The sequence below is a fragment of the Streptomyces sp. NPDC059850 genome (assembly GCF_042731515.1).
In the GTDB taxonomy this organism is placed as follows: domain Bacteria; phylum Actinomycetota; class Actinomycetes; order Streptomycetales; family Streptomycetaceae; genus Streptomyces.
In genome coordinates, this window is the sequence record NZ_JBHWJI010000001.1 from 269448 (window position 1) to 324688 (window position 55241).

The 55241-nt window shown below is 70.9% G+C and carries 60 protein-coding genes (2 of these 60 cut by a window edge); 21 read left to right on the top strand and 39 right to left on the bottom strand.

Features of this window, described 5'->3' with window-relative positions; all coding sequences use genetic code 11:
- From ACFV9T_RS01325 to ACFV9T_RS01335, 3 genes are all read left to right on the top strand, one after another.
- Positions 1-32 carry the 3' portion of an MFS transporter gene (locus ACFV9T_RS01325; protein ID WP_385436019.1) on the top strand. 1426 nt of this gene lie to the left of the window's left edge, so only the last 32 of its 1458 coding nucleotides appear in the window; its start codon lies off the left edge, out of view; the stop codon is at positions 30-32.
- A gap of 175 nt (positions 33-207) precedes the next feature.
- Positions 208-1227: an aldo/keto reductase gene (locus ACFV9T_RS01330; RefSeq protein ID WP_385436020.1), complete on the top strand. Its 1020-nt coding sequence runs from the start codon at positions 208-210 to the stop codon at positions 1225-1227.
- A gap of 8 nt (positions 1228-1235) precedes the next feature.
- Entirely contained in the window at positions 1236-1823 is a 588-nt protein-coding gene (locus ACFV9T_RS01335) for a TetR family transcriptional regulator (RefSeq protein ID WP_385436021.1), read from the top strand.
- Between the two features lie 20 nt (positions 1824-1843).
- Here ACFV9T_RS01335 and ACFV9T_RS01340 read toward each other — a convergent pair whose 3' ends face one another.
- On the bottom strand, positions 1844-2146 hold the full coding sequence (locus ACFV9T_RS01340; protein ID WP_385436022.1) for a hypothetical protein: 303 nt from the start codon (positions 2144-2146) through the stop codon (positions 1844-1846).
- Between the two features lie 136 nt (positions 2147-2282).
- On the bottom strand, positions 2283-3665 hold the full coding sequence (locus ACFV9T_RS01345; protein WP_385436023.1) for a glycine--tRNA ligase: 1383 nt from the start codon (positions 3663-3665) through the stop codon (positions 2283-2285).
- On the opposite strand from ACFV9T_RS01345, the gene ACFV9T_RS01350 reads away from it, so the two are divergent.
- From ACFV9T_RS01350 to ACFV9T_RS01390, 9 genes are all read left to right on the top strand, one after another.
- Positions 3652-3807 carry a hypothetical protein gene (locus tag ACFV9T_RS01350; protein WP_385436024.1) on the top strand — a complete coding sequence of 52 codons (156 nt, stop codon included), beginning with the start codon at positions 3652-3654 and terminating at the stop codon, positions 3805-3807. The genes ACFV9T_RS01345 and ACFV9T_RS01350 overlap by 14 nt on opposite strands.
- An 11-nt stretch (positions 3808-3818) precedes the next feature.
- Positions 3819-4805, top strand: coding sequence for a metal ABC transporter substrate-binding protein (locus ACFV9T_RS01355; protein WP_385436025.1), 987 nt, complete (start codon positions 3819-3821; stop codon positions 4803-4805).
- A gap of 20 nt (positions 4806-4825) precedes the next feature.
- On the top strand, positions 4826-5725 hold the full coding sequence (locus ACFV9T_RS01360) for a metal ABC transporter ATP-binding protein (protein ID WP_385436026.1): 900 nt from the start codon (positions 4826-4828) through the stop codon (positions 5723-5725).
- Position 5726: 1 nt separating this feature from the next.
- Entirely contained in the window at positions 5727-6611 is an 885-nt protein-coding gene (locus ACFV9T_RS01365) for a metal ABC transporter permease (protein WP_385436027.1), read from the top strand.
- A 100-nt stretch (positions 6612-6711) separates the two neighbouring features.
- Positions 6712-7140 carry a Fur family transcriptional regulator gene (locus ACFV9T_RS01370; RefSeq protein WP_385436028.1) on the top strand — a complete coding sequence of 143 codons (429 nt, stop codon included), beginning with the start codon at positions 6712-6714 and terminating at the stop codon, positions 7138-7140.
- Between the two features lie 175 nt (positions 7141-7315).
- Positions 7316-7627 (top strand): hypothetical protein, encoded by a 312-nt coding sequence (locus tag ACFV9T_RS01375; RefSeq protein WP_385436029.1) that lies wholly within the window; start codon positions 7316-7318, stop codon positions 7625-7627.
- Positions 7627-9072 (top strand): hypothetical protein, encoded by a 1446-nt coding sequence (locus ACFV9T_RS01380; protein WP_385436030.1) that lies wholly within the window; start codon positions 7627-7629, stop codon positions 9070-9072. The genes ACFV9T_RS01375 and ACFV9T_RS01380 overlap by 1 nt, the downstream gene beginning before the upstream one ends.
- 19 nt (positions 9073-9091) lie before the next feature.
- The gene (locus ACFV9T_RS01385) at positions 9092-9922 is read left to right on the top strand and encodes a hypothetical protein (protein WP_385436031.1); all 831 of its coding nucleotides are present in this window, start codon (positions 9092-9094) and stop codon (positions 9920-9922) included.
- A 1-nt stretch (position 9923) separates the two neighbouring features.
- Positions 9924-10961, top strand: a complete 1038-nt coding sequence (locus ACFV9T_RS01390; protein ID WP_385436032.1) for a hypothetical protein — start codon at positions 9924-9926, stop codon at positions 10959-10961.
- Positions 10962-10993: 32 nt separating this feature from the next.
- Here the strand turns inward: ACFV9T_RS01390 and ACFV9T_RS01395 are convergent, their stop codons facing one another.
- The 3 genes from ACFV9T_RS01395 to ACFV9T_RS01405 are packed head-to-tail and all read right to left on the bottom strand — an operon-like array spanning position 10994 to position 12342.
- Positions 10994-11413 (bottom strand): VOC family protein, encoded by a 420-nt coding sequence (locus ACFV9T_RS01395; protein ID WP_385436033.1) that lies wholly within the window; start codon positions 11411-11413, stop codon positions 10994-10996.
- A 10-nt stretch (positions 11414-11423) separates the two neighbouring features.
- Entirely contained in the window at positions 11424-11855 is a 432-nt protein-coding gene (locus ACFV9T_RS01400; protein WP_385436034.1) for a helix-turn-helix transcriptional regulator, read from the bottom strand.
- Positions 11856-11898: 43 nt separating this feature from the next.
- Positions 11899-12342 carry a DUF2000 family protein gene (locus tag ACFV9T_RS01405; RefSeq protein ID WP_385436035.1) on the bottom strand — a complete coding sequence of 148 codons (444 nt, stop codon included), beginning with the start codon at positions 12340-12342 and terminating at the stop codon, positions 11899-11901.
- 49 nt (positions 12343-12391) lie between these two features.
- Here ACFV9T_RS01405 and ACFV9T_RS01410 point away from each other — a divergent pair, with 49 nt between their 5' ends.
- Positions 12392-13210, top strand: a complete 819-nt coding sequence (locus ACFV9T_RS01410; protein ID WP_385436036.1) for an AraC family transcriptional regulator — start codon at positions 12392-12394, stop codon at positions 13208-13210.
- Between the two features lie 3 nt (positions 13211-13213).
- Here ACFV9T_RS01410 and ACFV9T_RS01415 read toward each other — a convergent pair whose 3' ends face one another.
- From ACFV9T_RS01415 to ACFV9T_RS01465, 11 genes are all read right to left on the bottom strand, one after another.
- On the bottom strand, positions 13214-13492 hold the full coding sequence (locus tag ACFV9T_RS01415; protein ID WP_385436037.1) for a hypothetical protein: 279 nt from the start codon (positions 13490-13492) through the stop codon (positions 13214-13216).
- A gap of 125 nt (positions 13493-13617) precedes the next feature.
- Positions 13618-13992 (bottom strand): hypothetical protein, encoded by a 375-nt coding sequence (locus tag ACFV9T_RS01420; protein ID WP_385436038.1) that lies wholly within the window; start codon positions 13990-13992, stop codon positions 13618-13620.
- Between the two features lie 60 nt (positions 13993-14052).
- Positions 14053-14388, bottom strand: coding sequence for a hypothetical protein (locus tag ACFV9T_RS01425; protein WP_385436039.1), 336 nt, complete (start codon positions 14386-14388; stop codon positions 14053-14055).
- Between the two features lie 23 nt (positions 14389-14411).
- Complete coding sequence (locus tag ACFV9T_RS01430; protein ID WP_385436126.1) at positions 14412-14936, bottom strand: RHS repeat-associated core domain-containing protein; 525 nt, start codon at positions 14934-14936, stop codon at positions 14412-14414.
- Positions 14937-15249: 313 nt separating this feature from the next.
- A complete protein-coding gene (locus ACFV9T_RS01435; RefSeq protein ID WP_385436040.1) occupies positions 15250-15876 on the bottom strand; it encodes a hypothetical protein in 627 nt (208 codons plus the stop codon).
- Positions 15876-20042 carry an RHS repeat-associated core domain-containing protein gene (locus ACFV9T_RS01440; RefSeq protein WP_385436127.1) on the bottom strand — a complete coding sequence of 1389 codons (4167 nt, stop codon included), beginning with the start codon at positions 20040-20042 and terminating at the stop codon, positions 15876-15878. Before ACFV9T_RS01440 ends, ACFV9T_RS01435 begins: the two co-directional genes overlap by 1 nt.
- A 53-nt stretch (positions 20043-20095) precedes the next feature.
- Entirely contained in the window at positions 20096-20455 is a 360-nt protein-coding gene (locus ACFV9T_RS01445; RefSeq protein ID WP_385436041.1) for a hypothetical protein, read from the bottom strand.
- A 113-nt stretch (positions 20456-20568) separates the two neighbouring features.
- Entirely contained in the window at positions 20569-21405 is an 837-nt protein-coding gene (locus ACFV9T_RS01450) for an isoprenyl transferase (RefSeq protein WP_385436042.1), read from the bottom strand.
- A gap of 77 nt (positions 21406-21482) precedes the next feature.
- On the bottom strand, positions 21483-22229 hold the full coding sequence (gene recO, locus ACFV9T_RS01455) for a DNA repair protein RecO (protein ID WP_361481102.1): 747 nt from the start codon (positions 22227-22229) through the stop codon (positions 21483-21485).
- Positions 22230-22360: 131 nt separating this feature from the next.
- Positions 22361-23194 carry a DJ-1/PfpI family protein gene (locus tag ACFV9T_RS01460; RefSeq protein WP_385436043.1) on the bottom strand — a complete coding sequence of 278 codons (834 nt, stop codon included), beginning with the start codon at positions 23192-23194 and terminating at the stop codon, positions 22361-22363.
- 156 nt (positions 23195-23350) lie between these two features.
- The gene (locus tag ACFV9T_RS01465) at positions 23351-24094 is read right to left on the bottom strand and encodes a class I SAM-dependent methyltransferase (protein ID WP_385436044.1); all 744 of its coding nucleotides are present in this window, start codon (positions 24092-24094) and stop codon (positions 23351-23353) included.
- Positions 24095-24536: 442 nt separating this feature from the next.
- Here ACFV9T_RS01465 and ACFV9T_RS01470 point away from each other — a divergent pair, with 442 nt between their 5' ends.
- Positions 24537-24740 (top strand): hypothetical protein, encoded by a 204-nt coding sequence (locus ACFV9T_RS01470; protein WP_385436045.1) that lies wholly within the window; start codon positions 24537-24539, stop codon positions 24738-24740.
- A 17-nt stretch (positions 24741-24757) separates the two neighbouring features.
- Here the strand turns inward: ACFV9T_RS01470 and ACFV9T_RS01475 are convergent, their stop codons facing one another.
- The 4 genes from ACFV9T_RS01475 to ACFV9T_RS01490 all read right to left on the bottom strand — a co-directional run bounded on the left by ACFV9T_RS01475 (position 24758) and on the right by ACFV9T_RS01490 (position 27496).
- The gene (locus ACFV9T_RS01475; RefSeq protein ID WP_385436046.1) at positions 24758-26062 is read right to left on the bottom strand and encodes a M20 family metallopeptidase; all 1305 of its coding nucleotides are present in this window, start codon (positions 26060-26062) and stop codon (positions 24758-24760) included.
- Positions 26063-26148: 86 nt separating this feature from the next.
- A complete protein-coding gene (locus ACFV9T_RS01480; protein ID WP_385436047.1) occupies positions 26149-26664 on the bottom strand; it encodes a GNAT family N-acetyltransferase in 516 nt (171 codons plus the stop codon).
- 59 nt (positions 26665-26723) lie between these two features.
- Positions 26724-27287 carry a Clp protease N-terminal domain-containing protein gene (locus tag ACFV9T_RS01485; RefSeq protein ID WP_385436048.1) on the bottom strand — a complete coding sequence of 188 codons (564 nt, stop codon included), beginning with the start codon at positions 27285-27287 and terminating at the stop codon, positions 26724-26726.
- Positions 27287-27496: a helix-turn-helix domain-containing protein gene (locus tag ACFV9T_RS01490; RefSeq protein ID WP_009718008.1), complete on the bottom strand. Its 210-nt coding sequence runs from the start codon at positions 27494-27496 to the stop codon at positions 27287-27289. Before ACFV9T_RS01490 ends, ACFV9T_RS01485 begins: the two co-directional genes overlap by 1 nt.
- 110 nt (positions 27497-27606) lie before the next feature.
- On the opposite strand from ACFV9T_RS01490, the gene ACFV9T_RS01495 reads away from it, so the two are divergent.
- From ACFV9T_RS01495 to ACFV9T_RS01505, 3 genes are all read left to right on the top strand, one after another.
- Positions 27607-28257 carry a GNAT family N-acetyltransferase gene (locus ACFV9T_RS01495; protein WP_385436049.1) on the top strand — a complete coding sequence of 217 codons (651 nt, stop codon included), beginning with the start codon at positions 27607-27609 and terminating at the stop codon, positions 28255-28257.
- A 68-nt stretch (positions 28258-28325) separates the two neighbouring features.
- Positions 28326-28517, top strand: a complete 192-nt coding sequence (locus ACFV9T_RS01500) for a YegP family protein (protein ID WP_385436050.1) — start codon at positions 28326-28328, stop codon at positions 28515-28517.
- A 79-nt stretch (positions 28518-28596) separates the two neighbouring features.
- The gene (locus tag ACFV9T_RS01505; protein ID WP_385436051.1) at positions 28597-29703 is read left to right on the top strand and encodes a hypothetical protein; all 1107 of its coding nucleotides are present in this window, start codon (positions 28597-28599) and stop codon (positions 29701-29703) included.
- Between the two features lie 4 nt (positions 29704-29707).
- On the opposite strand, the gene ACFV9T_RS01510 is transcribed toward ACFV9T_RS01505, so the two are convergent.
- A complete protein-coding gene (locus ACFV9T_RS01510) occupies positions 29708-30421 on the bottom strand; it encodes a TerB family tellurite resistance protein (protein WP_385436052.1) in 714 nt (237 codons plus the stop codon).
- Positions 30422-30587: 166 nt separating this feature from the next.
- Positions 30588-32366 carry a 2-isopropylmalate synthase gene (gene leuA / locus ACFV9T_RS01515; protein WP_385436053.1) on the bottom strand — a complete coding sequence of 593 codons (1779 nt, stop codon included), beginning with the start codon at positions 32364-32366 and terminating at the stop codon, positions 30588-30590.
- A gap of 337 nt (positions 32367-32703) precedes the next feature.
- On the opposite strand from leuA, the gene ACFV9T_RS01520 reads away from it, so the two are divergent.
- Together ACFV9T_RS01520 and ACFV9T_RS01525 are read left to right on the top strand one after the other, a co-directional pair.
- Complete coding sequence (locus tag ACFV9T_RS01520; RefSeq protein WP_385436054.1) at positions 32704-33786, top strand: M4 family metallopeptidase; 1083 nt, start codon at positions 32704-32706, stop codon at positions 33784-33786.
- Between the two features lie 27 nt (positions 33787-33813).
- On the top strand, positions 33814-34080 hold the full coding sequence (locus ACFV9T_RS01525) for a protealysin inhibitor emfourin (protein WP_385436055.1): 267 nt from the start codon (positions 33814-33816) through the stop codon (positions 34078-34080).
- Between the two features lie 133 nt (positions 34081-34213).
- Here ACFV9T_RS01525 and era read toward each other — a convergent pair whose 3' ends face one another.
- From era to hrcA, 14 genes are all read right to left on the bottom strand, one after another.
- On the bottom strand, positions 34214-35179 hold the full coding sequence (gene era / locus ACFV9T_RS01530) for a GTPase Era (RefSeq protein ID WP_385436056.1): 966 nt from the start codon (positions 35177-35179) through the stop codon (positions 34214-34216).
- Between the two features lie 70 nt (positions 35180-35249).
- On the bottom strand, positions 35250-35612 hold the full coding sequence (locus ACFV9T_RS01535) for a cytidine deaminase (protein ID WP_385436057.1): 363 nt from the start codon (positions 35610-35612) through the stop codon (positions 35250-35252).
- A 106-nt stretch (positions 35613-35718) separates the two neighbouring features.
- A complete protein-coding gene (locus tag ACFV9T_RS01540) occupies positions 35719-38685 on the bottom strand; it encodes a beta strand repeat-containing protein (RefSeq protein WP_385436058.1) in 2967 nt (988 codons plus the stop codon).
- 341 nt (positions 38686-39026) lie between these two features.
- Positions 39027-40334, bottom strand: a complete 1308-nt coding sequence (locus ACFV9T_RS01545) for a hemolysin family protein (protein ID WP_385436059.1) — start codon at positions 40332-40334, stop codon at positions 39027-39029.
- A complete protein-coding gene (gene ybeY / locus ACFV9T_RS01550) occupies positions 40331-40828 on the bottom strand; it encodes an rRNA maturation RNase YbeY (protein ID WP_385436060.1) in 498 nt (165 codons plus the stop codon). Before ybeY ends, ACFV9T_RS01545 begins: the two co-directional genes overlap by 4 nt.
- A gap of 38 nt (positions 40829-40866) precedes the next feature.
- Positions 40867-41871, bottom strand: coding sequence for a PhoH family protein (locus tag ACFV9T_RS01555; RefSeq protein WP_385436061.1), 1005 nt, complete (start codon positions 41869-41871; stop codon positions 40867-40869).
- Positions 41872-41979: 108 nt separating this feature from the next.
- Positions 41980-43092 carry a PfkB family carbohydrate kinase gene (locus ACFV9T_RS01560; RefSeq protein WP_385436062.1) on the bottom strand — a complete coding sequence of 371 codons (1113 nt, stop codon included), beginning with the start codon at positions 43090-43092 and terminating at the stop codon, positions 41980-41982.
- A 95-nt stretch (positions 43093-43187) separates the two neighbouring features.
- On the bottom strand, positions 43188-44108 hold the full coding sequence (locus ACFV9T_RS01565; RefSeq protein ID WP_385436063.1) for a ribonuclease Z: 921 nt from the start codon (positions 44106-44108) through the stop codon (positions 43188-43190).
- A gap of 5 nt (positions 44109-44113) precedes the next feature.
- On the bottom strand, positions 44114-44473 hold the full coding sequence (locus ACFV9T_RS01570) for a histidine triad nucleotide-binding protein (protein WP_385436128.1): 360 nt from the start codon (positions 44471-44473) through the stop codon (positions 44114-44116).
- Between the two features lie 135 nt (positions 44474-44608).
- Complete coding sequence (locus ACFV9T_RS01575; protein ID WP_385436064.1) at positions 44609-45133, bottom strand: hypothetical protein; 525 nt, start codon at positions 45131-45133, stop codon at positions 44609-44611.
- Between the two features lie 59 nt (positions 45134-45192).
- The gene (locus ACFV9T_RS01580) at positions 45193-45936 is read right to left on the bottom strand and encodes a 16S rRNA (uracil(1498)-N(3))-methyltransferase (RefSeq protein WP_385436065.1); all 744 of its coding nucleotides are present in this window, start codon (positions 45934-45936) and stop codon (positions 45193-45195) included.
- Positions 45933-47021, bottom strand: a complete 1089-nt coding sequence (locus tag ACFV9T_RS01585; RefSeq protein ID WP_385436066.1) for a nitronate monooxygenase — start codon at positions 47019-47021, stop codon at positions 45933-45935. The genes ACFV9T_RS01580 and ACFV9T_RS01585 overlap by 4 nt, the downstream gene beginning before the upstream one ends.
- A gap of 122 nt (positions 47022-47143) precedes the next feature.
- The gene (gene dnaJ / locus ACFV9T_RS01590) at positions 47144-48277 is read right to left on the bottom strand and encodes a molecular chaperone DnaJ (protein ID WP_385436067.1); all 1134 of its coding nucleotides are present in this window, start codon (positions 48275-48277) and stop codon (positions 47144-47146) included.
- Positions 48278-49291 (bottom strand): heat-inducible transcriptional repressor HrcA, encoded by a 1014-nt coding sequence (gene hrcA, locus ACFV9T_RS01595; RefSeq protein WP_385436068.1) that lies wholly within the window; start codon positions 49289-49291, stop codon positions 48278-48280.
- Between the two features lie 176 nt (positions 49292-49467).
- On the opposite strand from hrcA, the gene ACFV9T_RS01600 reads away from it, so the two are divergent.
- On the top strand, positions 49468-50202 hold the full coding sequence (locus ACFV9T_RS01600) for an MBL fold metallo-hydrolase (RefSeq protein ID WP_385436069.1): 735 nt from the start codon (positions 49468-49470) through the stop codon (positions 50200-50202).
- A 61-nt stretch (positions 50203-50263) separates the two neighbouring features.
- Positions 50264-51094 carry a DUF3097 domain-containing protein gene (locus tag ACFV9T_RS01605; protein WP_385436070.1) on the top strand — a complete coding sequence of 277 codons (831 nt, stop codon included), beginning with the start codon at positions 50264-50266 and terminating at the stop codon, positions 51092-51094.
- Here the strand turns inward: ACFV9T_RS01605 and hemW are convergent.
- The 3 genes from hemW to ACFV9T_RS01620 form a co-directional block, all read right to left on the bottom strand.
- Complete coding sequence (hemW, locus tag ACFV9T_RS01610) at positions 51091-52323, bottom strand: radical SAM family heme chaperone HemW (RefSeq protein WP_385436071.1); 1233 nt, start codon at positions 52321-52323, stop codon at positions 51091-51093. The two genes, ACFV9T_RS01605 and hemW, sit on opposite strands and share 4 nt — an antisense overlap.
- 60 nt (positions 52324-52383) lie before the next feature.
- Positions 52384-54333 (bottom strand): SpoIIE family protein phosphatase, encoded by a 1950-nt coding sequence (locus ACFV9T_RS01615; RefSeq protein ID WP_385436072.1) that lies wholly within the window; start codon positions 54331-54333, stop codon positions 52384-52386.
- A gap of 143 nt (positions 54334-54476) precedes the next feature.
- Positions 54477-55241: the end of an AMP-dependent synthetase/ligase gene (locus ACFV9T_RS01620; protein WP_385436073.1), read on the bottom strand. 1125 nt of this gene lie beyond the right edge of the window; the window shows 765 of its 1890 coding nt (coding positions 1126-1890); its start codon lies off the right edge, out of view; it ends in the stop codon at positions 54477-54479.

The window sequence follows — 55241 nt, forward strand, 5'->3', positions numbered from 1 at the left end:
TGAGCCTGCGGCTGCCGCGCGCGGTGGCGTGAGCGGGGGCCGGGAGCGGGGGCTGTGGGGATGACAGGTATGCAGTAACAGGTATGCGGTGACAGCTATGCGATGACAGATATTGAAATCTGTCATCGCATCTGCCACGCTCGTCAACCCATACCCGTTACCCGACGTCCCTCCGACGTCCCCCGAGTCCCCGCGAGGAGCACTCCCATGCAGCTGCGCCAACTCGGCACCACCGGTCCCCAGGTTTCCGCACTCGGTCTCGGATGCATGGGCATGTCCGCCCTGTACGGCCCCGCCGACCGCGCCGAGTCCCTCGCCACCATCCACGCCGCGCTCGACGCCGGGATCACCCTGCTGGACACCGGCGACTTCTACGCCATGGGCCACAACGAACTGCTCATCAACGAGGCCCTGCGCACCGCCCCCGCAGCCCACCGCGAAAACGCCCTGCTCAGCGTGAAGTTCGGCGCACTGCGCGGCCCCGACGGCACCTGGTCCGGCTATGACGGCCGCCCGGCCGCCATCAAGAACTTCGCCGCCTACTCCCTCCAGCGCCTCGGCGCCGACCACATCGACGTCTACCGCATCGCCCGCGTCGACCCCGACGTCCCGATCGAGGAGACCGTGGGCGCCATCGCCGAGCTGGTCGAGGCCGGGTACGTACGGCACATCGGACTCTCGGAGGCGGGCGCGGAGACCATTCGCCGGGCCGCCGCCACCGCCCCGATCTGCGATCTGCAGATCGAGTACTCCCTGATCTCGCGCGGCATCGAGGACGAGATCCTGCCGGTCTGCCGTGAGCTGGGCGTCGGCATCACCGCGTACGGCGTGCTCTCCCGCGGGCTGATCAGCGGCCACTGGAGCCGGGACCGCAAGCTCGCCGACACCGACTTCCGCAGCTTCAGCCCGCGCTTCGGCGGCGAGAACATCGACCGCAACCTCACCCTGGTCGAGGCCCTGCGCAAGGTCGCCGACGACAAGGGCATCAGCGTCGCGCAGACCGCCATCGCCTGGGTGCTCGCCCAGGGCCCCAGGCACGCCACGGCCATCGTCCCGCTGATCGGCTCCCGCACACGTGCGCAGCTGAACGAAGCCCTCGGCTCCCTGGACGCTACGCTCGACGCCGACGACCTGGCCGCGATCGAGGAGGCCGTTCCGGCCGACGCCGCCGCGGGCGACCGCTATGCGCAGGCCCAGATGGCCCACCTCGACAGCGAGAACAAGTAAGGGACCCGATGCCGCCGCCCGAGACGCCCCTGACCCCCGACCGCGTCCTCGAAGCCACCGAGGACGTCCTGCGCCGCTACGGCCCGGCCAAGGCCACGGTCGTGGACGTCGCCCGCGCGCTTGGGGTCAGCCACGGCAGTGTCTACCGCCACTTCCGCACCAAGGCGGCCCTGCGCGAGGCGGTCACCGAACGCTGGCTCGACCAGGCCCAGGACGAACTGTCCGCCATCGCCCGCGCCAAGGGCCCGGCCGCCGACCGCCTGCGCGAGTGGCTGGCCACCCTCTTCGCCGCCAAACGCCGCAAGGCGGGCGACGACCCGGAGCTGTTCGCCACCTACCTCTCCCTGGCCGCCGAGAACAGCACCACCGTCGCCCGCCACATCGAGACGATGGTCGGCCACCTCACCAAAATCGTCGAAACCGGCCTCGCGAACGGCGAGTTCACCACCCCCGACGCCCGCAGAACAGCCCAGTCCCTCTGGTCCGCGACAGCCCACTTCCACGACCCGGTCTACGCACAGGAATGGTCGGACCCAGGCGCCGAACTGGCCTTCGCGGACCTCTTCGAACTCCTCCTGAACGGCCTGCGGGCGTAGGGAGCGCGAGGCCCCCCGCGTCAGGCCTGGGAGGCTGCCCACCACAGGATGGCCGCGGCCACCGCGAAGCAGGCGAGCATGATCAGGAGGGCTTGGCGGCGGGCTGCCGCGTCGGCTGTCATGCGGGGGGAGCCCAGGGCGCCGTGGGCCTGGGCGAGGTGGTCGAGGCCCTTGTGGCGGGCGCCGCCGTAGGTGATCTGTTCCTGCCAGTCACAGTGCAGGCAGCCGAGGAGCCGCCGCTGCCCCCGGCCGTAGCCATAGCTGACCTCGAAGACGGTGCCGTCCTCGCTGGTGGCGGTGATGTGGTGCGTCACGCTGCGCATGGTTGGTGAACCCCCGTTCCTGCCGAACCCCTGCCGAACCGAACCTGCCAAGCCGACGACGGGCTCCGGCGCCGCGGCATTCTATCCGCGGCGCCGGAGCCCGTCCTCGTGCTGTGCGTCCTGCCGTACTCGCTGGTCAGCAGCCGATCAGTCGACCGCCCAGGTACGACTGGATCTGGTCGAGGGAGACCCGCTCCTGCTTCATCGTGTCGCGTTCGCGCACGGTCACCGCGTTGTCGTCGAGGGTGTCGAAGTCGACGGTGACGCAGAAGGGCGTGCCGATCTCGTCCTGACGGCGGTAGCGGCGGCCGATGGCGCCCGCGTCGTCGAACTCGATGTTCCAGTGCTTGCGCAGGTCGGCCGCGAGACCCTTGGCCTTCGGGGAGAGCTGCGGGTTGCGGGACAGCGGCAGCACCGCGACCTTGACCGGGGAGAGCCGCGGGTCGAGCCGCATCACGGTGCGCTTCTCCAGCTTGCCCTTGGCGTTGGGCGCCTCGTCCTCGATGTACGCGTCGAGCATGAAGGCCAGCATGGCGCGGCCGACGCCCGCCGCCGGCTCGATGACGTACGGGGTCCAGCGCTCGCCGGCCTCCTGGTCGAAGTACGACAGGTCCTGGCCGGACGCCGCGGAGTGCGCCTTGAGGTCGTAGTCCGTGCGGTTGGCCACGCCCTCCAGCTCACCCCACTCGGAGCCGCCGAAGCTGAAGCGGTACTCGATGTCGGCGGTGCGCTTCGAGTAGTGGGAGAGCTTCTCCTTCGGGTGCTCGTACCAGCGGATGTTGTTCTCCTGGATGCCGAGCTCCCGGTACCAGTTGTAGCGCTGCTCCATCCAGTACTCGTGCCACTGCTCGTCCTCGCCCGGCTTGACGAAGAACTCCATCTCCATCTGCTCGAACTCACGGGTGCGGAAGATGAAGTTGCCCGGCGTGATCTCGTTCCGGAACGACTTGCCGAGCTGCGCGATGCCGAACGGCGGCTTGCGGCGCGAGGTCTGCTGCACGGCGAGGAAGTTGGTGAAGATGCCCTGGGCGGTCTCGGGGCGCAGGTACGCGACCGAGCCGGAGTCCTGGGTCGGGCCGAGGTGGGTGGAGAGCAGGCCGGAGAACTGCTTGGGCTCGGTGAAGCTGCCCTTGTTGCCGCAGTGCGGGCAGTTGAGGTCGGCCATGCCGTTCTCGGGCAGCTTGCCGTGCTTGGCCTCGTAGGCCTCTTCCAGGTGGTCCGCGCGGAACCGCTTGTGGCAGGAGGTGCACTCGGTCAGCGGGTCGGTGAAGGTGGCGACGTGGCCGGACGCCTCCCAGACCTCGCGGGCGAGGATCACGGACGAGTCGAGTCCCACGACGTCGTCACGCGAGGTGACCATGGAACGCCACCACTGGCGCTTGATGTTCTCCTTCAGCTCCACGCCGAGCGGTCCGTAGTCCCAGGCGGCACGCTGGCCGCCGTAGATCTCGCTGCACGGATAGACAAAGCCACGGCGCTTGCTCAGGCTGACGATGGTGTCGATCTTGTCGGCGGCCACGGTGCTCTCTTCATTGATGACGACATTGGAGGACGCGAAGCGAATGCTTCAGGTTACCGGCGGCGGCACCCCCCGGATCAAATCGATGCCGGAAGTGATCAAGAACAAGACCCTTGTTGACAACCGTTTCCATTTTTGTTGAAAATGAGAGTCATGAACATACGCCGCCTCCACCCCGCAACAGCCCTCCTGGGGGCCGCCGCGATGGGCTTGACCACCCTCACAGCCTGCTCCACCGACGCCGGGGACGGAAGGACGGACGGCAAGCTCGATGTGGTGGCGTCGTTCTACCCGATGCAGTTCCTCGCCCAGCGCATCGGGGGGAGCCATGTCCATGTCTCCTCCCTGACCAAACCGGGCGTCGAACCGCACGACCTGGAGATCAGCCCCCGGCAGACGGCCCAGCTCAGCGAGGCCGGGCTGGTGGTCTACCTCAAGGGGCTCCAGCCGTCCGTCGACCAGGCCATCGGCCAGGCCGACCCGAAGCACGTCGCCGACGCCGCCTCGTACGCCTCCCTGGAGGACCACGGGACGGAGGTGGAGGGGGAGGACGCCCACGAGCACGCGGAGGGCGGCGAGCACGGCCACGAGGCGCACAAGGCCCACGAGGGCGACGCCGCCGCCGACCCGCACATCTGGCTGGACCCGGTGCGCTACGCCCAGGTCGCCGAGGGCGTCGGCAAGGCCCTGCAGAAGGCGGACCCGGACCACGCCGCCGCGTACAAGAAGAACACCGCCGCCCTGGTGAAGCAGCTCGGCGCCCTCAATGACGACTTCAAGACCGGATTGAAGGGCCGCGGCACGGATACCTTCATCACCACCCACGCGGCGTTCGGCTACCTCTCCGAGCGCTACGGGCTCCGCCAGGAGGCCATCTCCGGCGTCGACCCGGAATCCGAGCCGAGCCCGGCGCGGATGCGGGGGCTGCACACGATCGCCAAGAAGGGCAAGGTCAACACCGTCTTCTTCGAGACGCTGGTGAGCGACAAGACGGCGAAGGCGCTGGCGGGCGATCTCCAGCTGAAGACGGACGTACTCGACCCCATCGAGGGGATCTCGGACAAGTCCAAGGGCCGCGACTACTTCGAGGTCATGCGGTCGAACTTGACGGCCCTGCGCACGGCGCTCGGCGCGAAGTGACGCGTGAGGCGACGCGCGGAATGACCCACGAGACGACGCGCGAGACGACGGAGGAATCCATGGCCAAGGAACCCGACGGCAGCGCACGGTCCGGTGAACGCTCCGGCGAACGGGCGGAGCCGGTCATATCCGCCCCGGAGTCAGACATATCCGCCCCCGACCCCGTCATATCCCTGAGCGGCGCCACCGCCTCGCTCGGCGGCCGCCCCATCCTGCGCGGCATCGACCTGGCCGTGGGCCGCGGCGAGGTCGTCGCGCTGCTCGGCGCGAACGGCTCCGGCAAGTCGACCGCCGTCCGCGCCGTCGTCGGCCAGGTGCCGCTGACCGGCGGCGAGCTGGCGCTGTTCGGCACCCCGGGGCGCCGTTTCCGCGACTGGGCCCGCGTCGGCTACGTACCGCAGCGGACGACCGCGGCCAGCGGCGTCCCCGCGACCGTCCGCGAGGTCGTCTCGGCCGGGCGGCTGGCCCGCCGCCGGTTCGGGCCGCCGCGCAAGGCCGACCGGGCGGCCGTCCACCGCGCCCTGGAGCTGGTCGGCATGGCCGACCGCGCCCGCGACCCGGTCGGCGCGCTCTCCGGCGGCCAGCACCAGCGGGTGCTGATCGCCCGCGCGCTGGCCGGTGAACCCGAGCTGCTGATCATGGACGAGCCGATGGCCGGGGTCGACCTGGCCAGCCAGGAGATCCTCGCCGGGACGCTGCGCGAGCAGGTCGCCGCGGGGACCACCGTCCTGCTCGTCCTCCATGAGCTGGGCCCGCTGGAGCCACTGATCGACCGCGCGGTGGTGCTCCGCGACGGCTGCGTCGTCCACGACGGCCCGCCGCCCAAGGCAGTCGGTCAGCATGCGCTGCCCGGCCATGATCACGTCCATCCCCACGCGGCGCCCGACGCCGAACCGATCCGGACAGGGTTGCTGACCTGACATGCTGGAAGTCCTCGACTACGCCTTTATGCAGCGGGCCCTGCTCGCCGCCGTCCTCGTCGGCATCACCGCCCCCGCCGTCGGCATCTACCTCGTCCAGCGCCGCCAGGCGATCATGGGCGACGGCATCGGCCACGTCGCGCTCACCGGTGTCGCCCTCGGCTTCCTGACCGGCACCAACCCGGTCTGGACCGCCGTCCTGGTCTCCGCCCTCGGCGCCGTCCTGATGGAGCTGATCCGCTGGTACGGCAAGACCCGCGGCGACCTCGCGCTCGCGATGCTCTTCTACGGGGGCATGGCGGGCGGCGTCCTGCTGATCAACCTCTCGCCGACCGGCTCCAACGCCAACCTCACCACGTATCTCTTCGGCTCGATCACCACCGTGTCGCAGCAGGACGTCGTCGTGATCAGCCTGCTCGCCGCCTTCGTCGTGCTGATCACCCTCGGGCTGCGGCGCCAGCTGTTCGCGGTCTGCCAGGACGAGGAGTTCGCCCGGGTGACCGGGCTGCCGGTCCGTACGCTCAACCTGCTGCTGGCCATCACCGCGGCCGTCACCGTCACGGTCGCGATGCGCGTCGTCGGCCTGCTGCTGGTCAGCGCCCTCATGGTGGTCCCGGTCGCCGCCGCCCAGCAGGCCACCCGCGGCTTCGCGATGACGCTCGCGCTGGCGGTCGGCATCGGCGTCGTGGTCACCCTGTCCGGAACGGTCTTCTCCTTCTACCGGAACGTGCCGCCCGGCGCGAGCATCGTCGTCCTCGCCATCGGCGTCTTCGCCGTCGTCACCGCGCTCGCCGCGCCCCTGGCCAAACGGCGCGCCAAACAGCGCGCCGGACGGGCCGCTTCGGCCGAGGGGCGGTGCACCCTCAAGGACGACGTACTCGTGTGATGCTTAGCTAGTCCGTAGCGCATCCGTTAGCTGGCACAATGGCGAAGCAGAGAGAGCGGCAGGCAGAGCGCTACGGGCAAGCGAGGTTGAGGAGGCAACTGTGGCGACCGCGGGTCCCCCAGTACGCGGCCGGTCCACCAGGCAGCGCGCCGCGGTGGCGGCGGCGCTGGACGAGGTGGACGAGTTCCGCAGTGCGCAGGAGCTTCACGACATGCTCAAGCACCGGGGCGACTCGGTCGGCCTGACCACCGTCTACCGCACCCTCCAGTCCCTCGCCGACGCCGGTGAGGTCGACGTCCTCCGTACCACCGAGGGCGAGGCCGTCTACCGCCGCTGCAACAGCGAGGAGCACCACCACCACCTGGTCTGCCGCTCCTGCGGCAAGGCGGTCGAGGTCGAAGGCCCGGCGGTCGAGAAGTGGGCCGACGCGATCGCCGCCGAGCACGGCTTCGTGGACGTCGCCCATACGATCGAGATCTTCGGCACCTGCGGCGACTGCGCGTCCCCGGTGAAGGACGCACAGGCTTAGCCCCCCTCTTCGCGGGGCTCCCCCCTCGCAGGCCTCAGGGCCGTCACAGCTTTGTGCTGGAACCACCGTCGTATGCGCACGCACCCTGTCTTGGGGCGATTTGCTGGGTACGGTGTCAAGTACATGCACATTACGGCTGCTTGGGGGAAGCCTGATGTCCTCGTACCTGCCCGGAATGCCGGACTTATTCATCGATCCACCGTCTCCGAAGAAGACCGCGGGCGCCTTCCACACCACCAGCGCGACGGGGCGGAACAAGACCAAGCTGGACGACCCCGAGGCCGCCGGGAAGGCCCATTCGGGCTGGGCGGTCGCGCAGCCCAACCAGGAGTGCGTCACGGCGTGGCGCGACCGGCTGCACGAACTCGGCAAGTCGGCCAGGGAGGCGGCCGCCGCCATCACCGATGCCATGGACGACTACATGGACACCGACCTCTCCATCGAGGCGGAACTCCGCAAGGACGCCCGCTGGCTGGAGGGTGCCTGATGGTCTCCGTACCCGACCTCCGGTCCGCGAGCCCGCAAGCCTGGCGCGACGCCGCCACCGACGCCCTCAGCGCGGCCAAGCACTGCGACGAGATCGGCACCGTCGCCCGCGACGACGTGGCCCGCACCATCGAGAAGCAGTGGGTGTCCGACGCGGGGCTCGCCGCCCGCCGCACCTTCATCAAGCACGCCGATGACTACGAAGCGGCGAATCTGGCGCTGCGCGAGCTGTGCCGCGTCTACGACGACCTGGCCGACGAGATCGAGGCCGCCCAGCGCGATCTGAACAGCGCACTCGACTACGCGAGCGACCATGAGCTGACCGTCGACGACAGCGGTCGCGTCGCCCACTCCAAGCCGGTGGCCTCCGCGCCCGGTGACGACAGCCAGTCGGAGCCGGTCCGGCACGCCCAGGGCATCATCGAGGGCGCCCTGTCCCGCGCGACCAAGGCCGACACCACGGCGGCCGCCGCGCTGCGCACCATCAGCGGCCTCACGAAGATCTCCGATCCACAGCTGATCAAGGAGGCGCTGAAGAAGAACAGCCCGCTGGCGATCGCGCTACGCCTGACGGGGGCGTCCGACGGTACGCATCCGATCAACGTCTCTCCCTCGCAGCTCGCCGCCGTGGAGCGGGCGGCGAAGGAGACCGGTATGAGCAAGACGCTGCTGCTGTCGATCGTCTGGCAGGAGCAGCAGTGGTACCAGAACTACGACAAGGACGGCCGCGGCTTCCTGCCGAGCATCGGCAGGATGTTCAACTGGACGCTGCAGCAGACGATCAAGCCGGACAAGTCGCTGGGCATCACGCACATGAAGCTGGGGACGGCCCGTAAGGTCATAGGTCAGCACCGACAGGCGTTCACCACGAAGGACGGCACCTATCTGGGAGACCTCAGCGATGCCCAACTCACCAAGTACATCGAGGAGAATCCCAACGAGGACATCCGCCTGAGCGCCTACCATCTGCAGGAACTGCAGAAGAATCCCTACGGTTCCGACACGGACAAGCAGTTGTTCGTCCTCTACGCCGCCGACACCCCTGATGTCCGCGAGAAGAACGAGCAGTACGGGGACGACTCGGACCACCGAGGCGGGGACATCAAGGCGCGTGGGGAGAACTGGGACAGGCTCCAGCCCCATCTCGAGGACGCCAAGGCGTGGGAAGCCCTGAGCGACGAGGAGCGCCAGAAGGCCCTGGAGCAGTTGGAGGGCCAGACCCCCAAGGGGCATTCGTTCACCATCGACCCGGTCTACGGGGGCGATTCGCACGGTACCGGCACCGGTGAGCCGGAGCCCGGCACTCCGTCGCCGGAGCCCGGGCCGTCTCCCACTCCGCCGTCCGATTCCTCGGGTGACAAGGACGACGAGGACGACAAGGGCGGCGACAAGAAGCCGACCGAGCCCAGCCCCGGTCTGACACCGCGCCCCTCGGCGACGGGCTAGCCCCCGAAGAGATGAGTTCATGAAGCGAGTGATCAGCGTGTTCGCGGCGGGGATGGCCACGGCCCTCCTCGCCGCGTGCGGCAACACGACGGGCGGCGGCGCCGACTCGTCGCCCAGCCCGAGCGCCACGATGCCGGGCAATGTGCCCACCAAGCCCGACTACGCGGACGCCGACGCGGTCGTGAGAGCTCTCGAAGCGGGAGGTATCCCGTGTGAGATCACCCGCCGCTCGCAGGGCGGCAGCGCCGGGGGAAGCGGCCTCGGATGCGCCTCCGTCATCGACGGCACGAAGTTCGAGAACGACATCCAGGTGCTGAACCCGAAGATGTTCAGCCGGGACGAGATCGGCGACTCCATCGCCTCCCACCGGGCGCCACCCACCAGCCACACCCTGGTCGCCGCCGGTCACTGGTTCGTATGGGTCACCGAGCCCCGCTTCGCGAACCAGATCGCGGCCGCTCTCGGCGGCGTCGTACTGCCGCCCAAGAAGGCCAAGATCCCCAAGTACCCGCTGCCCGACATCCCCGCCGCTCCCCGCTACCGGACCGTCGGCGCCCTGGCCGACGACCTCGCCGGGGCGGTCGGCTGCGACGACCGGAAACAGCGGTCGGACACGGTGCTGACCTGCACCACCGGCAAGGACACCGGCTCGCCCAACTGTGCCACCCTCGCCCTGCACGCCTCGGCCGCCGACCGGAACGCGGTGCTCCGCGAGGCCATCGCCTACAAGGGCGTGCCCGCGACCCTGGTCACGGCCGGAAACTGGAGCGTCAACCTCTGCGACTACGACCTGGGGTCACGCGTCGCCGACGCCCTGGACGGCACGGTCGTGTCCTACGACGGAGGCTGACGTGCCGCTCCGGTGGTCCCATCCGCGCCTGAAGTGGCCCAAGCGCGTCGCGGCGAGCACCGCCCTGCTCCTCATCGTGCCCCTCCTCACCGCCGGGGTGTCGCTGCGGCTGCAGTACGCGGGCGACCCCGCCCCCGGAACGCGTACGCGCGAGCGGGACGCGGCGTGGCTGGGGCACGCCTGGGTCGACGGGCGCAACGGCGAGGCCCAGCTCGCCGAGCTGGTCCAGCGGGTACGCGGAACCGGCATCCGGGACCTGTACGTCCACGCGGGCCCTCTGGAGCACGACGGCGGCCTGCCCCCGGCGCGCTACCCGAAGGCCCGCTGGCTGGTGGAGGCGGTGCGGCGCGAGATGCCCGGCGTACGCGTCCAGGCGTGGCTCGGCGACGTCCTGTCCACCGAGGGGCAGACGGGGATGGACCTCGGCGAACGGACGACGCGCGAGCGGGTCGTACGCTCGGCGCGGCAGGTCCTGGACGCGGGGTTCGCGGGTGTCCACTTCGACCTGGAACCCCTGCACTCCGACGACCAGGACTACCTGTCGCTGCTGGACGACGTGCGCGCCGTCACCCGCGCCCGCCGCGCGCCGCTGTCGGTGGCCGCGCACCAGATCGATCCCCTTCCCTCCCTCCACTCCGTCGCGGGCTTCGTCACCGGTCACCCCAAGTGGTGGTCGCAGTCGTATTTCGGCGCGGTCGCCCGCCGGGTCGACCAGATCGCGGTGATGTCCTACGACACGGCGATGCCGCTGGCGAGCCTGTACGGGGGCTACGTCGCCCAGCAGACACGCCTGGCCCTCGAGGCGACCCCACGCGGCACCGACCTGCTGATGGGCCTGCCCGCCTTCCACACCGACGACATCGGCCACCACGAGTCGGCCGAGACGGTGGCGGCGGGCGTCCGGGGCCTCCGCCTCGGGCTGGGCCGCGAGGACGCGCGCCGTGAGCGGTTCGGCGTCGCGCTGTACGTGGACTTCGCGGCGACGCCGGGTGACTGGGCCGCGTACCGGCGGGGCTGGGGCGCGCCGGAATCCGGCTAGCGCTTCAGCTGGCGCTCCGGCTGGCGCTCCGGCTAGCGCTTCGGCTGGGTGAAGCGCAGCATGTTCCCCGCCGGGTCGCGGAAGGCGCAGTCGCGGACGCCGTACGGCTGGTCGATCGGCTCCTGCAGCACCTCGCCGCCCGCCGCCTGGACGCGCTCGAACGTGGCGTCCACGTCGTCGGTCGCGAAGAGGACCCCGCGCAGCATGCCCTTGGCGAGGAGTTCCGCCATGGTCTGCTTGTCGGCGGGCGAGGCGTTGGGGTTGGCGGCGGGCGGTTCGAGGACGATGTTGACGTCGGGCTGCGACGGCGATCCGACGGTCACCCAGCGCATTCCCTCGAACCCGACGTCATTGCGCACCTCCAGCCCCAGGATGTCGCGGTAGAAGGCGAGGGCCTTGTCGTGGTCGTCGACGGCGATGAAGCAGGTCGAAAGCGTGATGTTGGTGTTCATGTCTGTCACGCTACGACCGGTCGGCGGCCTTCGCTTCTCCATTCCTGACCGGATCCCTGACCGGCCTGGTGAAGACCTTGGCGACGCAGGCCGGAATCTCCGCCCCCTGCTCATGATCGCGCGCCCGGTACGCGCTCGGGCTCTCGCCCACCAGCTCCGTGAACCGCGAGCTGAACGACCCCAGCGACGTACACCCCACCGCGAAGCAGACCTCCGTCACCGACAGATCCCCGCGCCGCAGCAACGCCTTGGCCCGCTCGATCCGCCGCGTCATCAGGTAGCTGTACGGGGTCTCCCCGAAGGCGTCCCGGAAGCTCCGCGCGAAGTGCCCCGTCGACATCAGCGCGCCGCGCGCCAGCGCCGGGACGTCGAGCGGCTCCGCGTAGTCCCGGTCCATCCGGTCCCGCGCCCGCCGCAACCGAACCAGGTCATCCAGATTCACCCCCTGAGGATCCCACGCCGCCCCAAACGGCTCCGGGTCCCGCTCAGGGGTGCATCCGCGCGCCCTTAAGAACCTTGTCCACCGCGTTGCGCGGCCCGTAGACGGCCAGCCCTACCAGGTCGAGCTGGTCGGTGCCCACCGCCCGTACGGCCGCCCGGTTGTCCCGGTCGTTGCCCGTGCTGAACAGATCCGAGGTGAACAGGGCCCTCGGCAGCGCGCGGGACAGCGCCCGGCCGTGCGCGGTGGTCAGCGTCTCCTTCGTCCCCTCGAAGACCAGCACGGGCTGGCGGAACATCGGCAGATACGCGGTGCCGTCGGCGTCCGCGTACGGCTCGCCGATCACCTCCGGTGCCGTCGCGCCGAGCCCGCTGACGAGGAAGGCGGTCACGTTCAGCCGCTGCCAGGTCTCCAGGTCGTCGCGCAGCAGTACGGCAATCTTCGTGTCGAAGCGGACGGGGGTGTTCTCATCATTCGTGCTCGTGCTCATGGTGTGAGACTGCAGGCCGCACACCCGCACCGTCTTGTACGTTCTTTGCATGGCGTCCCGACCGGAAATCTCCGCTTGGCGCCCGTCGGTCCCGGGCGTCAGCGAGGTCTTCCACGCCCACTTCACCGAGCACGCGTATCCCATGCATGTGCATGACGCCTGGACCCTGCTGATCGTCGACGACGGCGCGGTCCGCTACGACCTGGACCGCCATGAGCGCGGCACCCCGAACGACACCGTCAGTCTGCTGCCGCCGCAGGTCCCGCACAATGGCTCACCCGCCACCGCCGACGGCTTCCGCAAGCGGGTGATCTACCTCGACATGACGCAGCTGGACGCGAGCCTCATCGGACCGGCGGTCGACGGCCCGGACCTCACCGATCCCCTCCTGCGCCGCCGCATCGGCCAGCTGCACGCCGCGCTGGCCGCCCCGAGCGACGAGTTCGAGGCGGAGAGCCGCCTGGCCCTCATCGGCGAGCGCCTGCGCGAGCACCTGCGCCCGAGGCTGGCCGCCGCGACCACCCCCGCGCCCAATCCCGGCATCGCCCAGCACCTCCGCGACCTCCTCGACGAACGCCTCGTCGAAGGCACCACCCTGCAACAGGCCGCCCACCTCCTCCACACCCACCCCGCCCACCTCGTACGCGCCTTCAGCACGGCATACGGCATCGCCCCGCACCAGTACGTAACATCCCGCCGCATCGACCTGGCCCGCCGCCTCCTCCTCGACGGCCAACCCCCGGGCGAGGTGGCGGGTGCGGTAGGCCTCTACGACCAGTCGCACCTGACGCGCCACTTCAAGCGCGTGGTGGGGGTCCCACCGGGCCAGTACGCCCGCACGGGCGCCACCAGCCGAGGGGCACTGTGAGGCTCACATCAACATGTCGTCCACCCACGCCCAGACCTCCAAGGAGCCCCGGCGAACGGCTTCCTCCGGGTGGTGTGCGAGCTGCCCGCAGACCGCTGCGACGTCCGGCGCGCTCTCGGGTCCCACGAGCACGTCCCGCACCCCGGTCTGCAACCAGTCGGCGTGATTGTCGTCAGCCTCGGCAACCGCGAGAGCGATGAGCCGCACGGCTGCCACCGTGCCCACCCGGGCCAGGGCCTCTGCCGTCCATCGAGTCACCGCCGTGTCCTCGACGTCCAACATCAGCCCCACCAAGGCTTCCGCGGCCTCAGGAGCATCAGCGAAGGGGGCGAGGTCACGCCCAGCACGAATACGTCGCGACCACGAAGAAGACGAGGCCTCGGCCAAGGCCGCCTCCAACCCGCCCATCACAGGCCGACCACCGGCGACATCGCCAGGGACACGCGGACTCTCCCCAGCCAGCGGTAGCAGAGGTCAGGCGTGACGGCCTCGAACAGCTCCGGCGTTGAGATCTCGAACAGGAACTGCGTCAGCAAGTCCTCGTGTCCCTCTTCGAAATCCACGTCGTCGCGAAAGTGCACGGTGTGCGCCCAGAGAGAGAGCTCGCCCGGCTCTGCCAAGCCCTCCACGACCTTCTCCAGCACGGCCGCGACGGTGACGCGGTCGAGGACGCTGACCGATGACGTGTCTTCGTCCTGGCGGACCGCCTGGGCGAGGTCGGCCAATGCGCCGCGCCAGCGAAGGAGGTCCTCAACCGCTCGTTTCCCCTCGCTCATGTCCATGCTGGCCACGATCCCCGAGGCGAAGCTCTGGACACAATCGAATTCCGATCTCGTGTCCGCTCACTTCGGGCGGGTGAAGATCTCGACGTCTTCAAGTGCATCCTGGGCAGCACCGGATAGGGCCGCGTCGTCCGCGAGAGCCTCCACCGCAGCCACGGCTGCATCGCCGACGCGACCATGAATTCTGACCAGATGCCCCACCGCGAGTGCTGCAGCTCGGCGAATTCCCGGGTCACTGTGATCAGCGAACTGAACAACCCATTGCTCGACCCGTACATTATCGGACACGTGAAGAGCTGCCGAGATCAGCGTCTCAGTAATAACGTGCGGGTCCCCAGACGTGAACCTGTCTTCGACCTCAGCCACCGAAACTGACCCCAACGGTTCATACTTCATAACGCCTCCCGCACATACGACCCCTAGCTGCCAGGGTCAACAATTTTGCCCTTCGCCGTGACCAATCCTACTTTTCGAGGCGCACTTTGCATCTGCTGACTGAGATCATTCCACGTCCGTACATGCCCATGATATATGCCAGTCCCATTATGCGTCTCATCAAACACCGAGAATTCTCCAGTCTCATGATCAGCGCTAATACGACGCGTCGTATTCGGGTTGAAAGATATCGACCTCTCAAGGGCGGCCTGCGGGTTGGTAGGCTCCGGCGCAGCGTCCCCTCTCTGCATCTTGCCGTGCTTGGGTGAAGGCTCAAATTTTAGAGAGCTCTTATCTGGACTCTCGCCACTACCCTTGCACCCCTTAAGACCCAGCGGGTCAAGCCATCCCAGTGAGTTCCTAACGTAACCATGGTGGTTAAGAGCTGGTTGGAGACCGAGGGGGTCGGGGGTGACGTAGCGGGCGGTTTCGGGGTCGTAGTGGCGGAAGTAGTTGTAGTGCAGGCCCGTTTCGGGGTCGGCGTATTGGCCGGGGAAGCGGAGGGGCAGTCGATTGGTGCTGGTGGGGCGGGGAGGGGGTGCCCCAGAGGGTGGTGCGTTGCTGCCAGGCCAGGGTGCCGTTCGGGGTGACCAGTTCGGTGGGGGTGCCGACCAGGTCGGTGATTATGGCGTGGAAGTGGGTTTTGGCGTCCGCGGCGGAACCAGGCAGGTCCCCAAACGTCGCCGGAGGCAGACATGCTGAGCGCGATACATTTGATTCGGAAGATATAATCACGTCGGAAGACTGCCATAACCAACCGGAACATCAACGGGCTGGCTCCCTATCGAATTGGTGAACCAACCCGGCCTCACTTAAATGACGCTACAGCCGCCTCGGGAGACCGTAGTTCGCGGTCAGAGTTGCGGCATACTCCTGCGGTACGGCCCAATTCGCAAAGGTCACTGGAAGGTACGACTCCAGCGCCCCCGCAACCTCCAAAAAGGGACCAAAGCGTGTACGCCAGTCACTCCGCGTAGCCGCATCCGGAAATCCCTGAAAAACCGCCACCTCAGGGTCCCTTTCACCCCAGCACCCCCATTTCCCAGAGGGGCCGGTCAAAGCGATGACGTTCGCTGAAATCGCCAGTGATCCCATAATATCGCCGTCGGGTTCGTAACCGACAGCCGCCCAGTATTCACTCTCGTCAGCCTCGACGGGAAGTGAAACTGCCGGGTAAATCCGGTAATCCGAAAGATAGAATGTATCGCAATCAGGCTCCAAGACCAGTAGTTCCACGCGCGTATCACCGTGCCACCGGGCCATCGCGCTGAGCGCTGGCCAGAATTCAGGGGTGAGGACTACGTCAAACTCGCAGAAAAGAGAACCCTCACCACCCCGCCTGAATACCTTTTCAGGCAATCTGGCATCTAGGTCAAAGGTAGCCGATGCGCGGGAGCAGATTTCTCGATACTCTTCGCGATCTTTGACGATCCAACCGTCCCCTGCCATCAATCTTCCCCTAGCCTAATTTTTATGTCGGCTTTCTTGGATCCTGGATTGTAGTAGTCCGCGGTCCATCCCTCGTGAGTATTTGCTTTCCCACGCAGGAAATATCTTGCCCCATCTTTCTCGTACATATTATTGGGGCCTTTTTGGGTATGCGTCCATCCATTGGATTCGAGGTTTACGCCGAACTCAACGGGACCCACATTCGTTGATTTATTCAACATGCGAGCCCCGGGTTTTGTAATGTCCTCATATTTGGATGAGGGAGCGGGTATATCCCCGCCTCCTTCATTCTTGCATCCGGCGAGCCCAAGCGGGTCGGTCCAGCTGTGGGGGTTGGGGACGTAGGCATGGTGGTTGAGAGCGGGTTCGAGGCCGAGGGGGTCGGGGGTGGTGTAGCGGGCGGTTTCGGGGTCGTAGTGGCGGAAGTAGTTGTAGTGCAGGCCCGTTTCGGGGTCGGCGTATTGGCCGGGGAAGCGGAGGGGGCAGTCGATTGCGCCTGGTGGGGCGGGGAGGGGGGTGCCCCAGAGGGTGGTGCGGTGTTGCCAGGACAGGGTGCCGTCCGGGGTGACCAGTTCGGTGGGGGTGCCGACCAGGTCGGTGATGATGGCGTGGAAATGGGTTGGGGTCTCGGCCGCGAATTTCGTGATGAGGGATTCGCCCGGCTGGCGGGTGGGGGTGTGGTGGTGGGTCTGGGTGAGGGGGCGGTGGGTGCCGGGGGTGTAGTCCCAGGTGGTGTGGGCGCCGTCCTCCGTGGACTGTTCCGCCAGGCGGGTGTCTTCCCAGGTGAAGTGGAGGAGGGCGGTGGGGGCGCCGTCCTCGGCCAAGCGGTGTTTGGATATTCGGCGGCCTAGGGGGTCGTACGTGTAGTGCCAGTGGTCGCCGTCTGGGGTGGTGGCCTTGACCAGGCGGTCTTCGGCGTTCCAGGTGTACGTCCAGGTGCGGGTCTGGCCGTTGAGGAGTTTGCGGGTGCGGCGGGTCAGGCGGCCCTGGGCGTCGTGTTCGTAGGTGGTGCGGCCCGCGCGGTGGATGATCGTGCCGGTGAAGGAGCGGTCGCCGGGGGTGTCGTGGGCGGGCGCGGTGGCGTGGGTGAGGTTGCCCGCCGTGTCGTACGCGTACGTCTCGGTCCAGCCGTGGGCGTGGACGGCCGTGACCCGGCCCAGCGGGTCGAGGTCGAAACGGCGGGTGCCGGAGGTGAGTTCGCGGATCTCGGTGAGGTAGCCGTCCGCTCGGTAGGCGTAGGAGCGGTGTTGGAGGAGGTTGTCAGCAACCCCGGTGACGGTTTGGGCGGTTAGGCGGTCCGCCTGGTCCCAGGTCTGGGCGAGGGATACGCCGTCGCCCAGGCGGCGTTCGGTTTCCCGGCCTGCCGCATCGTAGGTGAAGGAGAGGGCGCCCGCGCCGTTGTCGAGGGTGGTGGGGCGGCCTGCCGCGTCGTGGGTCCAGGTGGAGCGCAGGCCGCTGGGGGTGGTGCGTTCCGTACGGCGGCCTGCCGCGTCGTAAGCGTATGTCGTGGTGCGGTTGTTGACCGTTTCTGACAGGACGCGGCCTAGGGGGTCGCGTTGGATGGTCAGCTCGGCGTCTGGGGTGGTCGCCTCGGTGAGGTGGCCTGTCACGTTGTACGTGTACCGCGTGGTCTCGCCCTCGTCGGTGCGTTGTTCAACCGCGCGGCCCAGCGCGTCTCGGGTGAAGTGGAGGGTTTCGCCCGCGCCGTTGGTGCGGGTACGCAGACCGCCCGCCGCGTCGTGGGTGTAGGTGAGGGTACGGCCGTTGAAGTCGGTCTCGGCGGTGAGACGGCCCGCCGGGTCGTACGTGTAGGTCCAGGTCAGGCCCTGGGGGTTGGTGACCTGGGTCAGGCGTACCTCGGTGTCGTACGCGAACGAGTACGCCGCGCCGTCCGGGTCCGTGCGGGTCGCCGGGACGTCGAAGTGGGTCGCGGTGTGGTGAGTGGTGTGGCCCGCCGGGTCGGTGTGGCTGCGGAGGTTGCCTTCGCCGTCCCAGGTCCACGTCTCCCGTAGGCCGTCAGGACCCTCGCGCCAGGCGGGCTTGCCCTCGGTGGTCCAGCCCATGCGGGTGGTGTGGCCGAGGGGGTCCGTCACCGCCACCACGCGGCCGAAGGGGTCGCGGCGGGCCGTGGTGGTGTGGCCCAGGGGGTCCACTACAGCGGTCGGCAGTCCGGCCGGGTCGGAGGTGACGCGGGTGGTGTGGTCCAGGGGGTCGGTGACCGAGGCCAGGTGGCCGTGGTCGTCGTACGTGTAGTGGGTCGTCGCGTCGGTCGGGTCGGTGGTGGTGAGGAGGTTTCCGGCGGCGTCGTACGTGTGGCGCCACGTGGTGCCGCCCGGTTCGGTGACCGCCACAGGCTGGCACAGGTCGTTGTACGTGGCCGCAGCATGGCTGCCGTCCGGGAGGGTGACGGCGTTGAGGTTGCCGTCCTCGTCGTACGCGTAGCGGGTGGTGTGGCCCAGCGGGTCGGTGACCGAGAGGCGGCGGTCGCCTCGGGTGTTCCACGTGGTGAGGGTGGTGTGGCCGAGTGGGTCGGTCTCCTCGGTCACTTGGCCGTCGGTGTTGTAGCGGTAGGTGGTGCGGTGGCCGAGGGAGTCGGTGTAGGTGGTGGTGCGCGCCGCGTCGTCGTATTCGAGGGTGCCGTTGTAGACGCCGTCGCTGCCCTCGGTGCGTATCACCCGGCCGTCCGGGTCGTACACGTACCGGAAGGTGGTGCCGTTGCGGTCGGTCCAGGTAGTGACGCGGCCCTCGGCGTCGTACATGTAGCGCATCGGCTCGTTGCTGGAGTTGATGACCTCGGCGAGGTTTCCGGCCTCGTCGTACGCGTAGCGCATGACGACCGTGCCCGCGCCGTCGCGGCCCTGGGGCTCGTAGATCGACGGGGCCTCGTCGAGCAGCCGAAGGGCGGTGACGCGGCGGTGCGCGTCGGTGTCGATGGCCACGTAGTAGCCGCCGGAGTGGCGGATCGCGAGGGGGTTGCCGGACAGGGCGCGTTCGATGTCGACGCGGGCGCCGTTGCGGTCCTGGAGGCTGTCCAGCCACAGGTGGACGGCGCCGGACTCCTCCGTCGGCGCCGGGCGGGTGAAGGTCCGTACGACACCGGTCTGGGGGTCGGTGACGGTCATGACGCCGTCCGGCTTCCCGTCCCACTCCAGCGGCCAGCGCTCGCCCTTCTCCGGCAGGGTGGGAACGCCCGGCTCCGGCACCGGGTACACGAGCCGCATGCCATCGGCGGCAGCGAAGACGACGCCCTCGGAGTCGAGTTGGATGCGCTCGTCCAGCAGACAGGACCAGGTCGGGCCGAAGGTGGCACCGCCACGGTAGGAGGAGAGGTGGGTGCGTTCGAAGACCAGTGGCAGGGAGCCGGGGAGGGTGAGGTCGGTCTGCTCCATGAGCATCGCGCCGGTCGCGATGTCGATCGGTTCGCCGACCTTCGGAGTCGACTTGCCGGAGCGGCCCGCGCGGGGCACCTCGATGAGGTTGGGGCGGACGCCGGGCGGCTTCAGCAGGTCGGGGACGCCGCCGGTCTTGGGGATGACGCCGGACTTGACCACGCCCGCTCCGGCGCCGAAGAGGCCGCCGTAGATCATGCCGTCCTTGGCGGCGGCGCTCACCTCGTCCAGGCTGAAGCCGCCTTGCTGACCCAGGGCGATCTTGAGCGGCTGCACGACGGCGAGGTCGACGGTGATCGACGCGAGGCTGGTGTACACGGCACCGGCCAGCATCTCCGCGGCGATGGTGGCCACCGCACCCTCCACCGCGACGCCCAGGCCCGCCGACATCGCGACGATCTCCCCGGCGACCGCGTCGGAAGCGCCCCCGGTCGGCAGGGTCAGCACCACCCCGGCGACGATCGCCACGGCGTCGATAGCGATCTGCGTCCACAGCTTCTCGATCGCCTCATCGACGTCGTCGGCGAACGCGTCCAGCGCCTTGGCCATGCTGCGGGCGGACTTCGCGAGGTCGCTCAGCCAGCCCCCGTCCTTGCCCTTGGCGTAGCGCCCCCAGAAGGTCTCGAAGGCGTCGATCGCCTCGCCCTTGTTGTTGTGGATGAGCGTCGTGGCGGCCTTGTTGGTCGCGGCGCGTACGTCGTCCACGGTGCCTGCGAAGGTCCGCCAGGCGTCGGCGGCGTGGCGCAGGGTGTCGGCGTCGGCGTCCGGCCACCACATGCCCAGCTCCAGCAGGATCGCCTTGGCCTTCTCCTCGACCTCGCTCCCGAAGCTCACTTGTGGCCGTCCCCACCAGGCGTGTGCTTCGCCTTCGTGAACATGCCCTCGATGAGCTTGTCGTTGTCCACGTGGCCGTCCGCCATGTCCTGCAGCGCCTCGTGGATGCTGGTCAGGCCGAGGACGAGGATGCCGGTCGACGACTCGATGTGCTTCTGGTTCGGCTTGTAGTTCTTCGCGAACTCCTTGCCCGGCCCGTCGTCCCCCCACGGTTCGCCATAGCCGTCCAGCGTGTTGATCAGCGTGGTCAGCGCGTCACTCAGCTTTTTCGCCTGGCGGTGGAACGTCGGCGAGACGGACTTGACGTCCGCCACCTTGATGTCCAGGACCTTGCCCTTGCCGTGGCCATCACTCATGCCACGTCTCCCCCTTTGGCCTGCACGGTGCAAAGTCTTCAGGCTAAGGGGGACGTGATCATGGACTGTTCAATGCGGGCTCTATGGCACGTAAAAAGTCCGCGCTGACCAGGTCAGACGCCCTGCGGGTCGTCCTTCTTCAGCTGGTCCTCGTTCGGGATCGCCCCGCCGAAGCGGCGGTCGCGGGAGGCGTACTCCAGGCAGGCGCGCCACAGGTCGCGGCGGTCGAAGTCCGGCCACAGCACGTCCTGGTAGACCATCTCGGCGTACGCGCTCTGCCAGATCAGGTAGTTCGACGTGCGCTGCTCGCCCGAGGGGCGCAGGAAGAGGTCCACGTCCGGCATGTCGGGGTAGTAGAGGTACTTGGCGAGCGTCTTCTCGTTCACCTTCGACGGGTCGAGCTTGCCCGCGCGCACGTCCTCGGCCAGCGCCTTCGCCGCGTCCGCGATCTCCGCGCGGCCGCCGTAGTTCATGCAGAAGTACATCGTCATGGCGTCGTTGTCCTTGGTCTGCTCCTGCGCGACCTGCAGCTCCTGGGCCACCGACTTCCACAGCTTCGGCATCCGGCCCGCCCAGCGGATGCGGATGCCCAGCTCGTCCATCTCGTCGCGGCGGCGGCGGATGACGTCACGGTTGAAGTTCATGAGGAAGCGGACCTCGTCGGGCGAGCGCTTCCAGTTCTCGGTGGAGAAGGCGTAGAGGGAGAGGTTCTTGACGCCGATCTCCAGGCAGCCCTTGAGCACGTCCAGCACGACGCCCTCGCCGACCTTGTGGCCCTCCGTACGCGGCAGCCCGCGCTCCTTGGCCCAGCGGCCGTTGCCGTCCATCACGCAGGCCACGTGGTTCGGCACCAGCTCGCCGGGGATCTTCGGCGGGCGGGCGCCGGACGGGTGCGGGTCCGGGGCCCGGTAGTCGCGCCGCTGTCGGCCCAGAATCCCGCGTCGTGCCATGGCTTCGCGTCTCCTCAAGTGCGTATGCGTGTGCGTGTGTGGATGTGGGTGTGGGTGTGTGCTGTGTTGTTTTGGGGTTACTTCTCTACGTACCGGAGCGACCTCAGGCCCCGCTCCAGGTGCCAGTGCAAGTACGCCGCGACGAGCCCGCTGCCCTCCCGGGCATGGCGCGGCTCACAGGCGTCCGCCGTCTCCCAGTCGCCGGTCAGCAGCGCGCCCAGCAGCGTCAGCGACTCCGCTGAGGGTACGACGCTTCCCGGCACCCGGCACTCTCCGCAGATGACCCCGCCCGCGCCGACCGAGAAGAACCGGTTCGGACCGGGCATCCCGCACTTCGCGCAGTCGTCGAAGCTCGGCGCGTAGCCGTTTACGGCGAGTGAGCGGAGCAGGAACGCGTCCAGGATGAGATGCGGCTCGTGCTCCCCGGAGGCCAGCGTACGCAGCCCGCCGACGAGGAGCAGATACTGCTGTACGGCGGGCTCGCCCTCATGGTCGGTGAACCGCTCCGCCGTCTCCAGCATCGCCGTCCCGGCGGTGTAGCGGGCGTAGTCGGCGACGATGCCGCCGCCGTACGGAGCGATCGTCTCACTCTGCGTGCACAGCGGCAGCCCGCGGCCGATCAGCTCCCCGCCTCGGGCGAAGAACTGCACGTCCACATGGGAGAACGGTTCGAGGCGCGCGCCGAACTTCGACTTCGTACGGCGCACCCCGCGGGCCACGGCGCGGACGCGGCCGTGGTTGCGGGTGAGCAGCGTGATGATCCGGTCCGCTTCGCCCAGCTTCTGGGTGCGCAGCACGATGCCGTCGTCGCGGAACAGACTCATGCGGCTCATTGTCCCTCAGCGGGACAGGTGGTCCAGCCGCGCACCCAACGCGCCCCACGGCCTGCTCACGGCGTTCCCCGAAGACGAGGAGAACGCCGTGAGCAGACCCCGTGAGCACACGCCGTGAGCCGCTAGCTCCCGCTCATGTCGGCGGCCGCGAGGAGTTCGAGGGCGAGCTGCCGCAGCTCCGGCCCCGCCTTCTCCGGGGTGCCCGCGTCGAAGGGCGGGTCGGGGTCGTACTCCACTGCGAGTTGCATGGCCTGGGCGGTCCGCTCGTCGGAGAGGCGGGCGGCGAGGTGGAGGCCCATGTCGATACCGGCGGACACCCCCGCCGCGGTGATGATCTTCCCGGATTCGACGAACCGCCCCGGGGTGTACGTGGCACCGGCGTCCGCCAGGTAGGAGCGGGAGGCCCAGTGGGTGGTGGCGGGCCGACCGCGCAGCAGCCCGGCGGCGCCCAGGATCAGGGATCCGGTGCACACCGAGGTCGTCCACAGCGATCCGCGGTGGATGCGGCGGATCCACTCCAGGACGGCGGGGTTGGCCATGGTGGCCGCCGTACCGCCGCCGCCCGGCACCAGCAGCACATCGGCCCGCTCCACGCTGTCCAGGGAGCGCTCGGCCACCAGCCCCAGCTCCCCGGTGTCGGTGAGGAGCGGTCCGGCCTTCTCGGCCACCATGGTCACGGTCACCCCGGGCACGCGGCACAGCACCTCGTACGGGCCGATGGCGTCCAGCGCGGTGACCCGGTCGTACAGCAGCACCGCCACCCGCACCCCGGCGTCGCGCGCCCCGGCCCCGTCCGCCCGCTCCGCCGCCTCGGCCCGCGCCGCCTCCGCGCGCGCCACCTCCCCTTCGGCGCGCGCCGGTGCCGCCGCGCCGACCGTCAGCAGCCCCGCGCCCAGCCCGCTCGCCGCCGCCGTACGCAGCAGCTTGCGACGGCCGCGGTCAACGTCTTTCGCCATCAGTGACTCCCTGATCCGTGGATGAGCCGACGGGCGTCGGCGAAACAGGTAGTCGTTCCGGAGGGCACCCAAGTTCCCGAGTCGGCGCTCCGGCGGGGTGAGCACCATGCGGCGAGTACGCCCGGGCAGTTGAGGGCCCGGGCGGTGTGATCCGGGTCAGTGTGCGGCCGTGACTCCGGCGGACGTCCGGATCGCGCCCGGGACCCTTTCCACGGGGCGCTGCAGCTGCCAGACGTGGGCCGGGGGCAGGTTGGCCCATACCGCGCTGCGGCCGGTGGCGTAGTGGCGCTGGTAGTCGGCCAGCACCTCTTCGGAGGCCTGCTGGCGCCGCGCCTGGGTCCGGGAGGCCAGCGCCAGCAGAGGGCGGGTCTGCCGGGCGCCGCAGTAGGCGAAGTACGTCAGCAGACCGCCGGGGCGCAGCAGCTCCAGATACCGGCCCATGATCGCTTCCACCTGGTGGGGGTCGAAGTTGGCGAAGGGCAGGCCCGAGATGATCGCGTCGTAGCGGCGGCCTATGTCCAGCTCCTCGACGTACGCGTGGTGCACCCGGGCCTGCCCGGGCTCCCCGGCCAGGCGCGGGTGGGTGCGGACGAGGTCGCGCAGCCGGTCGGTGAAGCGGGAGTTGGCCTCGACGATGTCCAGACGGCTGCCCGCCGGGAGCTGGTGGATGAGGGAACGGGTGACGGACCCGGTACCGGCGCCCACCTCCAGGACGTTCAACCGCCGCCCCGCCTGTGAGCGCAGCGGCTCGGTCAGCGCGTGGGCCAGCGCCCGGCCACTGGGGGCGAGAGCCCCGGTGGTGCGGATGTCGCGGGCTGCCTCGAGCAGGAACATCCAGTTGTTCCCGGCACCGCTCTGCGCGAGGCCACGTTTTGGCGAGGGGGTGTTCGAGTCGTCCATGGCACGACGCTACAAACAGCCCGCGCGGCGGCCGATCCTTCTCCATGTGACGGTGCCCACCCGTGACGGCGGCGCGGCGGCACGGAAGGCCGGTGAAGGGGCGCCGAGGGGCCGACTGCCGCGTGTTCCGGGGCGAGTTGACGCGGAAGACCGGCGGGGGCGCGGGCGGGCGCCGGGGCCGCGTGGCGCTGGTCACACTCGGGGCGCGGATCGACCGCCCGTGACCACTACCCGACGGTACGCACGGACATCGCGCACGCCGTACGGGGCCCTCCCCCTGCCCCGATGTCACAGCCCTGTGCCGGGGCGGGCCTGGTTGGGCCACAACCCGGGCCCGGCAGGGGAGTTGGGGCGGCGGGGCGGGAGGGGTTGCGCACACTGGATGCCACGGGGCGGGTCAGCGCGTAGCTGACCTGCGGAGAAGCGACAGCGGAGGTGTGCCATGGCGGCTGGTTGCCGCGACTGCGAGAGGTGTACGAAGTCATGGCTGGGGCGGGTGCTGGAGAACGCGGCCGTGGGGCTGATGCACGTGTGCACGATCGGCATCAGCTATCTGATCAAGAGGGGCTTCAGGCGGCACTGCCCCCAGTGCAAGCACCTGCTGTCCCGGCATGCGCGCAGGTCGGACGGCTCGTTCCGCGACTAGACCGGACCAGCGGCGCGTCAGGCCGCCGAGGTCCGCTCCGCGAGCCAGCCCGCCATCGCCCGTACGCCGAGGCCGATGGCGCGCTCGTCCGGGGCGAAGTCGGGAAAGTGCGGATAGGCGGTGGTGAGGGGCGCGCCGGGGGTGCGGACGCCGAGGAAGGTGTACGTACCGGGGACGCGGTCCAGGTAGAGGGCGAAGTCCTCGCCGCTGAAGGGCGGGAACGCGGCGTGCAGCTCGGCCACCGCGCCCCGGCCGACCGAGCGGCGCAGATGGCGGGCGAGCCTGCGGCCGTCGGGTTCCGGGCAGACCATGGCGGGGAACGGGGCGGCGGGAAAGCTCACGGCGGCTCCCGGGTACGAGGCGGCCAGCCGCCGGATGTCCGCGCGCACCTCCCGATACCGCTCCTCCGGCCAGCAGCGGTAGGACACGCTCACCGTGTTGTCCCGCGCGCTCGCCCGGAGAGCTACGAAGCGGGCCAGCGGCCCGCCCGGCACCTGGGCGTCGGCGACCAGTCGCGCCAGGTCGGCCGGTGTCTGCGGCTGGCTCACGGTGGCGAGCGCGGCGATCTCGGCGGCCAGCCGCCCCGCGGCCCCGGGCGCGTCCGGCCCTGAGAGCGTCATCTCCGCCTTGTCCTGGCCCGGCAGCCCGTAGCCCGCGGTCGTGGCGAACCGGCCGACGGGGAACGGCCCGCAGTGCAGCGCGTGGATCTCCTCGGCCCCCGTGCGCTCCAGCACGCCCGCGTCGATCAGCGCGCGGGCCCCGGACAGGCTCTCCTCGGCGGGCTGGAAGAGGAACACCACCGTGCCGCTCAGTCGCGTGCGCAGCCGCGCCAGGACCCGCGCGACGCCGAGGGCGACCGTGGTGTGGATGTCGTGCCCGCAGAGGTGGGCCGCCGCCGGGCCGCCCCCGATGATGTCCTGGGGCGGCACCGCGTCCATGTCGGCCCGGTACGCCACGGTCCGGCCCGGATGTACGCCCCGCAGGACACCGACCACGCCGTGGCCGCCCACTCCCGTGGTCACGGCCAGCCCGCCCGCCCGCAGCTCCCGCGCCACCACCCCGGCGGTGCGCCGCTCCTCCCCCGGCGTCTCGGGGTGCCGGTGGAGGTCCCGTCGCAGCGCGATCAGCCCGCGCTCCAGGCGTGCCGCCTCGGCGTCCACCGCCCGCCGCGTCACCGGCAGCGGCCCGCCGCCCGCGACCGCGCTCCCCGCGCTCCCCCAGGCCACTCCCGCACCGGCCGCCGCCGCCCCGGCGAGCAGCGTACGGCGGGCGGGAGCGCGCCCCGTGAGAGGTCTGGCCGTTCGTTCCTCGTGGTGTGTCATGCCGCAACGATCGCCGCACGCACACGCCGTGGCCCATCCGGCGGGCCACCGCCCCGGGGTGGGGGCAGCCCCCCACCGGCTGACCCTCAGACGCGGTCGAACGGCTCGGCGTAGGCGAACGGGCCCTTGAGGGTGGGTTGATACGCGGTCAGGGACCGGACCTGGAAGTAGTCGCCCCAGGCCGGGTCGGGGGCCGTGATGCCGTACGCGGACGCGGGGCGGAAGCCGAAGCGGCCGTAGTACGCGGGGCTGCCGAGGAGCGCGACCAGGGATTCGCCGAACGCGTCCGCCGCGCCCAGGATCGCGTGCATCAGCGCCAGGCCCACGCCCCGGCGCTGGTGGGCGGGGTGGACGCTGAGGGGGCCGAGCCCGAGGGCGAGGTCGGGGCCGACGTGGCCCCGGGTGCACACCACATGGCCGATCACATCACCGCGGTCACCGGCCGCGACGAAAGACAGGGCGGGCAACCAGGCGTCGCAGGTGCGGAGTTCGCCGAGGAGGGTGACCTCGACCGGGACCGCGGCCTCCGACTTGCCGAACGCTGCCGCCGTGACGTCGCGTACACCGGCGATGTCGGAGGGGGTTTCTCGTCGGATCAGCATCGGCACAGGATGCGCGGCGGATCAAGCTCGGGGCAACCCATTTGTGCCGTACGGAGCCACTACGCGGAGCGCGCGCGGGTGGCGAGGGCCTGTTCCGCCCGGACGTACGTCACGTCGTGATCGGCGAGGACGTTCGCGGCGACGCCGGGGCGGGCGAGGAGGGCGAGCAGGAGGTGTTCGTCGCCGATGGTCTTGTCGCCCCGGCCGATCGCGATCCGCAGCGACCGCTCCAGGACCGACTTGGCCTCGGGCTCGAAGCGGGCCCGGGAGCGACGGCGGCGGCGCGGGGTGGCCAGGGCTCCGGCGCCGTGCGCCTCCTCCACGCGGGAGACGATCGCGTCCACGTCGATGCCGAGCCCGGCCAGCGCCTCCGCGTCCGCGTTGGAGATGCCGCCGCGGCGGCGGACGTCGGCCAGGGCGCGTTCGATCGAGGCGCGCCGGGCGGTGGCGCCCAGGGTGGTCAGGACGTGGGCGGCGGGGGTGTTCGTACGGCCGCCGTCCGCGCGGTCCAGGAGCGCGAGCAGCAGCTCGGGCTCGCCGACCGTCGCGTCGCCCGCCTCGTCCGCCTGCCGGACGGCCCCGCGGACGACCTCGCGGGCACTGGTGGTGAACCTCTCGAACATCAACGCCTCCCGTGCTTCTTGTGAACGGCCTGACGACTGACGCCCAGTTCGGCCGCGATCTCCTGCCACGACCAGCCCTTGGCGCGGGCGCTGCGCACCTGTACGGCCTCCAGCTGCTCCAGCAGGCGGCGCAGCGCGGCGACGGCGCGCAGTCCGACGCGGGGGTCCCGGTCGCCGGCGCGCTCGGCGAGATCCGTTGCTTCGGTCATGCCGTCAATGTACGTTGACACCACCCAAGCGTCAACCCTGATTGACATCCCGCCGCCCGCCCGCGCCAATTGGGTCGACGCGCCCTCGACGACTCCGGCAACCTCCCTCCATGGACCCCCATCACTGGCCCCTCTACGGGCTCCGCCTCCGCACCCCCCGCCTTGAGCTGCGGCTTCCCGACATCCCCCGGGCCGACGAGCTGGGCGCCGTCGCCGCGGGCGGGGTGCACGACCCGGCGGAGATGCCGTTCAGCGTGCCGTGGACCGACGCCGCCCCCGAGGAGCGCGGGCGCGCGACGTTCCAGCACATCCTGCGGACCATCGCGGAGTGGCGACCGGAGGACTGGGTGCTGAGCCTCGCCGTGCTGCACGAGGGCACGGTGATCGGACGGCAGGACGTCAGCGCGACCGACTTCGCCGTGACACGGGAGGCGGGGACCGGCTCCTGGCTGGGCCTCGCCCACCAGGGCCAGGGCTTCGGCACGGAGATGCGCGCGGCCGCGGCGCAGCTGGCGTTCGCCGGGCTGGGGGCGCGCGCTCTGACATCGGGCGCGTTCATGGAGAACGGGCGCTCGCTCGGCGTCTCGCGCCGCCTCGGCTACCGCCCCGACGGCCTGGAGACGGTCGCCGTACGGGGCGAGGCCCGGACCCTCCAGCGGCTGCGGCTGGACCGCGCGGCCTGGGAGGAGCGGCGCACCGTCCCCGTCGAGGTGCGGGGCTTGGAGCCGTGCCGGGAGATGTTCGGAGCACCCCTGAGCTGATGCGAGGGGGCGGGGCCCGATTTACGGTGGTTCGAGGGGGCCGCGACGACCCGTGGAGGTGGCACCACATGGCGGGCAAGTTCGAGATCTACGAGGACAAGCGCGGCAAGCACCGCTTCCGCCTGAAAGCGGGCAACGGCGAGATCATCGCGGTCGGCGAATCGTACGACTCCAAGACCGCGGCCCAGAAAGGCGTGGAGTCGGTCAAGAAGAACGCGCCCACGGCCGAGGTCAAGGAGATCCCGACCGAGAAGTCGTAGGACCGTGGGGGCAGGTTCGGTGCGGTAGCCGCGCCGTACGGCCGAAGGCGTCCGTACGGCGCTCGCTACGCTCCCGTCCGTGACCAAGACCCCGATAACCCAGGCCCCGGCTGCCGCCCGCACGCGGCTGCGCCGGGCCCGCGCCGGAGCCGTCCACCTCTGGACGCACCCCCGGCTGCGGTGGCCCAAGCGCGTCGTGGCCGCCCTCGCGGGGTGCCTGGTGCTGTCCCTGCTGGCCGCCGGGATCGCCCTGCGGCTCCAGTACGCGGGCGACCCGAAGTCCGGCACCCAGACCCGAGGCCGGGACGCGGTATGGCTGGGCCACGCCTGGGTGGACGGCCGCAACGGCGACGCCGAACTGGCCACCCTGGCCCGGCGCGTACGCGGCACCGGCATCCGCGACCTGTACGTCCACACGGGCCCGCTGGAGCACGACGGCACCCTGAACGCGAAGCGCTACCCGCGCGCCGGGTGGCTCCTGAAGGCCGTCCACCGCGAGCTGCCCGGCGTACGCGTACAGGCCTGGCTCGGCGACGTCCTGGCCACCGAGGGCCCCACCGGGCTCCGGCTCACCGACCCGCGCAGCCGCGCCCATGTGGTGCGCTCCGCCCGCCAGGTGCTGGACGCGGGCTTCGACGGCGTCCACTTCGACCTGGAGCCGCTGCACTCCGGCGACGGCGACTACCTCACCCTCCTCGACGGCCTGCACGCCCTCACCCGCGACCGCCGCGTCCCGCTCTCCGTCGCCGCCCACCAGATCGACCCGCTGCCCGCACTGCACTCGGTGGCGGGCTTTCTCTTCAACCACCCCAAGTGGTGGTCACAGGCGTTCTTCGGCCAGGTGGCGCGGCGGGTCGACCAGATCGCGGTCATGTCGTACGACACGTCGATGCCACTGGAGAGCCTGTACGGCGGCTACGTGGCCCAGCAGACCCAACTCGCCCTGGAGGCCACCCCACCGGGCACGGACCTCCTGATGGGCCTGCCCGGCTACCACACCAACAACTGGGGCCGCCACGCCTGGGCCGAGACCGTCCCCGCCGCCATCCGCGGCGCCCGCCTCGGCCTCGGCCGCGAGGACCGCGACCGGAAGCGCTTCGGGGTGGCCCTCTACGTGGACTTCGCCGCGACGCACGCGGACTGGGCGGCGTACCGCGAGGATTGGGGCGCGCCAGGTCTCAAGTAGGCCATCAGAACGCCGCGCGCGTCGCGGCCAGGAGGCGGGCTGTGTCGTCGGGGCAGATCATGAGGGCTCGGCCGACCGTTTCGAGGACCGCGCGCTCGGCCGGGCGGTAGGGGCCGTCGGCGACGGCGATGCGGGCGCCCTGGAGGAGGATCGCCTCGCGGCCGGTGGGGGCGAGGTGGGGGGCCAGGGGTTCCAGGGCCTCGTGCAGTTCGATGGCGAGCGCCGTACCGCACGGGTCGAGGCCGTCGCGCTCGCCGGTGGCGGCGCCGGGGAGGCGGCCGGTGTCGGCGGCGAGCGCTTCGATGAGCGCGAGGAGCTGGCCTTCGTCGCAGTCGGCGAACCCGGCGGCGCGCACCGCGCCGACCGCGACCTGCCGCACCGCCGTGGCCTCGGTGCCGCCCGCGGCGAGGACCGCGAGGGCGACCGTGTGCACGGCGTCGCGCAGCATCGCGGAGAAGCGCGTGGTGGTGGGGTGATCCAGGGCCTCGGTGCCGAACTGGGTCGCGCAGGCGGCGCATTCGACGACTGGCGCGACCGGCCCGCGGGGCAGCACCGGCAGGCCGAGCACCACGATGCGTCGGCGGCCGGTGCGGCGGCGGTAGTTGCGGTCGCCCCCGCAGTCGGGGCAGAAGAACTCACCATCGCCGACGGTCCGCCACAGAGTTCGGACGCCTACCACACACAGGTCCCGGTCACGGCGGGCTCGCGCGTGCACCACGTCACACCTCCATAACGCTTCGGCCACGTTGCCGCGTTGACGTGATGCTAGCCACATCCATGATGTGCCGTCAGTACCCCGAACGGAGACAACAGGCCAAACCCGAGGCCCCGCCCACCTCACACGGTGAACGGGGCCCCTTGTGGGTGACAAGCCCGGCGGACGTTTACCGCCGTGCGCGGTTGACCGCCGAGACGACGGCCTTCAGGGAGGCGCGCACGATGTTGGCGTCGACGCCGACGCCCCACAGCACCTTCCCGTCGATCGCGCATTCGATGTACGCGGCGGCCTGTGCGGCCGCGCCCTCGCTCAGGGTGTGCTCGGAGTAGTCCAGCAGCCGTACGTCGATGCCGATGGCGCCCAGGGCGTCGAAGAAGGCCGCCAGCGGGCCGTTGCCGGAGCCGGTCAGGACGGTCTCGGTGCCGTCCACGACGGCCTCGACGGTGAGCGCGTCGGTGCCCTCGCTGCTGGTGGACGTCTGGGCGGTGCGCAGCGCGATCCGGCCCCACTGGTTGTCGTCCGTCGGCAGGTACTCGTCCTGGAAGGTCGCCCAGATCTGGGCCGGGGTGACCTCGCCGCCGTCGGCGTCGGTCTTGGCCTGAATCGTCTTGGAGAACTCGATCTGCATGCGGCGCGGCAGATCCAGGTTGTGGTCGTTCCGCAGGACATAGGCGATACCGCCCTTGCCGGACTGCGAGTTGACCCGGATGACGGCCTCGTAGGAGCGGCCGACGTCCTTGGGGTCGATCGGCAGGTACGGAACAGCCCACTCGATCTCGTCGACCGTCTTGCCCTGCTCGGCCGCACCGGCCTCCATCGCCTCGAACCCCTTCTTGATGGCGTCCTGGTGGGAGCCGGAGAAGGCGGTGTAGACCAGATCGCCCGCGTAGGGGTGGCGCGGGTGGATCTGCATCTGGTTGCAGTACTCGGCGGTGCGGCGGATCTCGTCGATCTGCGAGAAGTCGATCTTCGGGTCGACGCCCTGGGAGAACAGGTTCATACCCAGGGTCACCAGGTCGACGTTGCCGGTGCGCTCGCCCTGCCCGAACAGACAGCCCTCGATGCGGTCCGCCCCAGCCATGATCGCCAGCTCGGCGGCGGCGACGGCCGTGCCGCGGTCGTTGTGCGGGTGGACGGACAGGCAGATGTGCTCGCGGCGGGACAGGTTCCGCGACATCCACTCGAACCGGTCCGCGTGCGTCGAGGGCGTCGAGCGCTCGACCGTCGCGGGCAGGTTGAGGATGATCTCGCGGCCGGCCTCGGGCTGCCAGACGTCCATGACGCCCTCGCAGACCTCCAGCGCGAAGTCCAGCTCGGTGTCGGTGAAGATCTCGGGGCTGTACTGGTAGCCGAAGACCGTGTCGTCGCCCAGGATCTTGTCGGCGTACTCGACCACCAGTCGGGTGCCGTCCACCGCGATCTGCTTGACCTGCTCACGGGTGCCGCGGAAGACGACGCGGCGGAAGGTGGGCGCGGTGGCGTTGTACAGGTGCACGGTGGCCTTGTGCGCGCCGCGCAGCGACTCGACGGTGCGCTCGATCAGCTCTTCGCGGGCCTGGGTGAGGACGGAGATCGTCACGTCCTCGGGGATCGCGCCCTCCTCGATGATCGACCGTACGAAGTCGAAGTCGGTCGAGCCGGAGGACGGGAAACCGACCTCGATCTCCTTGTACCCCATGCGGACCAGCAGGTCGAACATCTCGCGCTTGCGCACCGGGGACATCGGGTCGATCAGCGCCTGATTGCCGTCCCGCAGATCGGTGGACAGCCAGCGCGGCGCGGCGGTGATCCTGTTGTCCGGCCAGGTGCGGTCGGGGATGTCGACCGCCTCGTACGGGCCGTACTTGTGGATCGGCATGCCCGAGGGCTTCTGGGTGACGGTCGCGGCGGTGATGGGGGTGGGGCGGCCTACGGCGCGCTGACCGGGATTGTCGGACGTGCTCATGATGCGTGGGCTCCTCTTGGATCCGCTCGTGGTGTCCGCTGGGACTCCGCTGGGACGAAAGTCCATGGGGCGGCCGACGGGGCGTAATCACCGCAACACCGAACTCCGCGGGGAGGGGGTCGGCCTACGACTACAGGCCCTCGCCGCGGCAGCTAAGAAGAAGCAGCCCGAAACGCATGATGCCGAGCAGCCTAACGGAAGAGGTGCGCCGCGCGAGACCCCGTATCACTATGCGGACCACGGCATCTCGCGCGGAGGAATGGCCATCAACCACTCGATTTCATCAATCATGACCGCAAGGCGTGACAAGCGGTAGACGCGGTGCGACATTGCCTGGATGGATGTCAACGCGAACTCCCGCCGCCGTGGTGTCTTCTGCACGATCGTGCCGCCGCATGTCCTCGACAAGGTCTCCCGGCACGAGGACTCCGCCCTCGCCGATCCCGCCCGCCGCACCCTGGAGCGGGACGCCCTGGAGCGCACCCGCCGCCGGATCACCACCGTCCGCGGGATCGCCGCCCCCACCCTGGAGGGCGCGCCCTCCGACCGGCCGAAGCGGACGATCTACGACTCCCAGCACCAGTCCGCGCTGCCGGGCAAGAAGGTGCGCGGCGAGGGCGACACGGCGACCTCGGACGAGTCCGTGACCCGGGCGTACAACGGGCTGGGCGCGACCTTCGAGCTGTTCCTCAAGGTCTACGGCCGCCACTCGATCGACGACGCGGGCCTGGCGCTGGACGCCAGCGTCCACTACAGCCAGGACTACAACAACGCCTTCTGGAACGGCGAGCAGATGGTCTTCGGCGACGGTGACAACGAGATCTTCCTCGACTTCACCATCCCCATCGACGTCATGGCCCACGAACTGACCCACGGCGTCACCCAGTACACCGCCAACCTGGAGTACTTCGGCCAGTCCGGGGCGCTCAACGAGTCGATGTCCGACGTCTTCGGCTCGCTCGTCAAGCAGCACGCGCTGGGCCAGAGCGCCGACGAGGCCGACTGGCTGATCGGGGCCGGGCTGCTGGCGGAGCGGGTCACCGGCGTGGCCCTGCGCTCCCTGAAGGCCCCCGGCACGGCGTACGACGACGACGTCCTCGGCAAGGACCCGCAGCCCGGCACGATGGACGACTACGTGCGCACCTCGCGGGACAACGGCGGCGTCCACATCAACTCCGGCATCCCCAACCACGCCTTCTACCTGGCCGCCACGGCGATCGGCGGCAACGCGTGGGAGAAGGCCGGGCGGATCTGGTACGACGTGCTGACCGGCGGCGAGCTGTCCTCTGAGGCGCAGTTCGACGACTTCGCCCGGCTCACGGTCGCCGCGGCGCAGGCCCGCTACGGCGAGGGCGAGGAGCGGGACGCGGTGCGGGGCGCCTGGGAGGGCGTGGGGATCACCGATCTGGACGCGCGGTAAGGCTCACCCTCGGGTACTGATGGACCTATGCGTATCTCCGTGACCCGCTCCGGCGGATTCGCCGGAATCGAGCGCCGGGCCGATCTGGACACCTCCGGACGGCCCGACGCCACCCATCTGGCCGCCCTGGCCCACCAGGCCGTCGAGTCCGGCGCCCCGGCGGCCACCCGCGGCGTCCCGGACGGCTTCCACTACGAGATCACGGTGGAAGGCCGCACGGTCCACGCCGCGGACCCGCACCTCAGCGACGCCCAGCGCGAGCTGGTGCGGACGGTGCTCAAGGAGGGCACGTAAGGGGCTCAGAAGCCCAGTCCGCGCAGCTGCTTCGGGCCCCCTCTTCTCTGCCGCCCTCGCACCGCTCGGCCCCAGGGGGCCTCCCGGGCTTCGCACGGCTGCGCCGGACTCCGACCGGCGGCGAGGGCAGGCGTCAGAAGCCCAGTCGGCGCAACTGCTTCGGATCCCGCTGCCAGTCCTTGGCGACCTTGACGTGCAGATCGAGGTAGACCGGCGTCCCGAGCAGCGCCTCGATGTGCTTGCGGGACTTGGAGCCGACGTCCTTCAGGCGGCGGCCCTTGGGGCCGATGACGATGCCCTTCTGGCTGGGGCGCTCGATGTAGAGGTTCGCGTGGATGTCCAGCAGCGGCTTGTCCGCCGGGCGGTCCTCGCGCGGCAGCATCTCCTCCACGACCACCGCGATGGAGTGCGGCAGCTCGTCCCGTACGCCCTCCAGCGCCGCCTCGCGGATCAGCTCCGCGACCATCACCTGCTCCGGCTCGTCGGTGAGGTCGCCCTCGGGGTAGAGGGTCGGACCCTCGGGGAGCAGCGGGACGAGCAGATCGGCCAACAGGCCCACCTGCTGGTCACCGACAGCCGAGACCGGGACGATCTCGGCCCACTCGATGCCCAGTTCCTTGCCGAGCCGGTCGATGGCCAGGAGCTGCTGGGCGAGTTGCTCGGATTCGACCAGGTCGGTCTTGGTGACGATCGCGACCTTGGGCGTCTTCTTGATCCCGGCCAGCTCGCCCGCGATGAAGCGGTCACCGGGGCCCAGCTTCTGGTCGGCGGGCAGGCAGAAGCCGATGACGTCGACCTCGGCCCAGGTGGTCCGTACGACGTCGTTCAGCCGCTCGCCGAGCAGGGTGCGCGGCTTGTGCAGACCGGGGGTGTCGACGAGCACCAGCTGTGCGTCGGGGCGGTGCACGATGCCGCGCACGGTGTGCCGGGTGGTCTGCGGGCGGTTTGAGGTGATCGCAACCTTCGTCCCCACCAGTGCGTTGGTCAGGGTCGACTTGCCCGCGTTCGGGCGACCGACGAAGCAGGCGAAACCCGAGCGGTGCGGGGTCTCCCGCTGCTCGGTCGGGGACGAGGGGGTACCGGCAGTCATGGCCACCATTCTCCCCGATGCCCCGGCCCGCTCCTACCAGCCGCCCATCACCCGCCCCCGCACCCTCTTCCCGGCCGTGTCAGACGGGCAGCGTGGCGCGCAGAGTGCCGTCCGTGGCCGCCAGCAGGATCGGGGTCCCGGCGCCGCCCAGGTCCCGTACGGCCGCGCGGTCCTCGTCGGTGGCGGTCTCGGCGTCGGTCACCACGGCCACGGCCTCCAGCGACTTCGCGCCGCTGGCGACGGCCATCGCGACGGCGGTGCGCACCGCGCTGAGCTGGAGCGAGTCGAGGGCGACGGTACCGGCGACATACGTACGCCCCGTCTCGTCCCGTACGGCGGCGCCCTCCGCGACGCCGTTGCGGGCCCGCGCGGAGCGGGCCAGCGTGATGATCTTGCGGTCTTCGGGGTCCAGCTGCGCTGCTTCGCTCATACGGATGAGCATAGGACGGGCCGCTGACAGGCCGCTGACCGGGCGTGACACCGGCTGTCGGCATGGGCCCGCGCCGGGCCGCAGTGGCAACGGCCCGGCGCGGGCGGTACGGAAGCCGCTACGGGAGCAGCGGCAGCGGCTGGAACGTCAGCGTGGCCGACGCCGTGGCCGGGCTGAGGCCCGGGGCACCCGCGAAGGTGGCGGTGTAGGTGGCGGCGGTCAGTACGGCGGCCGGGACGGTGACGTTGGTCAGCGTCGCCGTGCCGGACGCGTTGGTGACCGCGGCGCCCAGGGCGATCGGGCCCACCGCCGAGTTGGCCGTGAAGACGATCGTCTGGCCGGGGACGGGGTTGTTGGACTGGTCCTTGAGGGTGGCGCTGAGGGTCGGGATGATGAGCTGGCCGTTGAGTCGCAGCCGGATGACGGCCGGGGTGGCGGTCATCGTGGTGCTCGCCGAGCCGGACACGGTCTGGGTGAGCGACGCGGTCGACGAGGCGTAGCAGGTGTCGCCGCTGTAGGTGGCGGTGACGGTGTGGGATCCGGCGGTGAGCGCGTTGGTGCTCACGGTGGCCTGTCCGGCCCCGTTGAGCGTTCCGGTGAGGGTCGGACCGCCGCTGATCACGAACGTGACCGTGCCGGTCGGAGTGCCGGTCGCGGGGGCCACCGGGGCCACGGTGGCGGTGAAGGTCACCGTCTGGCCGGGGGCGGAGGGGTTGGGGGCGGAGGTGAGTGTGGTGGTGGTGCTGGCCGTGTTCACCGTGGCGGTGGCGGTGCCCGTCGATCCCGCGACGCCCGTGCTGCCCCCGTAGGTGGCCGTGACGGTGTGCGAGCCCACGCCCAGCGCGCTGGTGGTGACGCAGGCCTGACCGCTGGCGTTGAGCGTTCCGGTCAGGGTCGGGCCGCCGCTGATCACGAACGTGACCGTGCCGGTCGGGGTGCAGGTGCCCGGGGCCGTGGCCGTCACCTGGGCGCAGATCGTCACCGGCTGGCCGCATACGGCCGGGGTCGGCGAGACCGTCACCGTCGTGGTGGAGCTGGCCTGGTTGACGGTGACCGAGCCGCTGCCCGTGGAGGGCGCGACGCCGCCGCCTCCCCCGAAGGTCGCCGTCACGGTGTGGGTGCCGGTCGGGATGGCGGTGGTGGAGACACAGGCCTGACCGGTGGCGTCCACCGTGGCCGTGAGCGTCGGGCCGCCGCCGGAGACCGTGAAGGTCACCGTGCCGGTCGGAACGCAGGTGCCGGGCGGCACCGTGGTCACCTGGGCGCACAGCAGGACGGTCTCGCCGCAGACCGACGGGTCGGGCGTGGCGCTGACCGTGGTGGTGGACGAGGCCGGGTTCACCGTGATCGAGGTCGTGCCCGTCGAGCCCCCGACGCCGGAGTCGCCCGCGTAGGTGCCGGTGATCGTGGACGTGCCGACCGGTACCGCCGTGGTGGTCACGCACGCCTGGCCGGTGGCGTCCAGTGTCGCCGTGAGCGTCGGACCACCCGAGATCACGAACGTCACGTCACCGGTCGGGACGCAGGTGCTGGGCGGGTCCACCGTCACCTGGGCGCAGATGGTGACCGTCTCACCGCAGACGGACGGGCTCGGCGTCGCCGCTACGGTCAGCGTGGACGTGCCCTGGTTGACCGTGACCGTCCCGGTGCCGGTGGAGCCCGCGACGCCGGTGTCACCGGAGTAGGTGGCGGTCACGACGTGGGTGCCGACGGGGAGGGCGGTGGTGCTCACGCACGCCTGACCGGTGGCGTCCACCGTGGCCGTGAGCGTCGGGCCGCCCGTGACCACGAAGGTCACCGTGCCGGTCGGGGCACAGGTGCCGGGCGGCACGGTCGTCACCTGTGCGCACAGCAGGACCGCCTCGCCGCAGGCGCCGGGGTCCGGGGAGGTGACGGTGGTGGTCGAGGCCGCCTGGTTCACCGTCACGCTCGCGGTGGCCGCGGAGCCCGCGACCCCGGCGTTGCCCGCGTAGGTGGCGGTCACGGTCTGGCTGCCCACGGGGATGGCGGTGGTGGTCACGCACGCCTGGCCGGTGGCGTCGAGGGTCGCCGTCAGCGTCGGACCGCCGGTGATCACGAACGTCACGTCACCGGTGGCCACGCAGGTGCTGGGCGCTCCCACCGACACCTGGGCGCAGATGGTCACCGCCTCACCGCAGACGGACGGGCTCGGCGTCACCGACAGGGAGACCGCGGACGTGGCCTGGTTGACGGTGACCGTCGTGGTGCCCGAGGAGCCCGCGACGCCGGTGTCACCGGAGTAGGTGGCGGTCACCGTGCTGGTGCCGCCGGGCAGTTCGTCGCTGGTCACACAGGCCTGGCCGGTCGCGTCGAGGGGCGCGGTGAGCGTCGGGCCTCCGGTGACGGTGAAGGTCACCGTCCCGGTGGGCGTACAGGTCCCCGGCGCGTCCACGGTCACCGTCGCGCACAGCGTCACCGACTGGCCGCACACGGACGGGTCGGGGTCGGCGGTGACGACGGTGGTCGAGGACGCCTGGGCGACCGTGAGCGGGACCAGGGGCGAGTTGGACGCGGAGAACTCGGTGTCCCCGCCGTAGAAGGCCGCCACCAGATGGACCCCCACATCCAGGTCGGCCACCGTGACGGACGCCTGGCCGGTGGCGTCGAGGGCCACGGTGAGGGCCGGTCCGTCGGCGCTGATGATGAACGTCACCGTGCCGGTCGGGATCCCCGCGGCGGGCGGGACGGCCGCCACGGACGCCGTCAGGGTCACCGCTTCGCCGCACACCGCCGGGTTGGGCGAGACGGTCAGGGAGGTGGTCGTCGCCCCCTGGTTGACCTGCTGGATGCTGGTGCCCGTCGAGGGGTCCAGGTTGGCGTCGCCGCTGTAGGTGGCCGTCACCGTGTGGGAGCCCACCGCCAGGGTGCTGTCGGTGAAGACGGCCTGCCCGCTGGCGTCGACCGCGACGGTCACCGGCGCACCGGCGTCCAGGGTGAAGGTGACCGTACCGGTCGGGGTGAACGCGCCCGGCGGAACGGAGGCGACGGTCGCGGTATAGGTGACGGTCTGACCGGGGACGGAGGGGTTCGGGGTGGAGGTGACCGTGGTGGTCGAGGAAGCCATGGGAGCGGCCCCTTCCCGGGGTGCGGTATGGGGAGGGGTGGACCGCCCGGGTCTCCGCGCGGAGTGCCGCGGAGACCCTGTTCGCCCTGCGTGGGGGTGCCCATACGGCCGACCTGCCTACGTCAGAACGACAGGCCGACTGTCCCCCGCCAGGGGTATGGGCGGCCCACCGGTCGGTATCTGCAAGTAAGCCGTTGCCTACGCCAGATGGGCCAGACCGCAGAGGGTGAATGCATCCGTATGGCGCAGCGCGACCCCGCGCGTCCGTGCGCCTCCCCGCGCGGGCGTGATACGGGGCGCCCCCGCGCCCCCCATCACTTCCCACTCGTCCCGCCGGGGCCTTACGACTCGGCCGCCGCCGTCTCCCGTACCGGCTCCACCAGCACCGTCACGATGCGGTTGCGCCGCCCCGCCGGGGATTCGGCGGTCAGCCGCAGCGCCTTCAGGGCCGGGTCGGTACCGCCCTCGGGGACGTCGACCTCGGCCGTGGCGCCCGCGATCGGCACCCGGCCCAGCGACTTGGCGAGCAGCCCGCCCACCGTCTCGACGTCCTCGTCCTCCAGGGCCGTGCCGTACAGCTCGCCAAGGTCGCCGAGGCCGAGCCGGGCGGTGACCCGGTGGGTGCCGTCGCCGAGGTCCTCGACGGGCGGCAGTTCGCGGTCGTACTCGTCGGTGATCTCGCCGACGATCTCCTCAAGGATGTCCTCGATGGTGACGATCCCGGCCGTGCCGCCGTACTCGTCGATGACCACGGCGACGTGGTTGCGCTCCTGCTGCATCTCGCGCAGCAGGTCGCCCGCGTTCTTGGTGTCGGGGACGAACGCGGCGGGCCGCATCGCGGTGGAGACCAGCTCGGACTCGGACTCGCGGTTGATGTGCGTCTTGCGGACCAGGTCCTTGAGGTAGACGATCCCGACGATGTCGTCCTCGTTCTCGCCGGTGACCGGGATCCTGGAGAAGCCGGAGCGCAGCGCGAGGGTGAGGGCCTGCCGGATGGTCTTGAAGCGCTCGATGGCCACCAGATCCGTGCGCGGCACCATCACCTCGCGCACCAGGGTGTCGCCCAGTTCGAAGACGGAGTGCACCATGCGCCGCTCGTCGTCCTCGATCAACGACTCCTGCTCGGCGAGGTCGACCAGCGCGCGCAGCTCGGCCTCGGAGGCGAACGGGCCCTTCCGGAAGCCCTTTCCGGGGGTGAGCGCGTTACCGAGGAGGATCAGCAGCGGCGGGATCGGGCCCATGATCCGGGCGAGCGGGAGCAGCACATAGGCGGCGACCGTCGCGGTGTTGAGCGGATGCTGGGCGCCGATGGTGCGCGGCGAGACGCCGACGGCCACGTACGACACGAGGACCATCACGCCGATCGCGACGGTCAGCGCCTTCCAGGTCTCCGGGAACGCGTGCAGAGCGCCGTACGTGACGACGGCGCCCGCCGCCACCTCGCACGCGACGCGCACCAGCAGCGCCACGTTGAGATAGCGGGTGGGGTCCTCGGCGACCAGCATCAGCTTGGCGCTGCCCCGCCGCCCGTTCCGCACCGCTTCCTCGGCGCGGAACCGGGTGGTGCGGGCGAGGCCCGCCTCGGCGCAGGCCGCCAGCCAGGCGACCACCACCAGGAGGACGGCCGCCGTGAGGAGCTGCCCGTTCATCGCGTGGTGGGGGCCGGGGAGGGCCCGGTCAGTCCGTACTCGGCCCGCCAGCCGTCGATGATCGCCGCCTGGAGGCCGAACATCTCGGCGCGCTCGTCCGCCTCCTCGTGGTCGTAGCCGAGGAGGTGGAGGACGCCGTGGACGGTGAGCAGCTGCAGCTCCTCGTCCATGGAGTGCCCGGTCGGCGCCTCCTCGCCCTGCTTCTTGGCCACGTCGGGGCAGAGCACGATGTCGCCGAGGAGGCCCTGCGGGGGCTCCTCGTCGTCCTTGACGGGCGGCCGCAGCTCGTCCATCGGGAAGGACATGACATCGGTCGGCCCCGGCAGGTCCATCCACTGGATGTGGAGCTGCTCCATGGCGTCGGCGTCGACGACGATCAGCGACAGCTCGGAGAGCGGGTGGATACGCATCCGGGCGAGCGCGTAGCGGGCGACGTCCAGGATCGCTCGCTCGTCGATGTCCGTGCCGGATTCGTTGTTGACGTCGATCGCCATGGGGTGGTTCGTCTTTTCTCGGGTCTGTTCGGGGACGGTCACTTGCCGTTGCGCTCGTCGTACTGCTCGTACGCGTCGACGATACGGCCGACGAGCTTGTGCCGGACGACGTCCTTACTGGTGAGCATGGAGAAGTGGACGTCGTCCACGCCGTCCAGGATCTCCCGCACCTGGCGCAGACCGCTCTTGGTCCCGCCCGGGAGGTCGACCTGGGTGATGTCACCCGTGATCACGATCTTGGATTCGAAGCCGAGCCGGGTGAGGAACATCTTCATCTGCTCGGGGTTCGTGTTCTGCGCCTCGTCGAGGATGATGAACGCGTCGTTCAGCGTCCGGCCGCGCATGTACGCCAGGGGGGCGACCTCGATCGTGCCCGCGGCCATCAGGCGCGGGATGGAGTCGGGGTCGAGCATGTCGTGCAGCGCGTCGTACAGGGGCCGCAGATACGGGTCGATCTTCTCGTAGAGCGTGCCGGGCAGGAAGCCGAGCCGCTCCCCCGCCTCGACCGCGGGCCGGGTCAGGATGATCCGGTTGACCTGCTTGGACTGCAGGGCCTGGACCGCCTTGGCCATCGCGAGATAGGTCTTGCCGGTACCGGCCGGGCCGATGCCGAAGACGACGGTGTGCTTGTCTATCGCGTCGACATAGCGCTTCTGGTTGAGCGTCTTGGGGCGGATGGTGCGGCCGCGGTTGGACAGGATGTTCTGAGTGAGCACCTCGGCGGGCGTCTCGGCCGCCTCGCCCTCGCCGTTCTCCGCTGCGCGCAGCATGGAGATGGAGCGCTCCACCGCGTCCTCCGTCATCGGTTGACCGGTGCGGAGCACCAGCATCATCTCATCGAACAGACGCTGGACCAGGGCTACTTCCTCAGGGTCCCCGGTCGCGCTGACTTCATTGCCCCGGACATGGATATCGGTCTTCGGGAACGCCTTTTCGATCACGCGGAGCAGTGAATCCCCGGACCCCAGGACCATGACCATCGGGTGCTTGGTCGGGACCGTGAACTGTGCGTGCGCCTGCGGTGCTGTGGTTGGTTGCGTCATGGGCTCGGCTCTGCGGCCTGCTCCTACCTCCTGCGACAAGGGTTCTCGCTCCTCGACAACCTTGAGATACCAGGGTACGACGGGGCACCGACAACACCCGAGCGCTTTTCACGCCCGGCGGAAACCGATGGTGGGAACGGCCCGGCGCAGCAGCCCTGGGCGGGCGGCGGTCGGCAGCAGCCGGTCGAGGAAGGCGTACCGGCGCAGCGCGCTCGGCGACTGGTCGTCGTACGAGCGGGCGTGCTGCCACCAGGCGCCGATCTCGCACCAGCCGGGAGCGGACAGCGAGCCGCCGAACTCCTGGACCGACAGCGCGGCGGTCAGCCCGGCGAACGCGAGCCGGTCGGCGAGCGGCCAGTCGGCGAGCGTGCCGGTGACGAAGCCCGCGACGAACACGTCGCCCGCGCCGGTCGGATCCAGGGCCTCCACGGCGATCGCGGGCACCTCGGCGGTCTCACCGGTGCGGCCGTCCACCGCGTACGCCCCCTCCGAACCCAGGGTGACCACGGCGAGCGGCACCAGGTCGGCGAGCGCGCGGGCGGCGGCCCGCGGGCATTCGGTGCGGGTGTAGCTCATCGCCTCGGCCGCGTTGGGCAGAAACGCCTCGCAGTGCTCCAGGTCGGCGAGGTCCGCCGGGTCCCAGCGGCCGGTGTCGTCCCAGCCGACGTCCGCGAAGATCCGGCTGCCGCGCCGGGCGGCCTCGGCGACCCACTCCTCCCGGCGGCCGGGGACCAGGGAGGCGATGGCGGCCCGGGCCGGGGGCGGGCTGCTGGGCGCGGCCTCCTCGGGCGGCGGCGCCTCGTGGCCGTGGCTGACCATCGTGCGCTCGCCCTCGTACGCCATGGAGACGGTCACCGGGGAGTGCCAGCCGGGAATGGTGCGGGAGAGCGCCAGATCGATGCCCTCGCCGCGCTCCAGCGCGTCCCGGCAGTAGTCGCCGTAGTGGTCGTCGCCGAAGGCGGCGGCGAGCGAGGTGCGCAGCCCCAGCCGGGCCAGCGCGGTGGCCATGTTGGCGACGCCGCCGGGGCTGGAACCCATGCCGCGGGCCCAGGACTCGGTGCCGCGGACGGGCGCGGAGTCCAGGCCGGTGAAGATGATGTCGAGGAAGACGGTGCCGGTGAGATAGACGTCACAGCCGGTGTCGCCGGGGCCCCGGACGGCCGCGAGCGGATCGAGCAGGGGGCAGCTCGCCGAGGACTGGTCACCGTCGTGTGTCGTCACCGTGTGCTCCCAGGTCGGGCCGTTCTGTTCTGTCGCTGCGGGCGGGGCGGATGCGGCCAGTGTGCCCGATCGCGGCGGAGCGCGACCGGAGAGCGCTAGCGGCGCTTCGGTACGGCGACGCTCATCAGGTCCTTGGCGACGGTCAGCTCCCCGTCGAAGCCCGCCGCCCGCGCCTGGCGCTCGAACTCGGCCGGGTCGCCGTACCGCTGCGAGAAGTGCGTCAGCACCAGGTGGCGTACGCCCGCCCCGGCCGCGATCCGGGCCGCCTGCCCGGCCGTCAGATGGCCGTGCTCGGTGGCGAGGGGCTCGTCCTCGTCCAGGAAGGTCGACTCGATCACCAGCAGATCGCAGCCCTCCGCCAGCGCGTGCGCGCCCTCGCACAGCCGGGTGTCCATGATGAAGGCGAACCGCTGGCCGCGCCGGACCTCGCTGACCTCCTCCAGCGTGACCGTGCGCCCGTCCCGCTCGATGGCGCCCTCGCGCTGGAGACGGCCGATCTCGGGCCCGCGCACCCCGTGGGCCGCGAGCCGCTCCGGCAGCATCCGGCGGCCGTCCGGCTCGACGAGGCGGTAGCCGTACGACTCGACCGGGTGCGAGAGCCGGGCCGCTTCCAGGGTGTACGCGGGGTTACGGGCGATCACCCCGCCGTCTCCGCCGACCGGCTGCTCGGCCAGCTGGACCGTCTCGCGGTAGGCCGTGGCGTACCGCAGCCGGTCGAAGAAGCGCTGTCCGCTCGCCGGGTAGTGCGCGGTCACCGGGTGCGGGACCCGGTCGAGGTTGATCCGCTGGATGACGCCGGACAGCCCCAGCGAGTGGTCCCCGTGGAAGTGGGTGATACAGATCCGGTTGATGTCATGGGCGGCGACCCCGGCCCGCAGCATCTGCCGCTGCGTGCCCTCGCCGGGGTCGAACAGCACGCCCTCGCCGTCCCAGCGCAGCAGATAGCCGTTGTGGTTGCGGTGCCGGGTGGGCACCTGGCTGGCGGTGCCGAGGACGACCACTTCACGTGCGGACAACGGGACTACCCGGGGGGCCAGTTGAGGCCGCGGCCGCCGAGGACGTGGGCGTGCGCGTGGAAGACGGTCTGCCCGGCCCCGGAGCCCGTGTTGAACACCACCCGGTAGCCCGTGTCGTCGATCTTCTCGTGGGCGGCGACCGCACCCGTCTCGACCAGCACGTCGGCGGCGATCCGCGGCTCGGCGGCCGCCAGGGACACGGCGTCCGGGTAGTGCGCCTTGGGGATCACCAGGACGTGCGTCGGTGCCTGGGGGTTGATGTCGCGGAAGGCGACGGTGGTGTCCGTCTCACGGACGACGGTCGCCGGGACCTCCCCCGAGACAATCTTGCAGAACAGGCAGTCGGCCTGCGGTTCTCCCGCCACCGGTGGCTCCTTACGGATCGTCGGCTGGATCATCAGCGCTTCTGGATCATCAAGGCTTCCGCACGGGATGCTACCGGGCCTCCCGCGGGGCGGTGCGCTCGAACCAGATGGTGATCAAGGAACGTCCACGGGAGCCTATTTCCCGGGCGCGGTGGTCCTCTGCTCCCAGGGGTGGGTGCGGGTCGGCGTGGGGCTCACCGTGCCGTCGCGGCCGTCGGTGTCGCTGCCGCCGTCGCACTCGCCGATCACATGGGCCTGGAAGACCCGCTGACCCTGCACCGTGCCGGTCAGATCGCCGCGCACACAGTGGTTCTCGCGCACATAGGTGACCTTGCCTCTGATCCCGATGGTTTTGTCGTCCTCGGTCCTGCCCCGGCAGTCCACCGAGGCGTCCGTGGTGCCCGAATCACCGGCGCTCGATGCCGAGGCCCCGGCCGTGGGGCCGCGCTTCAGATCCGCGTTACAGGTCAGCCAGCGCACCCCGATGCCGCCCCGCTCCAGGGCGGAGGTGCCGACCTTGTCCGTGGTGATCGAGACGGCGACCGCGGTGACCGCGCCGTCCCTCGGCTCACAGCCCGTCACCGCGATGGCCGCGACGACCGTGGCCACGGCGGCCAGCAGCGGCCATCCGCGCCGTACATGATGGCTTAATACCCCCATAGAGGACAGGTTCCCATCACCCACGGCGAACCGGAAGACCTTCGTCGGCCACCCGGGCGTCAGGCCCAGCGGCCGGTGCGCCCCAACAGCAGTGCGGCGGCGGCCGTTCCGGCCGTGGAGGTGCGCAGCACGCTCGGGCCCAGCCGGTACGGACCCGCACCCGCTTCGGCGAAGGCCGCCAACTCCTCCGGCGAGACGCCCCCTTCGGGGCCCACGACGAGCACGATATGCCCCTCGTGGGGCAGTTGGGCCGTCGCCAGGGGCTCGCTGCCCTCCTCGTGGAGCACGGCCGCGAGGTCGGCTTCGGCGAGAAGTCGAGCAACCTCCTTGGTCGTCATCGCGTCCGCGACCTCCGGGAAGGTCAGACGGCGGGACTGCTTGCCCGCCTCGCGCGCGGTCGACCGCCACTTGCCGAGCGCCTTCTGCCCGCGCTCGCCCTTCCACTGGGTGATGCAGCGGGCGGCCGCCCACGGGACGATCGCGTCGACGCCCGTCTCGGTCATGGTCTCCACGGCCACCTCGCCGCGGTCGCCCTTGGGCAGCGCCTGCACGACGGTGATCCGCGGGCTCGGCGCCGCCTCCCGGCGTACGCCGTCGACCTCGACCAGTAGCCGGTCCTTGCCCTCGACGGCCGCCACGGTGCCCGATACGCCCGTACCGGCGCCGTCCGTGAGGACGACGGCCTCGCCGACCCGCAGCCGCTTCACCGACACCGCGTGGCGCCCCTCGGGGCCCTCCAGCGCGATACGGGCCCCTGTGGCCGCTCCCGCGAGGTCGTCGGCCACGAACACCGGGGCGCTCACGACACCACGCCTCGCGGGGCCTGGAGCCCGTAGCCGGACCGCGCCGCGTCCAGTTCGACCACCAGGGTCTCCACCAGCCGCGCTGCGGGCAGTTCGCGCGCCAGCCGGTGCCCCTGCCCGGCCCACAGCGCCATGCCCTGCGGGTCGCCCTCCTTGGCCGCCGCCTTGCGCAGCCCGGAGGTGAGGTGGTGCAGCTGGGGGTAGGCGGCCGGGGCGTACGGGCCGTGGTCGCGGATGAACCGGTTGACCAGCCCGCGTGCCGGGCGACCGGAGAACGCCCGGGTCAGCTCGGTCCGGCCGAAGAGCGGATCGGTCATGGCCGACTTGTGCAGGGCGTTCGCGCCCGACTCGGGGCAGACCAGGAACGCGGTGCCCAGCTGTCCCGCCGACGCGCCCGCGGCCAGCACCGCGGCGATCTGCGAGCCGCGCATCAGCCCGCCCGCCGCGATGATCGGGACCTGCACGGTCTCGCGCACCAGCGCGACCAGCGACAGCAGCCCGAGCACGGCGCCGGGGGCGTCGTCCGCCGGGTCGTTACGGAAGCCGCCCTGGTGGCCACCGGCCTCCACGCCCTGGACACAGACGGCGTCGGCACCCGCCCACTGGGCGGTCTCCGCCTCGACCGGCGAGGTCACGGTGACGATGGTCCGGGTGCCCACCCGGGCGAACGCGTCCAGCACGGCGCGGGTGGGGCAGCCGAAGGTGAACGAGACCACCGGAACGGGGTCGTTCAGCAGGATCGCCAGCTTGGCGTCGTACGCGTCGTCCGAGCTGGCCTCGGGGTCTCCGAGGGCGGTCTGGTAGCGGGACGACTCACCCGCCAGGCGGTCGGCGTAGACCGCCACGGAGGTCGGGTCGCCGGGCGGCTGCGGCATGAACAGGTTGACGCCGAAGGGGCGGCCGGTCAGCCCGCGCAGCTGCTTGATCTCCTCGTACATCGCCTCCGGCGTCTTGTAACCGGCGGCGAGGAAACCGAGGCCCCCGGCCTCGATGACAGCGGCGGCGAGCTGCGGGCAGGAGGCCCCGCCCGCCATCGGAGCCTGCACGATCGGGTACCGAGCGAGATCGGTCAGCGCGGAGGACATGGCCACATCGTGCCATGCCCTCCGCGACGATCCGTCACCGGATCAGCGTCCGTTGGCTGCATCCCCCGGGGGCGCTGCGGACAATGGCGGCTCCGCCGCGGGCCGGACCCCCGGCCGGGCGCCTACCGTCCGTTGAACGCGTCCTTCAAGCGCGAGAACAGCCCCTGCTGCCCCGGCTTGAATTCCCCTGTCGGCCGCTCCTCGCCGCGCAGCTTGGACAGCCGCCGCAGCAGCTCCTCCTGCTCCGGGTCGAGCTTGGTCGGGGTCGTCACCTCGACGTGCACGATCAGGTCGCCCCGGCCGCCGCCGCGCAGATGGGTGATGCCGCGCTGGTGCAGCGGAACCGACTGGCCGGACTGGGTGCCGGGCCGGATGTCGATCTCCTCCAGGCCGTCCAGCGTCTCCAGTGGCACCTTCGTGCCGAGACACGCCGCCGTCATCGGGATCGTCACCGTGCAGTGCATATCGTCACCGCGCCGCTGGAAGACGGGGTGCGGGACCTCGTGGATCTCCACGTACAGGTCGCCCGCCGGGCCACCGCCCGGGCCGACCTCGCCCTCGCCCGCGAGCTGGATGCGGGTGCCGTTGTCCACACCGGCCGGGATCTTCACGGTCAGCGTGCGCCGCGAGCGGATCCGCCCGTCGCCCGCGCACTCCGGGCACGGGGTCGGCACCACGGTGCCGAAGCCCTGGCACTGCGGGCACGGCCGCGAGGTCATGACCTGGCCGAGGAAGGACCGCGTCACCTGCGATACCTCACCGCGGCCGCGGCACATGTCACACGTCTGCGCCGAGGTACCCGGCGCCGCGCCCTCACCGCTGCAGGTCGTGCACACCACGGCGGTGTCGACCTGGATGTCCTTGGTGGTGCCGAACGCGGCCTCGCTCAGCTCCACGTCGAGGCGGATCATGGCGTCCTGGCCGCGCCGGGTGCGGGACCGCGGGCCGCGCTGCGAGGCGGTGCCGAAGAACGCGTCCATGATGTCGGAGAAGTTGCCGAAGCCCGCGCCGAACCCACCGGCGCCACCGCCCGCGGCCGAACCCGACGGGTCCCCGCCCAGGTCGTAGACCTGCTTCTTCTGCGGGTCCGACAACACCTCGTAAGCGGCGTTGATCTCCTTGAACCGCTCCTGGGTCTTCGGATCCGGATTGACGTCCGGGTGCAGCTCGCGTGCGAGCCGGCGGAATGCCTTCTTGATCTCGTCCTGCGAGGCATCGCGCTGCACGCCCAGGACTGCGTAGTAGTCCGTCGCCACTTACGACTCCGCCAGGATCTGTCCGACGTAACGTGCCACTGCGCGTACCGCTCCCATCGTTCCGGGGTAGTCCATGCGGGTCGGTCCGACCACGCCGAGTTTGGCGACGGCTTCGTCGCCCGAACCGTAGCCGACCGCGACGACCGAGGTGGAATTCAGCCCCTCGTGAGCATTCTCATGCCCAATACGCACGGTCATACCCGAGTCTTGCTCGCCGAGCAGCTTGAGGAGGACGACCTGCTCCTCAAGTGCCTCCAGCACGGGCCGGATCGTCAGGGGGAAATCATGCACGAAGCGCGTGAGGTTCGCGGTGCCGCCGATCATCAGCCGCTCTTCGGTCTCCTCGACAAGCGTTTCGAGCAATGTCGCCAGCACGGTCGAGACCGTCCCCCGGTCCTCCTGCTCGAAGGACTCCGGAAGATCCTGCACCAATTGCGGCACATCCGCGAACCGCCGCCCCACGACCCGGCTGTTGAGCCGGGCCCGCAGATCCGCCAGCGAGTCGTCGCTGATCGGAGCCGGGCAGTCCACCACGCGCTGCTCGACCCGCCCGGTGTCGGTGATCAGCACCAGCATCACCCGGGCCGCGGCCAGCGGCAGCAGCTCCACATGCCGCACCGTCGAACGGGTCAGCGACGGATACTGCACCACCGCGACCTGCCGGGTCAGCTGCGCCAGCAGCCGGACGGTGCGCCCCACCACGTCGTCGAGGTCGACGGCGCTGTCCAGGAAGCTCTGGATGGCCCGCCGCTCCGGCGCGGACAGCGGCTTCACCCCGGCCAGCCGGTCCACGAAGAGCCGGTAGCCCTTGTCCGTGGGGATGCGCCCGGCGCTGGTGTGCGGCTGGGCGATGAAGCCCTCGTCCTCCAGCGCGGCCATGTCGTTGCGCACCGTGGCCGGGGAGACCCCCAGCCGGTGCCGCTCGGTGAGCGCCTTGGAGCCGACCGGCTCCTCGGTGCCCACATAGTCCTGGACAATGGCACGCAGCACTTCGAGTCTGCGTTCGCTGAGCACCCCGCGCACCTCCAGTCCAGCCGTGTCATCAGGTCGTCCCTCTGGCACTCAACGGTCACGAGTGCCAGAACCCCTCAGCCAGTGTACGGCGGGGTGCGGTGGGCACGGCAAGAGCCGCCCCCCGCCGGCGCCCCGGCCACCCGTCACGCTATCGCTGTTGGAGCTAGCGTCTCGGTATGGAGACGTGTTGGGAAGAGGCCGGGTGGGAACAGCTCGGTCCCGATGTCGCCCGCCGCAGGCTGCCCGACTGGGACTGCACGATCGGCGTGATCACCGGCCGGACGGACGTCCTCGTGGTGGACACCGGCTCGACGCTGCGCGAGGGCGCGGCGCTGCGGGCCGAGATCACCCGGCTGACCGGCCGCCGTCCGACCCGGATCGCGCTCACCCATCCGCACTTCGACCACGTCCTGGGGACGGCCGCGTTCGCGGGCTGCGAAGTGTACGGAGCCACCGGCGTGGACGGTCTGCTGCGCCGCGACCGGGAGGCGCTGCGCGAGGACGCCATACGGCACGGTGTGCCCCCGGGGGCCGCCGCCGAGGCCGCCGATCACCTCGTACCGCCGCATCACGTGGTCTCCGGGGAGATCACCCTCGGCCTGGGCGGCCGGTCTGTGCTTCTGGCGAACGTGGGCCCCGGACACACCGCCCATGACCTGGCCGTTCTGGTCCCGGGCGGCGTGCCGGGCCAGCCGGAGGTGGTCTTCTGCGGCGATCTGGTGGAGGAGTCGGGCCCGCCGCAGGCCGGACCCGACGCGATCCCCGCCCACTGGCCCGCCGCCCTCGACCGGCTGCTCGCCCTCGGCGGCGAGGACGCGCGGTACGTCCCCGGCCACGGGTCGGTCGTGGACGCGGCCTTCGTACGGGCCCAACGCGACGAACTGGCCGCGCGCTTCGGCGTGTCCCGTTGAGGCGCCTCCCCTTAACGCGCCTCGGCGTGTCCCGTTAACCCGCCGCGCTATCGTCATCCGGATGCGCAGCCGACACTACGACTCGGACCTGACCCCGCCCTGGAAGCGGCAGCAGCCCGCCCCCGAGGTCCCCGCGGACCCGGACCTCGTGGTCGAGGAGGTCACCACGGGGTTCTGCGGTGCCGTGATCCGCTGCGAGAAGACCGCGCAGGGGCCGACGGTCACTCTTGAGGACCGCTTCGGCAAGCACCGCGTCTTCCCGATGGAGCCGCGCGGTTTCCTCCTGGAGGGCCGCGTCGTCACCCTCGTACGCCCGCGCTCGACGGCCCCGAGCGCCCCGCAGCGCACCGCCTCCGGCTCGGTCGCCGTCCCGGGCGCCCGCGCGCGGGTCGCCCGCGCCGGGCGCATCTATGTGGAGGGCCGCCACGACGCGGAGCTGGTGGAGCGGGTCTGGGGCGACGATCTGCGCATCGAGGGCGTGGTCGTGGAGTACCTGGCGGGCGTCGACGACCTGCCCGCCATCGTGCGCGACTTCTCCCCCGGCCCGGACGCCCGGCTCGGTGTCCTGGTGGACCATCTGGTGGCCGGGTCCAAGGAGTCCCGGATCGCCGAGCAGATCACCGACGAGAGCGTGCTGGTCGTCGGGCACCCCTTCATCGACGTGTGGGAGGCCGTGAAGCCGTCCTCGCTGGGCATTCCGGCCTGGCCGACGGTGCCGCGCGGCCAGGACTGGAAGACGGGCGTCTGCCGGGCGCTGGGCTGGCCGGAGAACACGGGCGCGGCGTGGCAGCGGATCCTGTCCGCGGTCCACACCTACAAGGACCTGCGGCCGGAGCTGCTGGGCAGGGTCGAGGAGCTGATCGATTTCGTGACGGCGCCCGAGGCCGGTTAGTCGACCACGTCCCGTACCACCGCGTCGGCCAGCAGACGGCCCCTGAGCGTGAGCACGGCCCGGCCCCGCCGGTAGGGCTCCGGCTCCAGCAGGCCGTCCTCCAGCGCCCGGGCCGCGGCCGCCGCACCGGCCGGGCGCAGCAGCTCCAGCGGGCATCCCTCGGACAGCCGCAGCTCCAGCAGGACGCGCTCGACCCGGCGCTCCTCGTCGGACAGCAGCTCCCGCCCGGCGCCCGGTGAGCGGCCCTCGCTGAGCGCCTGGGCGTACGCGCCGGGGTGCTTGACGTTCCACCAGCGCACCCCGCCGACGTGGCTGTGGGCGCCGGGGCCCGCGCCCCACCAGTCGGCGCCGCGCCAGTACAGCTCGTTGTGGCGGCAGCGGCCCTGGGGCGAGGTGGCCCAGTTGGAGACCTCGTACCAGTCGAATCCGGCCGCCGACAGCATCTCCTCGGCGATCAGATACCGGTCCGCGTGGGCGTCGTCGTCGGTCATCGGCACCTCGCCGCGCCGGATGCGCCGCGCCAGCTGGGTGCCCTCCTCGACGATCAGCGCGTACGCCGATACGTGGTCCGGGCCCGCGCCGAGCGCCGCCTCCAGGGTGGCCCGCCAGTCGTCGTCGCTCTCGCCGGGGGTGCCGTAGATCAGGTCCAGGTTCACATGGTCGAACCCGGCGGCCCGCGCCTCCGCGACGCAGGCCTCGGGGCGCCCGGGGGTGTGGGTGCGGTCCAGCACCTTCAGGACGTGCTGCCGGGCGCTCTGCATCCCGAACGACACCCGGTTGAACCCGGCGTCCCGCAGCGCCTCCAGATACCGCGGATCGACCGACTCCGGATTGGCCTCGGTGGTGATCTCGGCCCCGTCCGCGAGCCCGAACTCGTCGCGGATGGCGCCGAGCATCCGCCCGAGGTCCGCCGCCGCGAGCAGGGTGGGCGTGCCGCCGCCGACGAATACGGTCTCGACCGGGCGCGGGTCGTCCCCCAGCACCTTCCGCGCGAGCCGCACCTCCTCCGCGACCTGGTCGGCGTAGTTGTCCCGGGAGGCGAGCACGCCGCCGGAACCGCGCAGCTCGGCGGCGGTGTACGTGTTGAAGTCGCAGTACCCGCAGCGGGTGGCGCAGTAGGGCACGTGGAGATAGAACCCCAGCGGCCGCCCCGCCGCCGCGGCCAGCGCGCCGGGGGGCAGCGCGCCGTCCTGGGGCATGGGGTCGCCGTCGGGCAGTACGGAAGGCATACGCCCCATTGTCCGCCATGGCGCGGGCGCGCCCCGCCGGGCGCCCTGAAAGCCCGCGCGCTACAGCGCTCTGAGGACCAGCATCGCCAGGTCGTCGTCCGGCGGCTCCTCCGCGAACTCGTCCACCGCCCGCCGCACCCGCTCCGCGACCTCCCGCGCGCTCACCCCGGCGCAGCCCGCGAGCACCGCCGCGAGGCCGTCCTCGTCGTCGAACTGGCGGCTGCCGGAGCGGTGCTCCGTCACCCCGTCGGTCACGCACAGCAGGGTCTCGCCGGGCGCCAGATCGAACGTTTCACTCTCATACGCGGCGTCCTCGACCACGCCGAGGAGTATCTGCGGCACGGCGACCGTTCGTACCGTTCCATCGGGCTGGAGGACCAGCGGCAGCGGATGGCCCGCGCTCGCCAGCGTGCACCGCACGCCGCCGCCCTCGTCGCCCGGCCCCAGCGGCACCAGCTCCCCGTAGAGGAGCGAGAGGAACCGCGCGGGGCCGCCGCCCGGGGGCAGGCCCGCGCCGCCGGGGTCGGCGCCGCCCGCGGCCTCGACGGCCTCGCCGACGGCCTCCTCGCCCAGCAGCTGGTTGAGGCGGTCGAGGACCTCGCCCACCTCGTAGCCCTCGCGGCCCAGCAGCCGCAGCCAGGGGCGGACCAGGCCGGTCACCACGGCCGCTTCAGGACCGTTTCCGCAGACGTCGCCGAGGACGAAGCACCAGCGGCCGTCACCGGCCGGGAAGACGTCGTAGAAGTCGCCTCCGGCCGAGATGTCGCCGGTCGGCTCGTACACGACGGCCGACTCGACGCCGGGGATGCGGGCGATCCCGGACGGCAGCAGCCCGCGCTGGAGCACCCGGCTGATGGTGGCCTGGCGGGTGTAGCGCCGGGCGGAGGCGAGGGCGAGCGCGACGCGGCGCGCGAAGTCCTCGATCAGGCCGACGACTTCGTCGGGCATGCGCACCAGCCCGGCCCGCCCGATCAGCAGCGTGCCCAGCGCGCGCCCGCCCGCGATCAGCCGGCAGGCCAGGGCCGCGCCGCCGGGCCCGTACGCCGCGGGGTCGGCGGGCCACGGCCAGTCCAGGGCGCCGCCGCGCGCGGTGGCGGGCAGCTGGGGCGGTTCCTTCTCCAGCACCTGCCGCAGCCCCTCCATGCGGCTCTCGCTGGCGTGCCAGACCCGGGCCAGCCGCGGCGGTCCGCCGCCGGAGTCGAGCCAGACCGCGCACCAGTCGGCGAGCCGCGGCACCAGCAGCTGTCCGGCCAGCGAGGTGACCAGCTCCTCGTCGAACTGCCCGGCGAGCAGGTCGGACGCCTCGGCGAGGAAGGACAGCGCGCCGTGCCGGGTCCATTCCGGATCGGCGCGGCGGGCGGGCACCCGGCGCGGCACGGGGGCGACGATCCCGGTGCCGCGCGAGGCCCACGAGGGCGCGAGGTCCCCGGCCGCGGGCTCCTCGGGCACCGCCGGTTCGGCGGCGGGCGTGACCGACACCTGGAACCACACCGTCTTGCTGGCCCGCCGGTACGTCGTCCCCCACGCCTCGGCGATCTCGGCGACGAGCCGCAGCCCGTGGCCGCCCGCGCACTCCGCGCCGTCCGGTCCGTCCGGCGGGTCGCCGCGCAGCACCCGGGTGGGGTGGTGGTCGGTCACCTCGACGACGAGGGAGGGCGGATCGCCCTCGTGGCTGGACACATCGAGCGCGCAGCACACCTCGACGGCCGTGCCCGCGTGCACCACGGCGTTGGTGACCAGCTCGCTCACCAGCAGGACGGCCTCGTCCGCGGTCCGGTCGGTGATCCGGTCGGCGGCCGGTACGTCGAGCGCGACCCACTCGGCGAGCGCGGCGCGCACGAACCGGCGTGCCGCGGAGGCCGCGAGCGGGCTGCCGGGCAGGCTCGCACGGGCCGAGGCACTGGTACGTACGGGACCGATTCCCCCGACCGGCAGAGCCACCCCGCCTGCGGATGCAGACGGGGTGGAAGATGACGTCCCCACTGTGCGGCTCCTGAGAAGCTCCGTCATATGCGCCGTAACCCGGCACGGACAGAGTGACAGACGGACCGCAGTTATATGCACCGAGTCACGCAAGTTAACTGTGTTGAGGGGAAAAATCGTGCGTAGGACGAGCCTGTTCCGGTAATGGCCCTTCCGGTAAAGCCCTGCCGTCAGGCCTCGCGGGTACCGGCGTACATGTCCTCGATCAGGGCCTTGTACTCGCGCTCCACCACGGGTCGCTTCATCTTCAGACTCGGCGTCAGCTCACCGTGCTCCACATCCAGATCACGCGGCAGCAGCCGGAACTTCTTGATCGTCTGCCAGCGTTGCAGCCCCTCGTTGAGCCGCTGCACATAACCGTCGATCAACTCCCGCACCGCCTCGGTGTCCACGACCTCGGCGTAGGACTTCCCCGCCAGGCCGTGCTCCCGCGCCCAGCCCATGAGGGTCGGTTCATCGAGGGCGATCAGCGCGGTGCAGTAGTTGCGGTCCGCGCCGTGCACCAGGATGTTGGAGACGAACGGGCACACCGCCTTGAACTGGCCCTCGACCTCCGCCGGGGCGACGTACTTCCCGCCCGAGGTCTTGATCAGGTCCTTCTTGCGGTCGGTGATCCGCAGATAGCCGTCGGGCGAGATCTCCCCGATGTCGCCAGTGTGGAACCAGCCGTCGGACTCCAGCACCTTCTCGGTCAGGTCGGGCAGCCCGTGGTAGCCCTGCATGATGCCGGGGCCGCGCAGCAGCACCTCGCCGTCGTCGGCGATCCGCACCTCCGTGCCGGGGAACGCCTTGCCGACCGTACCGGTGCGGTAGTCCGGCGGGTTGAGGAAGCTGGCGGCGCTGGACTCGGTGAGCCCGTACCCCTCCAGGATGTTGATCCCGGCGCCCGCGAAGAAGTAGCCGATCTCGGGGGCCAGCGCGGCCGAACCGGACAC

Coding starts and splice junctions, on each gene's coding strand:
- ACFV9T_RS01475 (WP_385436046.1), bottom strand. CDS start 26,062: ATGACACACCACGAGGAACGAACGGCCAGACCTCTCACGGGGCGCGCT.
- ACFV9T_RS01435 (WP_385436040.1), bottom strand. CDS start 15,876: ATGGCAGGGGACGGTTGGATCGTCAAAGATCGCGAAGAGTATCGAGAA.
- ACFV9T_RS01500 (WP_385436050.1), top strand. CDS start 28,326: ATGGCGGGCAAGTTCGAGATCTACGAGGACAAGCGCGGCAAGCACCGC.
- ACFV9T_RS01425 (WP_385436039.1), bottom strand. CDS start 14,388: ATGAAGTATGAACCGTTGGGGTCAGTTTCGGTGGCTGAGGTCGAAGAC.
- ACFV9T_RS01445 (WP_385436041.1), bottom strand. CDS start 20,455: ATGAGTGATGGCCACGGCAAGGGCAAGGTCCTGGACATCAAGGTGGCG.
- ACFV9T_RS01450 (WP_385436042.1), bottom strand. CDS start 21,405: ATGGCACGACGCGGGATTCTGGGCCGACAGCGGCGCGACTACCGGGCC.
- ACFV9T_RS01540 (WP_385436058.1), bottom strand. CDS start 38,685: ATGGCTTCCTCGACCACCACGGTCACCTCCACCCCGAACCCCTCCGTC.
- ACFV9T_RS01545 (WP_385436059.1), bottom strand. CDS start 40,334: ATGAACGGGCAGCTCCTCACGGCGGCCGTCCTCCTGGTGGTGGTCGCC.
- ACFV9T_RS01485 (WP_385436048.1), bottom strand. CDS start 27,287: ATGTTCGAGAGGTTCACCACCAGTGCCCGCGAGGTCGTCCGCGGGGCC.
- ACFV9T_RS01415 (WP_385436037.1), bottom strand. CDS start 13,492: ATGTTGGACGTCGAGGACACGGCGGTGACTCGATGGACGGCAGAGGCC.
- ACFV9T_RS01600 (WP_385436069.1), top strand. CDS start 49,468: ATGGAGACGTGTTGGGAAGAGGCCGGGTGGGAACAGCTCGGTCCCGAT.
- recO (WP_361481102.1), bottom strand. CDS start 22,229: ATGAGTCTGTTCCGCGACGACGGCATCGTGCTGCGCACCCAGAAGCTG.
- ACFV9T_RS01385 (WP_385436031.1), top strand. CDS start 9,092: ATGAAGCGAGTGATCAGCGTGTTCGCGGCGGGGATGGCCACGGCCCTC.
- ACFV9T_RS01555 (WP_385436061.1), bottom strand. CDS start 41,871: ATGACGCAACCAACCACAGCACCGCAGGCGCACGCACAGTTCACGGTC.
- ACFV9T_RS01410 (WP_385436036.1), top strand. CDS start 12,392: ATGGCGTCCCGACCGGAAATCTCCGCTTGGCGCCCGTCGGTCCCGGGC.
- ACFV9T_RS01525 (WP_385436055.1), top strand. CDS start 33,814: ATGCGTATCTCCGTGACCCGCTCCGGCGGATTCGCCGGAATCGAGCGC.
- ACFV9T_RS01495 (WP_385436049.1), top strand. CDS start 27,607: ATGGACCCCCATCACTGGCCCCTCTACGGGCTCCGCCTCCGCACCCCC.
- ACFV9T_RS01460 (WP_385436043.1), bottom strand. CDS start 23,194: ATGGCGAAAGACGTTGACCGCGGCCGTCGCAAGCTGCTGCGTACGGCG.
- ACFV9T_RS01375 (WP_385436029.1), top strand. CDS start 7,316: ATGCCGGACTTATTCATCGATCCACCGTCTCCGAAGAAGACCGCGGGC.
- hemW (WP_385436071.1), bottom strand. CDS start 52,323: ATGCCTTCCGTACTGCCCGACGGCGACCCCATGCCCCAGGACGGCGCG.
- ybeY (WP_385436060.1), bottom strand. CDS start 40,828: ATGGCGATCGACGTCAACAACGAATCCGGCACGGACATCGACGAGCGA.
- ACFV9T_RS01585 (WP_385436066.1), bottom strand. CDS start 47,021: ATGTCCTCCGCGCTGACCGATCTCGCTCGGTACCCGATCGTGCAGGCT.
- ACFV9T_RS01440 (WP_385436127.1), bottom strand. CDS start 20,042: ATGTGGTGGCCGGACGCCGACGCCGACACCCTGCGCCACGCCGCCGAC.
- ACFV9T_RS01575 (WP_385436064.1), bottom strand. CDS start 45,133: ATGGGGGTATTAAGCCATCATGTACGGCGCGGATGGCCGCTGCTGGCC.
- ACFV9T_RS01335 (WP_385436021.1), top strand. CDS start 1,236: ATGCCGCCGCCCGAGACGCCCCTGACCCCCGACCGCGTCCTCGAAGCC.
- ACFV9T_RS01480 (WP_385436047.1), bottom strand. CDS start 26,664: ATGCTGATCCGACGAGAAACCCCCTCCGACATCGCCGGTGTACGCGAC.
- ACFV9T_RS01330 (WP_385436020.1), top strand. CDS start 208: ATGCAGCTGCGCCAACTCGGCACCACCGGTCCCCAGGTTTCCGCACTC.
- ACFV9T_RS01365 (WP_385436027.1), top strand. CDS start 5,727: ATGCTGGAAGTCCTCGACTACGCCTTTATGCAGCGGGCCCTGCTCGCC.
- ACFV9T_RS01470 (WP_385436045.1), top strand. CDS start 24,537: ATGGCGGCTGGTTGCCGCGACTGCGAGAGGTGTACGAAGTCATGGCTG.
- ACFV9T_RS01360 (WP_385436026.1), top strand. CDS start 4,826: ATGACCCACGAGACGACGCGCGAGACGACGGAGGAATCCATGGCCAAG.
- ACFV9T_RS01340 (WP_385436022.1), bottom strand. CDS start 2,146: ATGCGCAGCGTGACGCACCACATCACCGCCACCAGCGAGGACGGCACC.
- ACFV9T_RS01380 (WP_385436030.1), top strand. CDS start 7,627: ATGGTCTCCGTACCCGACCTCCGGTCCGCGAGCCCGCAAGCCTGGCGC.
- ACFV9T_RS01520 (WP_385436054.1), top strand. CDS start 32,704: ATGGATGTCAACGCGAACTCCCGCCGCCGTGGTGTCTTCTGCACGATC.
- ACFV9T_RS01490 (WP_009718008.1), bottom strand. CDS start 27,496: ATGACCGAAGCAACGGATCTCGCCGAGCGCGCCGGCGACCGGGACCCC.
- ACFV9T_RS01615 (WP_385436072.1), bottom strand. CDS start 54,333: ATGACGGAGCTTCTCAGGAGCCGCACAGTGGGGACGTCATCTTCCACC.
- ACFV9T_RS01605 (WP_385436070.1), top strand. CDS start 50,264: ATGCGCAGCCGACACTACGACTCGGACCTGACCCCGCCCTGGAAGCGG.
- ACFV9T_RS01395 (WP_385436033.1), bottom strand. CDS start 11,413: ATGAACACCAACATCACGCTTTCGACCTGCTTCATCGCCGTCGACGAC.
- ACFV9T_RS01405 (WP_385436035.1), bottom strand. CDS start 12,342: ATGAGCACGAGCACGAATGATGAGAACACCCCCGTCCGCTTCGACACG.
- leuA (WP_385436053.1), bottom strand. CDS start 32,366: ATGAGCACGTCCGACAATCCCGGTCAGCGCGCCGTAGGCCGCCCCACC.
- ACFV9T_RS01535 (WP_385436057.1), bottom strand. CDS start 35,612: ATGCTCATCCGTATGAGCGAAGCAGCGCAGCTGGACCCCGAAGACCGC.
- ACFV9T_RS01355 (WP_385436025.1), top strand. CDS start 3,819: ATGAACATACGCCGCCTCCACCCCGCAACAGCCCTCCTGGGGGCCGCC.
- ACFV9T_RS01420 (WP_385436038.1), bottom strand. CDS start 13,992: ATGGACATGAGCGAGGGGAAACGAGCGGTTGAGGACCTCCTTCGCTGG.
- ACFV9T_RS01465 (WP_385436044.1), bottom strand. CDS start 24,094: ATGGACGACTCGAACACCCCCTCGCCAAAACGTGGCCTCGCGCAGAGC.
- era (WP_385436056.1), bottom strand. CDS start 35,179: ATGGTGGCCATGACTGCCGGTACCCCCTCGTCCCCGACCGAGCAGCGG.